The organism is Dermacoccus sp. PAMC28757, from assembly GCF_014302635.1.
In the GTDB taxonomy this organism is placed as follows: Bacteria; Actinomycetota; Actinomycetes; order Actinomycetales; family Dermatophilaceae; genus Dermacoccus; species Dermacoccus abyssi.
In genome coordinates, this window is sequence record NZ_CP060292.1 from 114,028 (window position 1) to 171,192 (window position 57,165).

50 protein-coding genes and 1 riboswitch (2 of these 51 cut by a window edge) are annotated in these 57,165 nt (G+C 69.2%); of the genes, 29 read left to right on the forward strand and 21 right to left on the reverse strand.

Going from position 1 to position 57,165, the window contains the following annotated elements; genetic code table 11:
• A protein-coding gene (gene ppc, locus H7F30_RS00520; protein WP_187036055.1) for a phosphoenolpyruvate carboxylase crosses the window boundary here: on the reverse strand, positions 1 to 421 show its 5' portion. The gene continues 2,366 nt to the left of window position 1, outside the view; 421 of the gene's 2,787 nt are visible here — the first part of the coding sequence; its start codon is at positions 419 to 421; its stop codon lies off the left edge, out of view.
• Positions 422 to 496: 75 nt separating this feature from the next.
• On the opposite strand from ppc, the gene H7F30_RS00525 reads away from it, so the two are divergent.
• A complete protein-coding gene (locus H7F30_RS00525; protein ID WP_187036057.1) occupies positions 497 to 1,120 on the forward strand; it encodes a LysE family translocator in 624 nt (207 codons plus the stop codon).
• 80 nt (positions 1,121 to 1,200) lie between these two features.
• On the opposite strand, the gene H7F30_RS00530 is transcribed toward H7F30_RS00525, so the two are convergent.
• Together H7F30_RS00530 and H7F30_RS00535 are read right to left on the reverse strand one after the other, a co-directional pair.
• Positions 1,201 to 2,112, reverse strand: a complete 912-nt coding sequence (locus H7F30_RS00530) for a DUF559 domain-containing protein (RefSeq protein WP_187036060.1) — start codon at positions 2,110 to 2,112, stop codon at positions 1,201 to 1,203.
• Positions 2,113 to 2,275: 163 nt separating this feature from the next.
• Entirely contained in the window at positions 2,276 to 3,466 is a 1,191-nt protein-coding gene (locus H7F30_RS00535) for an MFS transporter (RefSeq protein WP_187036062.1), read from the reverse strand.
• A 133-nt stretch (positions 3,467 to 3,599) separates the two neighbouring features.
• Between H7F30_RS00535 and hrpB the strand changes: the two genes are divergently transcribed.
• Entirely contained in the window at positions 3,600 to 6,155 is a 2,556-nt protein-coding gene (gene hrpB, locus H7F30_RS00540) for an ATP-dependent helicase HrpB (protein WP_187036064.1), read from the forward strand.
• Here the strand turns inward: hrpB and H7F30_RS00545 are convergent.
• The 4 genes from H7F30_RS00545 to H7F30_RS00560 form a co-directional block, all read right to left on the reverse strand.
• Entirely contained in the window at positions 6,146 to 7,447 is a 1,302-nt protein-coding gene (locus tag H7F30_RS00545; RefSeq protein WP_187036065.1) for an MFS transporter, read from the reverse strand. The genes hrpB and H7F30_RS00545 overlap by 10 nt on opposite strands.
• A 159-nt stretch (positions 7,448 to 7,606) precedes the next feature.
• Entirely contained in the window at positions 7,607 to 9,625 is a 2,019-nt protein-coding gene (locus H7F30_RS00550) for a thioredoxin domain-containing protein (protein WP_187036067.1), read from the reverse strand.
• Between the two features lie 150 nt (positions 9,626 to 9,775).
• The gene (locus tag H7F30_RS00555) at positions 9,776 to 10,009 is read right to left on the reverse strand and encodes a hypothetical protein (RefSeq protein WP_047310521.1); all 234 of its coding nucleotides are present in this window, start codon (positions 10,007 to 10,009) and stop codon (positions 9,776 to 9,778) included.
• A 74-nt stretch (positions 10,010 to 10,083) separates the two neighbouring features.
• Positions 10,084 to 11,253 carry a phosphatase domain-containing protein gene (locus H7F30_RS00560; RefSeq protein WP_187036069.1) on the reverse strand — a complete coding sequence of 390 codons (1,170 nt, stop codon included), beginning with the start codon at positions 11,251 to 11,253 and terminating at the stop codon, positions 10,084 to 10,086.
• Between the two features lie 105 nt (positions 11,254 to 11,358).
• On the opposite strand from H7F30_RS00560, the gene H7F30_RS00565 reads away from it, so the two are divergent.
• Together H7F30_RS00565 and H7F30_RS00570 are read left to right on the forward strand one after the other, a co-directional pair.
• On the forward strand, positions 11,359 to 11,646 hold the full coding sequence (locus tag H7F30_RS00565) for a GNAT family N-acetyltransferase (RefSeq protein ID WP_047310523.1): 288 nt from the start codon (positions 11,359 to 11,361) through the stop codon (positions 11,644 to 11,646).
• A gap of 32 nt (positions 11,647 to 11,678) precedes the next feature.
• Entirely contained in the window at positions 11,679 to 12,800 is a 1,122-nt protein-coding gene (locus tag H7F30_RS00570) for a glycosyltransferase (protein WP_187036070.1), read from the forward strand.
• Between the two features lie 108 nt (positions 12,801 to 12,908).
• On the opposite strand, the gene H7F30_RS00575 is transcribed toward H7F30_RS00570, so the two are convergent.
• From H7F30_RS00575 to H7F30_RS00585, 3 genes are read right to left on the reverse strand one after another with little or no spacing between them, the layout of a single operon-like run.
• Complete coding sequence (locus H7F30_RS00575) at positions 12,909 to 13,253, reverse strand: hypothetical protein (RefSeq protein ID WP_187036073.1); 345 nt, start codon at positions 13,251 to 13,253, stop codon at positions 12,909 to 12,911.
• On the reverse strand, positions 13,250 to 13,909 hold the full coding sequence (locus H7F30_RS00580) for a glycosyltransferase family 2 protein (protein WP_370563205.1): 660 nt from the start codon (positions 13,907 to 13,909) through the stop codon (positions 13,250 to 13,252). Before H7F30_RS00580 ends, H7F30_RS00575 begins: the two co-directional genes overlap by 4 nt.
• A 50-nt stretch (positions 13,910 to 13,959) precedes the next feature.
• A complete protein-coding gene (locus tag H7F30_RS00585; protein ID WP_255465023.1) occupies positions 13,960 to 15,435 on the reverse strand; it encodes an amino acid permease in 1,476 nt (491 codons plus the stop codon).
• Between the two features lie 431 nt (positions 15,436 to 15,866).
• Between H7F30_RS00585 and H7F30_RS00590 the strand changes: the two genes are divergently transcribed.
• The gene (locus tag H7F30_RS00590) at positions 15,867 to 17,420 is read left to right on the forward strand and encodes an MFS transporter (RefSeq protein ID WP_187036076.1); all 1,554 of its coding nucleotides are present in this window, start codon (positions 15,867 to 15,869) and stop codon (positions 17,418 to 17,420) included.
• Positions 17,421 to 17,588: 168 nt separating this feature from the next.
• Positions 17,589 to 18,242, forward strand: a complete 654-nt coding sequence (locus H7F30_RS00595; RefSeq protein ID WP_255464905.1) for a class I SAM-dependent methyltransferase — start codon at positions 17,589 to 17,591, stop codon at positions 18,240 to 18,242.
• Positions 18,243 to 18,250: 8 nt separating this feature from the next.
• Here H7F30_RS00595 and H7F30_RS00600 read toward each other — a convergent pair whose 3' ends face one another.
• Complete coding sequence (locus tag H7F30_RS00600) at positions 18,251 to 19,951, reverse strand: long-chain-fatty-acid--CoA ligase (RefSeq protein ID WP_047310528.1); 1,701 nt, start codon at positions 19,949 to 19,951, stop codon at positions 18,251 to 18,253.
• A 172-nt stretch (positions 19,952 to 20,123) separates the two neighbouring features.
• On the opposite strand from H7F30_RS00600, the gene H7F30_RS00605 reads away from it, so the two are divergent.
• The 6 genes from H7F30_RS00605 to H7F30_RS00630 all read left to right on the forward strand — a co-directional run bounded on the left by H7F30_RS00605 (position 20,124) and on the right by H7F30_RS00630 (position 23,436).
• Positions 20,124 to 20,642, forward strand: a complete 519-nt coding sequence (locus H7F30_RS00605) for an O-acetyl-ADP-ribose deacetylase (RefSeq protein WP_187036078.1) — start codon at positions 20,124 to 20,126, stop codon at positions 20,640 to 20,642.
• Between the two features lie 40 nt (positions 20,643 to 20,682).
• A complete protein-coding gene (locus H7F30_RS00610; protein WP_187036080.1) occupies positions 20,683 to 21,051 on the forward strand; it encodes a MazG nucleotide pyrophosphohydrolase domain-containing protein in 369 nt (122 codons plus the stop codon).
• Positions 21,048 to 21,581 carry a methylated-DNA--[protein]-cysteine S-methyltransferase gene (locus H7F30_RS00615; protein WP_187036081.1) on the forward strand — a complete coding sequence of 178 codons (534 nt, stop codon included), beginning with the start codon at positions 21,048 to 21,050 and terminating at the stop codon, positions 21,579 to 21,581. The genes H7F30_RS00610 and H7F30_RS00615 overlap by 4 nt, the downstream gene beginning before the upstream one ends.
• Before the next feature lie 76 nt (positions 21,582 to 21,657).
• Positions 21,658 to 22,173: an RNA polymerase sigma factor gene (locus tag H7F30_RS00620; RefSeq protein ID WP_187036084.1), complete on the forward strand. Its 516-nt coding sequence runs from the start codon at positions 21,658 to 21,660 to the stop codon at positions 22,171 to 22,173.
• Positions 22,170 to 22,805, forward strand: a complete 636-nt coding sequence (locus H7F30_RS00625; protein WP_187036086.1) for a methylated-DNA--[protein]-cysteine S-methyltransferase — start codon at positions 22,170 to 22,172, stop codon at positions 22,803 to 22,805. Before H7F30_RS00620 ends, H7F30_RS00625 begins: the two co-directional genes overlap by 4 nt.
• A gap of 109 nt (positions 22,806 to 22,914) precedes the next feature.
• On the forward strand, positions 22,915 to 23,436 hold the full coding sequence (locus H7F30_RS00630; protein WP_129664043.1) for a DUF4240 domain-containing protein: 522 nt from the start codon (positions 22,915 to 22,917) through the stop codon (positions 23,434 to 23,436).
• 133 nt (positions 23,437 to 23,569) lie between these two features.
• On the opposite strand, the gene H7F30_RS00635 is transcribed toward H7F30_RS00630, so the two are convergent.
• Positions 23,570 to 24,157 carry a DinB family protein gene (locus tag H7F30_RS00635; RefSeq protein WP_129664041.1) on the reverse strand — a complete coding sequence of 196 codons (588 nt, stop codon included), beginning with the start codon at positions 24,155 to 24,157 and terminating at the stop codon, positions 23,570 to 23,572.
• Positions 24,158 to 24,354: 197 nt separating this feature from the next.
• Between H7F30_RS00635 and H7F30_RS00640 the strand changes: the two genes are divergently transcribed.
• The 3 genes from H7F30_RS00640 (at position 24,355) to crcB (ending at position 27,271) form a co-directional block, all read left to right on the forward strand.
• The gene (locus H7F30_RS00640; RefSeq protein WP_187036088.1) at positions 24,355 to 26,382 is read left to right on the forward strand and encodes a PhoX family phosphatase; all 2,028 of its coding nucleotides are present in this window, start codon (positions 24,355 to 24,357) and stop codon (positions 26,380 to 26,382) included.
• A gap of 107 nt (positions 26,383 to 26,489) precedes the next feature.
• Positions 26,490 to 26,915 carry a CrcB family protein gene (locus tag H7F30_RS00645; protein ID WP_187036090.1) on the forward strand — a complete coding sequence of 142 codons (426 nt, stop codon included), beginning with the start codon at positions 26,490 to 26,492 and terminating at the stop codon, positions 26,913 to 26,915.
• Complete coding sequence (crcB, locus tag H7F30_RS00650; RefSeq protein WP_187036093.1) at positions 26,912 to 27,271, forward strand: fluoride efflux transporter CrcB; 360 nt, start codon at positions 26,912 to 26,914, stop codon at positions 27,269 to 27,271. The genes H7F30_RS00645 and crcB overlap by 4 nt, the downstream gene beginning before the upstream one ends.
• Here crcB and H7F30_RS00655 read toward each other — a convergent pair.
• The 3 genes from H7F30_RS00655 to H7F30_RS00665 all read right to left on the reverse strand — a co-directional run bounded on the left by H7F30_RS00655 (position 27,209) and on the right by H7F30_RS00665 (position 32,903).
• Positions 27,209 to 28,771, reverse strand: a complete 1,563-nt coding sequence (locus tag H7F30_RS00655; protein ID WP_187036094.1) for a cell wall metabolism sensor histidine kinase WalK — start codon at positions 28,769 to 28,771, stop codon at positions 27,209 to 27,211. The genes crcB and H7F30_RS00655 overlap by 63 nt on opposite strands.
• Positions 28,768 to 29,490, reverse strand: coding sequence for a response regulator transcription factor (locus tag H7F30_RS00660; protein ID WP_047311104.1), 723 nt, complete (start codon positions 29,488 to 29,490; stop codon positions 28,768 to 28,770). Before H7F30_RS00660 ends, H7F30_RS00655 begins: the two co-directional genes overlap by 4 nt.
• A 1,124-nt stretch (positions 29,491 to 30,614) precedes the next feature.
• Positions 30,615 to 32,903 carry a bifunctional UDP-sugar hydrolase/5'-nucleotidase gene (locus H7F30_RS00665; protein WP_187036096.1) on the reverse strand — a complete coding sequence of 763 codons (2,289 nt, stop codon included), beginning with the start codon at positions 32,901 to 32,903 and terminating at the stop codon, positions 30,615 to 30,617.
• Positions 32,904 to 33,111: 208 nt separating this feature from the next.
• On the opposite strand from H7F30_RS00665, the gene H7F30_RS00670 reads away from it, so the two are divergent.
• From H7F30_RS00670 to H7F30_RS00680, 3 genes are all read left to right on the forward strand, one after another.
• Positions 33,112 to 34,167, forward strand: coding sequence for a pirin family protein (locus tag H7F30_RS00670; protein ID WP_187036098.1), 1,056 nt, complete (start codon positions 33,112 to 33,114; stop codon positions 34,165 to 34,167).
• Positions 34,168 to 34,355: 188 nt separating this feature from the next.
• A complete protein-coding gene (locus H7F30_RS00675; protein ID WP_187036100.1) occupies positions 34,356 to 35,087 on the forward strand; it encodes a lysoplasmalogenase family protein in 732 nt (243 codons plus the stop codon).
• 4 nt (positions 35,088 to 35,091) lie between these two features.
• Positions 35,092 to 35,577 carry a hypothetical protein gene (locus H7F30_RS00680; RefSeq protein ID WP_187036102.1) on the forward strand — a complete coding sequence of 162 codons (486 nt, stop codon included), beginning with the start codon at positions 35,092 to 35,094 and terminating at the stop codon, positions 35,575 to 35,577.
• Positions 35,578 to 35,602: 25 nt separating this feature from the next.
• On the opposite strand, the gene H7F30_RS00685 is transcribed toward H7F30_RS00680, so the two are convergent.
• Entirely contained in the window at positions 35,603 to 36,562 is a 960-nt protein-coding gene (locus H7F30_RS00685; RefSeq protein ID WP_187036104.1) for an FAD:protein FMN transferase, read from the reverse strand.
• 39 nt (positions 36,563 to 36,601) lie between these two features.
• Between H7F30_RS00685 and H7F30_RS00690 the strand changes: the two genes are divergently transcribed.
• Positions 36,602 to 36,871 (forward strand): hypothetical protein, encoded by a 270-nt coding sequence (locus H7F30_RS00690; protein ID WP_187036106.1) that lies wholly within the window; start codon positions 36,602 to 36,604, stop codon positions 36,869 to 36,871.
• Positions 36,872 to 36,979: 108 nt separating this feature from the next.
• On the opposite strand, the gene H7F30_RS00695 is transcribed toward H7F30_RS00690, so the two are convergent.
• Positions 36,980 to 37,441, reverse strand: coding sequence for a hypothetical protein (locus tag H7F30_RS00695; RefSeq protein ID WP_255464906.1), 462 nt, complete (start codon positions 37,439 to 37,441; stop codon positions 36,980 to 36,982).
• Complete coding sequence (locus tag H7F30_RS00700) at positions 37,441 to 38,487, reverse strand: 6-phosphofructokinase (RefSeq protein ID WP_047310543.1); 1,047 nt, start codon at positions 38,485 to 38,487, stop codon at positions 37,441 to 37,443. The genes H7F30_RS00695 and H7F30_RS00700 overlap by 1 nt, the downstream gene beginning before the upstream one ends.
• A 157-nt stretch (positions 38,488 to 38,644) precedes the next feature.
• Between H7F30_RS00700 and H7F30_RS00705 the strand changes: the two genes are divergently transcribed.
• The 10 genes from H7F30_RS00705 (at position 38,645) to H7F30_RS00750 (ending at position 53,290) form a co-directional block, all read left to right on the forward strand.
• The gene (locus tag H7F30_RS00705; protein ID WP_187036108.1) at positions 38,645 to 42,556 is read left to right on the forward strand and encodes a Pls/PosA family non-ribosomal peptide synthetase; all 3,912 of its coding nucleotides are present in this window, start codon (positions 38,645 to 38,647) and stop codon (positions 42,554 to 42,556) included.
• Complete coding sequence (locus tag H7F30_RS00710) at positions 42,553 to 43,911, forward strand: M1 family metallopeptidase (protein ID WP_187036110.1); 1,359 nt, start codon at positions 42,553 to 42,555, stop codon at positions 43,909 to 43,911. The genes H7F30_RS00705 and H7F30_RS00710 overlap by 4 nt, the downstream gene beginning before the upstream one ends.
• A gap of 270 nt (positions 43,912 to 44,181) precedes the next feature.
• Positions 44,182 to 45,408, forward strand: coding sequence for a branched-chain amino acid ABC transporter substrate-binding protein (locus H7F30_RS00715; protein ID WP_047310546.1), 1,227 nt, complete (start codon positions 44,182 to 44,184; stop codon positions 45,406 to 45,408).
• 111 nt (positions 45,409 to 45,519) lie between these two features.
• On the forward strand, positions 45,520 to 46,509 hold the full coding sequence (locus tag H7F30_RS00720) for a branched-chain amino acid ABC transporter permease (RefSeq protein WP_227484350.1): 990 nt from the start codon (positions 45,520 to 45,522) through the stop codon (positions 46,507 to 46,509).
• Positions 46,506 to 47,684, forward strand: coding sequence for a branched-chain amino acid ABC transporter permease (locus tag H7F30_RS00725; protein WP_187036112.1), 1,179 nt, complete (start codon positions 46,506 to 46,508; stop codon positions 47,682 to 47,684). The genes H7F30_RS00720 and H7F30_RS00725 overlap by 4 nt, the downstream gene beginning before the upstream one ends.
• Positions 47,681 to 48,640: an ABC transporter ATP-binding protein gene (locus tag H7F30_RS00730; RefSeq protein WP_187036114.1), complete on the forward strand. Its 960-nt coding sequence runs from the start codon at positions 47,681 to 47,683 to the stop codon at positions 48,638 to 48,640. The genes H7F30_RS00725 and H7F30_RS00730 overlap by 4 nt, the downstream gene beginning before the upstream one ends.
• A complete protein-coding gene (locus H7F30_RS00735) occupies positions 48,627 to 49,340 on the forward strand; it encodes an ABC transporter ATP-binding protein (RefSeq protein ID WP_187036116.1) in 714 nt (237 codons plus the stop codon). The genes H7F30_RS00730 and H7F30_RS00735 overlap by 14 nt, the downstream gene beginning before the upstream one ends.
• Before the next feature lie 119 nt (positions 49,341 to 49,459).
• Complete coding sequence (locus H7F30_RS00740; RefSeq protein ID WP_187036118.1) at positions 49,460 to 50,305, forward strand: thioesterase family protein; 846 nt, start codon at positions 49,460 to 49,462, stop codon at positions 50,303 to 50,305.
• A gap of 375 nt (positions 50,306 to 50,680) precedes the next feature.
• The gene (locus H7F30_RS00745; RefSeq protein WP_187036120.1) at positions 50,681 to 52,276 is read left to right on the forward strand and encodes an aldehyde dehydrogenase family protein; all 1,596 of its coding nucleotides are present in this window, start codon (positions 50,681 to 50,683) and stop codon (positions 52,274 to 52,276) included.
• Between the two features lie 138 nt (positions 52,277 to 52,414).
• Complete coding sequence (locus H7F30_RS00750; protein ID WP_187036122.1) at positions 52,415 to 53,290, forward strand: glycerophosphodiester phosphodiesterase family protein; 876 nt, start codon at positions 52,415 to 52,417, stop codon at positions 53,288 to 53,290.
• Here H7F30_RS00750 and H7F30_RS00755 read toward each other — a convergent pair.
• Genes H7F30_RS00755 through H7F30_RS00765 form a run of 3 tightly spaced genes read right to left on the reverse strand, consistent with a single transcriptional unit; the run spans position 53,194 to position 57,046 of the window.
• Entirely contained in the window at positions 53,194 to 54,237 is a 1,044-nt protein-coding gene (locus H7F30_RS00755) for an ABC transporter ATP-binding protein (protein WP_187036124.1), read from the reverse strand. The genes H7F30_RS00750 and H7F30_RS00755 overlap by 97 nt on opposite strands.
• Entirely contained in the window at positions 54,234 to 55,964 is a 1,731-nt protein-coding gene (locus H7F30_RS00760) for an ABC transporter permease (protein ID WP_370562750.1), read from the reverse strand. Before H7F30_RS00760 ends, H7F30_RS00755 begins: the two co-directional genes overlap by 4 nt.
• Positions 55,928 to 57,046 carry a thiamine ABC transporter substrate binding subunit gene (locus H7F30_RS00765; RefSeq protein WP_187036126.1) on the reverse strand — a complete coding sequence of 373 codons (1,119 nt, stop codon included), beginning with the start codon at positions 57,044 to 57,046 and terminating at the stop codon, positions 55,928 to 55,930. The genes H7F30_RS00760 and H7F30_RS00765 overlap by 37 nt, the downstream gene beginning before the upstream one ends.
• 61 nt (positions 57,047 to 57,107) lie before the next feature.
• Positions 57,108 to 57,165: riboswitch (TPP riboswitch) on the reverse strand; it runs 52 nt beyond the window's last position.

Here is a 57,165-nt window from a genome sequence, read left to right on the forward strand (position 1 = left end):
GGCGCTCGGCCGCGAGGTCACCGTCGATGCTCGCGCCCGCGAGCTTGCGGTAGGTGGCGGCGAGGGAGCCGTCCGGGGCCTCCTCACCCGCCGCGATGTGGGTGGAGCGGCGGCGCTCGCGGTGCAGATCTTCGGCGATGTTCGCGAGCAGCGCGAAGTGGCTGAAGGCGCGGATGACGTGGAGGGCGTCGCGGGTGCCGAGGCCGGTGAGCGTGTCGCCGAACGACCCGCGGTCCACCTCCTGACGACGCACGCCGAACGCGCGCACACGGGCGTCCTCGACGAGGCCGAAGACGCGCTCGCCCTCGTGCTCACGCACGACGTCGCCGAGCAGGCCGCCGAGGAGGCGAATGTCGTCACGCAGCGGCTCGGTCTGGGAGCGGTCCGCGTCGGTCGTGATGAAGTGCAGTGGTTCGGACATGCTCGCCAGTATGCCGAGAGCGGAGGGCGCCACGACGGAGCGTCCAGTCGGCGAAGCGTTCCCTACGATGGCGCGGTGATCTCAACCGTGGTGACGGCGCTCGGCCTCGGGCTGGCCGCCGGCATCAGCCCCGGCCCCCTGCTCGTCCTCGTCGTCACCGCGACGTTGCGCGGCGGGCTGCGCCGGGGCCTCGCCGTGGCCTGTGTGCCGTTGCTCAGCGACGCCGTCGTCGTGGGCGTGACGCTCCTTGCGCTGGGCCGGATGCAGACGTCGTGGCTGGCCTGGCTCGGTGTTGTCGGTGGCATCGCGGTGGCTGCGGTCGGCGTGCAGACGATGCGCGAGGCCCGTTCGGAAAGCCTGGCGCTCGGCGCCGACGCCCCACGCCGCACGGGTCGTGACGAGGTGCGCCGCGCCATCGCGCTGAACCTCGTCAGCCCGCACCCCTGGATCAGTTGGCTCACGTTCCTCGGGCCGCTGACGGTGACCGCGTGGCGCTCGAGTCCGGCGGCCGCGATCGCGTTCGTCGCGGTGTTCTACCTCATGCTCGTCGGCGCGAAGGCCGTCCTCGCCGTTCTCGTCTCCCGCGGGCGCGACCGACTCACGGACACCGGTTACCGCCGCGCCGTCGTCCTCGCCGGGTGGGCGCTCGTGGCGCTCGGCGTCGTCATGGCCGTCGAGTTCGCGACGAAGCTCGTGTGAAGTGAGCAGCCGCCCCACCTGTGAGTGTTGGCCCAGTGTGTGAGCGGCGCCGGTCACAGACCGGGCCAACACTCACATCGTTATGCGGCCGTCGCCGCAGCTCGCGCCAGCATCGAGCCCACATATCCGGGGCGACGCATGTCATCGAACGTGAAACGCAGCACTCGATATCCGAGGCGAGTCAGCGCCATCTCCCGACGTTTCTCGCGGCGGAGGTCGTCGGGTGAGGCGTACTTTCCCATTCCGTCGAACTCGACGACGACGTTCGTGCCCTCGATGACGAAGTCGACCCGGGCCACGAACCGTCCGACGTCGTCGTGGACGACGACCTGCGGCACGAGTCGCACCCCGGCCACGTGTGCCTCCCACCGCACCAGTGACTCGCCGACCGATTCCACCCGACCATCGGCCAACGAGACGGCCAGGCGCGCCTCGCGAGCGCCGGGGCGCTTCCCGAAGACCTGCGACGCTTGGAGCAGGCTGGACCTAGTCACGCCCGCGTGCGCGGCGGCGTCCGCCGTCACCAGTCCCGCTCGCGGACCGTGGGCAGCGGCAATCTGAACGCAGGCCTCCTCGAGCCGCTGACATCGCAGGCCTTCGATCACCACGGTCTCGCTGCCCCACGGCATGAAGGAATGCAGCACTCCGCGTGAAGCCTGCACGCGAGGTCGGCGGGAGACCTCGACCCGTTCGGGTTCGGACAGGACGGCCACGCCGTGAGCCACCGCGCTGGAACGTCCGACGAGGTACAGGTCTGGCCGTCCGGCCAACAGACTGCCGCAACGTCGAAGGTGAAGGCATCGGGCACGCTCGAACGCGGTGACGCCAACGAGTGGTGCCACGATGAGGTAGTCCCCACCGCCCAACGACTCCAGTAGTCCGGCGGAGACCCAGGAGGCGAGGGTGCGTTTCAACAGGCCCTGCCGATCGGCGTCGGAACGGTGGAAGTCATGGCGGCCTTCGGCGAGACGGCGCTTCAGCGGTTCGGTCATGCCGTCAGCGTGCGTCGCGTCGCCTGCCTCGTGCCGACGTCGGGCCCGCCGCCTGTGGAAAGGGGTGTCAGAGCGTCATACCTGGGGAAAACAACCTGTGAGTGTTGGCCCAGTGTGTGAGCGGCGCCGGTCACAGACCGGGCCAACACTCACATCGTGCGCATCAGCGCGCGGCTGCGCGGGTGATGCGCCGTCGGTAGGCGACGACCATGAGCGTCGCCGTCAGCATGCCGATGGCGGCGACGACGTAGACCGCGTGGATGCTGCTCGTGTCGAGCACGAGGGCTCCGAGCGCGGCGCCACCGGCGATGGCGAAGTTGAAGATGCCCGAGTCGAGAGCTGCCGCGGGTTCGGCATACTCGCCCGCTGAGGTGAGCACCCAGTGCTGAAGCACGACGGCCATTGCGCCGCCGAACAGGCCCCAGATCGTCATGGCGATCGCCGCGACGATGGGTGCGCCCGAAATCATGAGGACGAACACGCCGACGGTCATGCCGGTGGTCACGAGCAGCAGCGCGAGCATCGGGCGCGTGCGCATGATCGGCGCCGATCCCACGTTGCCCACGAGGCCGGCGACGCCCATGAGCAGCAGCATTCCGCCGACGCCGGCCTCGCTCACGCCCGCGAACTCCTGCAGCGCCGGGCTCGCGTACGTGTACGCGCAGAACTGCGCGACGACGAGCACCGCAGTGACGAACAGGGCCAACCGCACCGGGCCGATCGACCACGCGTGGCGGTAGCCGTCAAACGTAAAGCGCTCCGTGACGAGAACGCGCGGCACGAGCACCCACAGCGCGCCGGCCGTCACGAGGCACAGGGCGGCGAGGACGAAAAAGGCCGTGTGCCACGTCCACGTCGTGCCCAGCCAGGTGCCGAGCGGAACGCCGAGAATCGTGGCCGCCGCGGCGCCGGTGAACGCGACCGTCGTCGCGAGCGCCGCGCGCTCCGGGCGCACGATGCGTGACGCCACGATGGCGATGAGCGCCCAGAACACGCCGATGCCGAGGCCCGCGATGAGGCGCGCCACGAGGTAGACGGCCACGTTCTGCGCAGCCGCCGTCGCTGCCGTCGCGGCACTGACGAGGAGCAGAGCAACCACGAGCACGAGGCGCCGGTCGAGCGTGCCGATGACGACGCTCGTCGACAGACCCATGACACCCGCGACGGCGCCGGCGAGCGTCACACCGAGACCCACGGCGCCCTTCGACGCATCCAGGTCGTCGGAGATGAGGGTGAGAACGCCGATCGGCAGTTCCTCCACCGTCACCATCGCGAAGATGCCGACGGCGAGCGCCACCACTCCGGGCCAACCCGAGTCGCGCAGTTCTCGAAGCGACGACACTGACCTGGGCATGACGCGGTGACTCCTTCTCGCAAAATGACGGTGTTGAGGTCCACTCTCGCAGGCCGGGCGGCCACCCACGTCATCGCCCTGACGCTGCGTCGCTCGGGTTGCCGCTGGCGTGCGTCGCGCCCGGCACGAAAGGATGGCGAACGTGCCTGAATTCGACCTCGCCCGCATCGGCGGGGGGCTGCCCTTCGCGGCGTCACTCGACGCGTTGCGCGATGCCCTGACGCGGGGTGTCGCCGTCGTTCAGGCACCGCCGGGCACCGGTAAGACGACGCTGGCGCCGCCGCTCGTGGCGAACCACGTCGCAGGCGCGGGGCGTGTGATCGTGACGCAACCGCGAAGGGTCGCGGTGCGCGCAGCAGCCCGACGGCTGTCGCAGCTTTCCGGCACGACGCTGGGCGAGCGCGTCGGATATGCAGTGCGCGGTGATGCGCGCACGAGCGCGTCAACGCTCGTCGAGTTCGTCACGCCGGGACTGCTCGTGCGCCGCCTGTTGGCGGACCCGGAACTGACGGGTGTGGCCGCCGTCGTGCTCGACGAGGTCCACGAGCGCTCACTCGACTCCGACCTGCTCGTCGGCATGCTCGCCGACGTGCGCGAACTGCGCCACGATCTCGCCCTCGTCGCGATGTCGGCCACACTCGACGCCCCGACGTTCGCCGACGTCCTCGCCGGGGACGACGGCGTCGCCCCGCTCGTCGACTGCCCCTCGGCCCTGCACCCGCTGACGCTCGACTGGGCGCCGTTCGACGCACCACGCACCGACGCGCGCGGCGTGACGCGTGACTTCCTCGACCACGTTGCCCGCGTGACGGTTGACGCAGCTCGCACCAGCGACGACGACGCTCTGGTGTTCCTGCCCGGCGTGCGCGAGGTGTCGCACGTGGCCGACGCCGTCCGCCGTGCCCTACCGGATCGTGACGTGCTCGAATTGCACGGGCGCGTCGACGCGCGCGAGCAGGACCGCATCACGGCCGGGCGCGGGCCAGACGAGCCGCGGCGCGTCATCGTCTCGACGGCGATCGCGGAGTCGTCACTCACCGTGCCGGGCGTGCGGCTCGTCATCGACGCCGGCCTGGCGCGCGAACCGCGTCGGGATGCGGCACGCGGCATGGCGGGCCTCGTGACGGTGGCGTGCTCGCGAGCATCCGCCGATCAGCGCGCCGGACGCGCGGCCCGTCTGGGGCCGGGACGCGTCGTGCGCTGCTACGACGAGCGGACGTTCGCGCGGATGCCCGAGCACGTCACGCCGGAGATCTCGACGGCCGATCTCACCTCCGCAGCGCTGACGCTCGCCGCGTGGGGCACGCCCGGCGGCGTCGGGCTGCGGTTGCCGACGGCGCCGCCCGCTGCGGCGCTGCACGCGGCGGACGAGTCACTCACCGCCCTCGGGGCGTTCGACGGTTCGGATGACGGTCGCCTCACCCCGCTGGGTCGAACCCTCGCGGATCTGCCGACCGACCCACGCCTGGGACGCGCGCTGCTCGTCGCGGGCGAGAGCGTCGATGTCCGTCGGGCCGCCGGGGTCGTGGCGGCCCTCTCCGACGATCTCCGCGCGAACGACGCCGACCTCGCCCGCGCTTTGCGAGAGCTGAGCGGCCCCACCCGAGCTCGGTGGTCGAAGGAACGCGCCCGCCTCACCCGCCTCGCTGAACACCGCCCGAGCGAAGTGGGACGCGACACGCCGCCCGTGCCCGGGGAGTGCGCCGACGGGTTCGTCGTGGCCCTCGCCTACCCCGAGCGGGTGGCTCGGCGAGTGACTGACGGCGTCTACCTTCTCGCTTCGGGCACCCGCGCGGCGCTTCCGCCGAATTCGCCCCTGCGCCACCACGAATGGCTCGCCGTCGCCGACGCCACGCGGGCCGACGGACGCGTCGCACAGGGCACGGGCGCCGTCGTCAGGCTCGCCGCGCCGCTGACGCGCGAACTGGCCGAGCGCGCCGCGAGCCACCTCCTCGTCGACGAAGTCCGCGCCACCTGGGACGACGGCCGTGTCACCGCGCGTCGCGTGCAGGCCCTCGGCGCGATCGAGTTCTCGGCTACCCCGACGAAGCCGACACCCGAGGCCGCGCGGGCGGCCGTCCATGACGCTCTGCACAGGCACGGCCTTGACCTGCTCACCTGGAGCGACGAAGCCACTGCTCTGCGTCGCCGCCTCGCCTTCCTCCATCACCACCTCGGCGGGCTCTGGCCGGCGATGGACGATACGAGCCTCCTCGACCGCGCCGACGAGTGGCTCGGCCCGGAGCTCGACGCACTCGCTCGCGGGGCGAAGGCGTCGTCGGTGCGGTTGCTCGACCCGCTACGTCGTCTGCTTCCCTGGCCCGAAGCGACCCGCCTCGACGACCTCGCACCCGAACGCTTCGAGGTACCGAGCGGCTCGCGCATCCGGGTGAGTTACCCCGAGGACCCGGCCGATCCACCGGTCGTCGCGGTGAAGCTTCAGGAGTGCTTCGGGCTCGATGAGACCCCGCGCCTGGCCGACGGCCGCGCCCCGGTGCTGTTCCACCTGCTCTCACCGGCGGGGCGTCCGCTCGCGATCACCGACGACCTCGCGTCGTTCTGGGCCGGGCCGTACGCGGGCGTGCGCGCCGACATGCGCGGGCGCTACCCCAAGCACCCGTGGCCCGAGGATCCGACGACGCACGTCGCCACCGCGAAGACGAAGAACCGTCTCGGTTCTCAGCGGTAGCGGCGCAGGAACAGCAGCGACACGACGACGAGCACGGCCGGCATCACCGTGAAACCGAGCGCCGCGGCGGTGATCGCCTGGCCGGTTTGGGTCGCGCCGCCTCCGCTCGACGGTGCGTACCCACCGAGTGCCAGCACGGCGGCGTAGAGGAACGGGCCGAGGGCGAGGCCGAGTGTCTCCCCCGCGGCCCAGACCCCGGTGAACGTGCCGATGCGGTTCTCGCCCGACGCCGTCGCGTCGTCGGCCGCCACGTCCGGCAGCATCGCCATGGGGAAGAGCTGAATGCCCGCGTAGCCGACGCCGACGACGGCGAGCGTCAGGCCCGTGGCTGCCATGCCGACGTTCGAGGCCCACCACGTCGTGAGCGCGCCCACCGCGAAGACGAGGGACGCCACGACGTAGCCCTGTCGCTTGTCGCGACGCTGGGCGAAGCGCTGCCACAGCGGAGTGACCAGGAGCGCGGGCCCGACGAAGCAGACGAACAGGATGGTCGCCGCACCGTCGTCCTCCAGAACCCAGCGTGCCACGTAGTCGACGCCGGCGAGCATCGCTCCGGTGGCGAGGGCCTGGATGATCCACGTGCACACCAGGTTTCGGAAGGCACGATTCGCGCTGACAACGCGCAGTTGCTCCCGCAGCGACCCCACGGAACTCGTCGTCACGCGTGGAGTGACGCCGGCTGTCCCGCGCCACGACGCGAGCGTGCCCACCGCGATCAGGGCGCCGACGAACAGTCCGACAGCCCAGTAGCCCACCGCGTCACGCACGACGGGTGCGAGGCCGCCGCTCACGAGAATGGCGAGCGCGAGCACAGCGACGCGCCACGTCATGAGGCGGGTGCGTTCGTCGTAGCTGGAGGTGAGTTCGGCGGGCAGTGCCATGTACGGCACCTGGAAGAACGCGTACGCGCTGGCGCACGCGAAGTAGAGAACGACGACCCAGATCGCCCCCGCCGTCGTCGAGCTCGGCCCGAAGAAGAGCAGAGCGAACAGGACGGCGAGCGTCAGGCCACCGCGCAGGAGGAACGGGCGTCGGGATGATGCGCCGCGCCGATCACTAATGCCGCCGACGATGGGGTTGAAGATGACGTCCCACGCCTTCGGCAGGAAGACGAGAAGGCCGGCGAGCCACGCCGCGACACCGAGGTTGTCCGTGAGCAGGGGCAGAAGGAGCAGCCCCGGAACGGCGCCGAACGAACCCGTCGCGACCGATCCCAGGCCGTACCCCGCGCGCACGCGAGTGGGCAGAACGTCGTCCGCGCGAACCCCGTTCGCCGCGCCCCCACTCGTCATGCGCGTGACGGTAACAGCGCCGAAGCACGAGCCAGGCAGGATTCGGACATTGGCCCGGGCCGCCGCAGGTGACGCAGTTCGGTGCGCGTGACGCAGTCTGAGCCAGTTCGAACTGCGTCAGCTGCACCGAAGTGCGTCAGCTGATGTCGGGCGGCCGGGTCAGACCTCCCGCAGGCTCCGCTCAAGTTCGCCGACGTCCGTCGTCGGCGCGTCGCAGACGAATCCCCGGCAGACGTAGGCAGTGGCACGGCCGCCTGTCGCCGGGCGGTCGGCGAGCAGCGGAACGCCCTCGGCATCCGTACGGCCCACCACTCGCACGAGGCCAGGGCTCGTCGCCTGCCAGGCGCCGGTGGCCATGGCGTCAGTGTCGGGCGAATTGCCGTCGCTGACGATCGCCACCTGAACCGGCCCCGCCGCGAGCGCCTCGGCTGCAGCGAGCGCCCACCCGGCGAACCGGGGCGCCTGACGCGCGACGGCACCCGACTGCCCGAGACACACCTCCGCGAACTCGCGGTAGGCCGCCTCTCCCGTGAGCGCGAACGCCATGACCGCCGCGTTCGCCAGGGCCGACGCGCCGCACGGCTCGGCGTTGTCGCCTGTCGAACGGGGCCGGGTGAAGAGCTGTTCGGCGTCCGAGCCCGTGTCGTAGACGACGCCGTCCGTGACGAAGAGGTCGCGCGAGGCACCGAGCAGCTCGGTGGCGTGCCTGAGGTAGCGCGCTTCCCCGGTGGCCTGGTGGAGCACGAGTAGGCCCTCGGCGAGGTTGCCGTAGTCGTCGGCACAGCCGAGCGCCTCGCTCACCCCACCGCCGAGCGAGGTGCGGCGCAGCCGACCGTCCACGACGTGTGCTTCGAGCACGACGTCGGCCGCGGTGCGCGCCGCGTCGAGCCAGCGCGACTCGTCGAGAATCATGGCCGCCTCCGCGAGAGCTGCAAGCGCGAGTCCGTTCCAGGAGGTGACGACCTTGTCGTCGCGGGCCGGCTGAGGCCGCCGGTCGCGCGCGGCGAGCAACCGCGAACGAACGTCGTGCCACCACGCGTCGGGGTCGCCCACCTCGTCCGGGGCGAACACGTCTCCGGGGTCTTGGCGCAGCTGCAGCGTCGAACTGCCGTGCTCGAACGTGCCGTGCGGCGTCACCTCGAGCAGACGCGCAGCGCGGGCACCGTCCTCGTCGCCGAGTACCTCGACGAGCTGCGCCGGCGTCCACGCGTAGGTGAGTCCTTCGACGCCGTCGGTGTCCGCGTCGAGTGCCGAAGCGAACGCGCCCTCGTCGGTGAGCAACCGACGCAACATGAACTCGGCGGTCTCGACCGTGACGCGACGAGCCGGCGCCGAACCTGTGGCACGCCACAGGTGGGCGTAGACGCGCAACAACTGGGCGTTGTCGTACAGCATTTTCTCGAAGTGCGGCACGACCCACGCGGCGTCGACGCTGTAGCGCGCGAAGCCGCCGTCGAGCTGGTCGTACATTCCGCCGCGAGCCATCGCCTCGCAGGTGCGCTCGGCCATGGCGAGCCCGTCGGCGTCACCCGTCCGGGCGTGGTGCCGCAGGAGGTGTTCGAGCGTCATCGACGGCGGGAATTTGGGGGCTCCCCCGAAGCCGCCGCGAGCGTCGTCGAACTCGCGCCGCAACGCCGTGATCGACGCGGCGAGCGCTTCGTCGTCGAACTCGATAGCGCTGGTGGAGGTCTTCACCGTCATTCCGCTCACGGCGTCGACGATGGCGCGGCCACTCGATTCGGCGCGCTCGCGGTCAGTGCGCCAGACGTCGTCGATGGCGGAGAGCACCTGGAGGAAGTGGTCGCGCGGGAAGTACGTGCCCGCGTACAGCGGTGCAGCGTCGGGCGTGAGGAACACCGTCATGGGCCAGCCGCCGTGGCCGGTGAGCGCCTGCGTGACGTTCATGTACACGGCGTCAATGTCGGGGCGTTCCTCGCGGTCGACCTTGATGGCGACGAAGTTCGCGTTGACGACGGCCGCGACCTCAGGGTCTTCGAACGACTCGTGTGCCATGACGTGGCACCAATGGCAGGCCGCGTACCCGACGGAGAGCAGGATCGGAACGTCGCGCTCACGCGCCTCGGCGAACGCCGCGTCGTCCCACTCGCGCCAGTCGACCGGGTTGTCGGCGTGCTGACGAAGGTACGGGCTCAGGGATACGGCAAGACGATTGGCCATGCCTCGACGCTAGTGGCCGGCACCGACAGGGACAACGGACATCGGATGCTCGTGCAGCATCGACCGATCGCCGACGCGGGTGCGCACAGCGATCGATCGGTTCACGCGCCTGGGCCGAGAACGGGCCGGGCGCGCTGGACAGCGGCGGTGTTACGCCGCGCGACTGAGTTCTGTCACGGTGTCGGCTGTGGCATCCACGGCCTCGTCCTCGTCGGGTGAGACGAGCACCGCGTCGAACATCCGCTCCTCCACAGTCGCCAGCACGAAGATCAGGACGAACATCACGATCACCGAGCTCACGACGAGGAGAAGCGACTCTTCCAGGCTCATGCCCTCTACCGTGCCACCTTCGGGCAACGCTTTAAAGGTCAACACCCCGAACACAGGTGAACGTTCTGTAACGCTCCGGCACATACCGATTCGATGCATTTTGCCAACGGATCGGTATGTTCCAGGTGTCAGAGACCTGCTGCGGCAGCGTCGCGCTGGACGAGCGACCGAATCGTCTGCTCCTGCTCCGGTGTCTCCCAAGCCATCTCGTCGAGCAGTCGATTCGTCTCCGCGATCACCCGCTTCACACCCGCCGGCGAGACAAGCCCGAGCTCGTGCGCCTTCGCCGCGGCGCCCACGTACGTGTCGACCACCCAGATGTTCTTCGCGGCCAATTTCTCTCGTTCAGCCGGAGCCATCGCGACGACGTCGTGGATGAACACGGCCCGCACGACGTCGCCGTGCGCCTCGACGATGGCCTCACCCACGGCGATGTCACCCTGGCCCGAGTCGCCGATGAAGACGAGGTCGTACTCGGGGTAGAGCTTGGCGTAGTGGTCGATGTTCTCGACCTTCTTGGCCGCCATCGAGTCGTGCGTCGCGAGGTTGAAGATGCTGCCGGTCATGATCGACATGTCGGCCAGCCCGGCCTTCGTCAGCGTCTCGCGGCTGTGGCCCTTCATGAGCCCGAGCGCATCCGAGGGTCGCGCCGTGACGAAGGTGAGGTCGCCCCGCGAGATCGGCTCGTCGCGCGGGCCCAGGTCGAGTGCCTCGTAGAACTCGAGCACGCCGGGGATGACGCTGCCCTTCGGGTAGCGGTCCTCGTGGATCTTCGCCAGCGCCGTGTCGTCGATGTCCGACAACGCCTTCGCCTGACGCTCCCCGTCGAGCGACGAGCTCGCCGCGAAGTGGGCGAGGATCTCCTCGCGGATGCCCTCGTCGTCGACGTCGGAGAACACGAGGCCCTCGAGGTCGTGGCGGCCCTTCGCGAGGTTGATCGCGTTCTTCAGGTGCGACAGGTCGTTGCCCGCGTGCGAGAGCAGGATGTCGCGGATCGCCGCTTCCATGACCTCGTCCGTGTGGCCCTCCTGCATACCGCGGATGATCGACGCCTGCGCGTGCAGGCCGAGGTCGTCACGACGCTCGTAGGCCAGAAGCTGCACGAGGTCGTCCCGGTGATCGCGGCCGATGAGCCGGTTGTCGACGCTGTCGAACAACTCGACGGTGTCGAGCTTCTCCATGGCCTCGTCGAGCTCGGCGGCGGGCGCGGAGCGCAGGATGTCGAGCACTTCGCGCTCCTCGGAACGGCTCGTCGAACCGTCGATGAGGGCGGTGAGCAGATCGAGGGTGCTGGGCACGGGGTGTCCTCCTGTGGGGCAGGGCTCGTCGGCGAGCGGCGGGTCGCTGCGTTCACCCTAGCGAGAGCCACCATCAACGCAGCCTGCGCGTGGCAGGGTGGGGGCATGAGTGATGTCATCTCCGTCCAGAAGAACGCCGAGACCGGCCGCTTTGAGGGCTTCCTCGACGGCGAGCTCGTCGGCATCGCCGACTACCGCGAGTCCGGCGACGTCGTCGACATGCCGCACACCGTCGTCCCCGAGCAGTTCGCAGGCCGCGGTTTCGCGGGCCAGATCGTCAAGTTCGCGCTCGACGACATCCGCGCCGGCGGCAAGAAGGTGCAGCCCACCTGCCCGTACGTCGACTCGTGGATCAGCAAGCACCCCGAGTACGAGGATCTGCGCGCCTCGTGATCTGCGGAGAACGGCCACCTGCAGCCCTGCGGGTGGCCTCCGTTCCGGCCGACCACCCCTACGTCCGTCACCTCGCGCCACCGCCCGGTGACGAGGCCGATGCCGGTCGCCGTGTCCTGCGCCTCGCCGACCCACCCGTGGTCGGTGAGGACGGCAGTGTGCGCTGGTGGCCGCCGCGGATGCTCCAACCGGGCTGGGTCGCACGAAACGCTACGGACTTCGACGTCCTGCACATCCACTTCGGGTTCGAGTCGTTCACTCCACACGCACTGGCCCGGGTGGTGCGCGAGTTGCGCGAACACGGGAAGGCACTGGTCGTCACCGTGCACGATCTGGTCAATCCGCACATCCCCGACGAGCGCGTTCAACTCGAGCGGCTGGACGTGCTCGTGCCGTCAGCGGACGCCGTGGTGACTCTGACCGAGGGTGCTCGAGACGTCATCGAGAAACGTTGGGGGAGAAAAGCGCACGTCGTCGCGCACCCTCACATCGTCGAGCTGGATGACCTGTCACGAACAGAGGGCGCCCCGTTCGTACCCGCGACGCCCCGTCCGCGCGTGGGTGTGCACCTCAAAAGTTTGCGAGCCAATGTCGATGCTCTCGGAGCGTTGCACGCCCTCGCTCTCGTGAGTGAGTTCGCCGACCCCGTCGTCACCATGCACGCCGTCACGGACGACCTGCGGGATCCCAGTCACGACCCCGAGGTCTCCCGGTTGGCGCACGAGCTGGCCGCCGCAGGGCGCATCGATCTCGTTCTTCACGAGCCGTACGACGACGCTGCCCTCCACGCCCACCTGCGCTCGCTCGACGTCAGCCTCATGCCCTACCGGTGGGGCACCCACTCGGGATGGATCGAGATGTGTCACGACCTCGGCGTACGCGTCGTCGCCCCCGACATCGGCTTCTACCGAGAGCAACACGAGCCCACGCTCTACCCTCTCGGTGCAGACGGCGGGCTCGACCCCCGCACGGTCGCAGACGCCGTCGCCCGCGCTTTGGCGCAGCCCCGACCGCCCGGCGCCGCCGCGCAGCAGCGAAGAGCCCAGCGGCTCGACATCGCTCGCGCTCACGCCGCGATCTACGAGCGCGCCTGCGCCGCAGCGGCACGGCCTGCGTCGGTGAGTTCCAGCGACGCATCGCTCCACACGACGTAGCCGCTCGCAGCGAACTGCGCCGGCCACCCCTCCATCGGCCAGGCCCCCACCGCTCGCGATACACGCCTGCGTTGCGCACGATGTCGACGAGGTGGTGGACGGGCGGCATCACGCTCGGATGCCATTGATGCACCACGTGGGCTCCCCCGACCCATGCCATTGACACCCCCGCAGTCCGGGCGCGCTGCCCGAAATCCGTGTGTGATCGGCGAGGAAGGGCGCCTCCGGCACCTGGGGGTCGAGCGCCGCCACCTCCGATAGGCGTGGCAGCTCGGGGTAGGTGATCACCTCGTCGGCCAGCGAAGCGGGAGTTCCCGGCGCAGCGTGCAGGACGACGTGATGACCGCGTCGACGAAAACCCCCGACGAGGGCGGCGGTGAGTGCCTCCCGGCCTCCGGCGAACGGGGCGACCAGCGGGTTGCGGTTCGTCGCGAGGACAGCGATGCGCATCATGAGACCCCCCGTGTGAGGTTCTTCAGGTAGGTCGCGAACCCACCGCTCGCGCGTGCCTCGAGCCGACTCGACGTCACCACCCGGTGCGCGTCGGTCGCACGAACACGCACCCCGGGTGCCGCGCGCAGGCGGCCGACGAGATCGGCGTCCTCGTGCAGGGTCAGAGCGCGGTACCCGCCGACGGCGAGGTAGGCCGAGGCCCGTACCCCCAGGTTCGCACCGTGGACATGGGGGTGGTCTTCGACGAGGTGGTGTCGCTCGAGCCACAGGGCACGATCGTGCAGCGGCAGCGTCGCGTCCGGTTCGACGGTGCCGACGAGCGCGTCCTCACCGGCTCGGGCAGCGCAAAGATGCGTTGAGATCCAGTGGCCGGGCACGAGGGTGTCGGCGTCGGTGGAGGCCAGCCAGAGTGTGTCGGGTTCGTGACCCGCCCCGGCATGAAGTGCGAGCGCTCGCGCGTTCCCAATGGCGCGCGCCAACCCGACACCACCGGCCATGACGGTGATCGATTCGAGTGCGGCACGCCCCGCCTGGTGCCACGCCTGGGTATCGGCGCGCACGACGGTGTCGCTGCCGTCCGTGCACGAGTCGAGCACGACGATCGCGCGCAGGATGACATCGCAGGGGTGTGCGTGGGCCGATCGCAACCGCCCCACATGCACGAGACCCCCGCCCGAAGGCGAGGGTCTCGTGGTCACCGGAGGCGTCAGTCGTGGTTGCGCGTACGCGTGAGATCGGCCTCCAGGGGCTCGACCTTCTTCGACTTCGTGACGAGCTTGTGGCCCGCCCACACGGCCAGGAAGATCGGCAGGAAGATGTAGCTCTCGAGCAGACCGCCCGGCTCCACGGTTCCCTCGAAGATCAGATCCGAGTTCTGCAGAACGATGACGACGGCGCACATGACGAGCGCCACGATGGGTCCGAGGGGGAACCACTTTGCGCGGAACGGAAGGTCGGCGATGTCGCCGCCCTGGGCCACGTACGCGCGGCGGAACTTCAGGTGACTCCATGCGATGCCGCACCACGTGATGAATCCGGCGAGACCGGAGGCATTGACCAGCCAGGTGTAGGCATCCTCCGACGCGAGGCTGAGGCCGTAGCAGGCCAGCGCCACACCGGCCGTTGCGAGGAGAGCCAGCATCGGCACGTGCCGCTTGTTCGTGCGCAGGAAGATCTTGGGCGCCTTGCCGGACTGCGCGAGCGAGTACAGCATGCGCGTCGACACATAGAGGCCGGACGAGCCGGCGGAAAGGATCGCCGTGAGAATGACGGCGTTCATGACGCTCGCTGCGCCCACGACGCCGGCCTTCTCGAAGATGAGGGTGAACGGGGACGCCGTGATGTCGCCGTCGGCAGACTTCGCGAGCTTCGGGTCGGTGTAGGGCAGGAGGAAGCCGATGACGATGAAGGCGCCGACGTAGAAGAGCAGGATGCGGAAGAAGACCGCTCGGATCGCCTTGGGGATCGTCTTCTCCGGTTCGTCGGCCTCGCCCGCGGCAACACCGATCATCTCGGTGCCCTGGAAGCTGAACCCCGCGATCATGAAAATGCTGATGAGGCCGGTGAAGCCCCCGACGAACGGCGCGTCACCCGTCGTCCAGTTCTTCGTGCCGGGGGCGTCGGTCATGATGCCGAAAATCATGAGCACCCCGACGACGAGGAAGACGAGCACGGTGAGGACCTTGATCGAGGAGAAGAGGAACTCGCTCTCCCCGAATGCCTTGACGCTCACGGCGTTGATCGTGAACAGCACCGCGAAGAAGACCATGGCGACCAACCTCTGGTCGACGTCCGGCCACCAATAACTGACGATGATGCCGGCCGCCGCGATCTCGGCGGCCACCGTCACGGCCCAGTTGATCCAGTAGTTCCATCCCTGCGCGAAGCCGAAGCTGGGGCTGGCGAAGCGCGTGCCGTAGGCCTCGAAGGAGTTGGCCAGGGGCAGGTACGTCGACATCTCACCGAGGCTCTGCATGAGCAGCCACACCATGAAACCGATGACGGCGTAGGCGACGAGCGCGCCGCCGGGTCCGGCGTCCTTGATCGAGCCGGCGGAGGCGAGGAACAGGCCCGTTCCGATGGCGCCACCGATGGCGATCATGTTGAGGTGGCGCGCCTTGAGGTCGCGGCGCAGGTCGTTGTCGCCGGCCCCGCCGGGCAGGCTCCCTTCGCCTCCTGGCATCGGGGGCGGCGAATCGACGCTCGTGGACATGGTGGCTCCTGTAGACAGTGGAAATCGGCGACCCCGAGGGCGCGCCCATGAGCCCGCGCTCTCGCGAAATCGGCCAAGGGTAACAACCGCGAGTGAAGCAGGTCACTCACCGCCACGGCCGGTGAACACCCGGAACGTCGTCGGCCGAGGAATCGGTCGCTCGATCGACCCGAAAAGATGCATCGTCGCTCTATGTGTGTGGCACTTCACACCACTCACGAATTGCGTTGGCATCCTTGGGTCGCTCGCGGGACTCGCTACGAATTTCGCGCCCTCGCAGGCCATTTCGAATGGACAAGATGCAACCCCGCCGGTTTGCTTGACGGTCGCTCAAACGAATAATGCTCGCTATCCCAGCGCCCCGGTTCGGGTTCGTCCGCCGCGTGTGCGCAGGAGGAACGATGTCTGACGTCCGCCAAGCAGCCGGGTCCGTGGGGGACGGACCACACGGCGCACACCCCGAACTCGAGGTCAACCACGTCACCGTCGTCGAGAAGGGCCCCCTCAAGAAGGCCATCTCCGGCGCCACCATGGGCAACCTCATGGAGTGGTACGACTTCGGCATCTACGGCTACCTCGCCGCCACGATGACGAAGGTGTTCCAGCCGCAGACCACCGACCAGACCACCGGCATGATCATCACGTACGCCGTCTTCGCGGTGAGCTTCCTCGCTCGCCCCTTCGGCGGCATCTTCTTCGGGCCGCTCGGCGACAAGATCGGCCGCCAGAAGACGCTCGCCATCACGATGATCGCGATGTCGCTCGGCACCGGCCTCATCGGGCTCCTGCCGTCCTTCGCCACAGCCGGCTGGTGGGCGTTCGCAGCGCTCATCGTCCTGAAGATGGTCCAGGGCTTCTCCACCGGTGGTGAGTACTCCGGCGCGACGACCTTCGTCGCCGAGTACTCCCCCGACAAGAAGCGCGGCTACCTCGCGAGCTTCCTCGACACCGGCTCCTACCTCGGTTTCGCCATCGGTGCCGCCGTCGTGGCCGCCCTGAGCTTCGGCGTCGGCGACGACGCAATGCTCGACTGGGGTTGGCGTGTGCCGTTCCTGCTCGCTATCCCGTTCGGCCTGCTGGCTCTGTGGTTCCGAATGAAGATCGAGGAGTCCCCGACCTTCGAATCGACGCAGGCGGCCAACGCGGCCGCGGAGAAGCACGACGAGGTCGACGAGTCGCAGACGCAGCTCGGCCTCATCGGCATCGTCAAGCACCACTGGCGCCCCCTGCTCATCGCGATGGCCCTGGTCGGCGCCACGAACACGGCGGGCTACTCGCTCACGTCGTACATGCCCGGGTATCTCGAGTCCAACCACGACTACACGACACTCGGCGCCGCGACCGCGACGATCCCGGCCCTCATCGCCTTGTCCCTGGCCGTCCCCTTCGTGGGGAAGCTGTCGGACAAGATCGGCCGCAAGCCGGTGTACTGGATCGCCATCATCTCCACCCTGGTGTTCACCTACCCCGCGTACCTCATGATGGAGAACAAGAGCCTCGTGTGGCTCTCGATGCTCATGCTGGCGTTCTCCGTGACGTTCTACGTCGCCATGTCGGCTTCGACGCTTCCGGCGCTGTTCCCGACGGCATCGCGTTTCGGCGGCATGGCCCTGTCGTACAACATCGCCGTCTCGCTCTTCGGCGGCACCGCCCCGACGATCAGTGAGTCCCTCGTCAAGCTGACGGGCAGCAAGGCGTCGCCGGCGCTCTACACGATGTTCTTCGCCGTCCTCGGCGGTATCGCCCTCATCGGCATGAAGGAGTCGGCGCGCAGGCCGCTGCCCGGTTCGATGCCGACGGTCGGTAGCGAGGAAGAGGCCAAGGAGCTCGTCGAGACCCAGCACGACAACCCGGATCTCGACCACGACGAGCTGCCGTTCCACGCGCACGACGTCGCGAACGCCGAAGCCGATGGCGAGGACCTCGGCGACGGCAAGAAGCTGGCCGGCGTCTGATCGCCCACGCTTCGCCTGACGCGGGCCCGCTCACCTGTTCGGTGGGCGGGCCCGCGGCGCGTGTTCAGAGGTTTCGCGTGGCGTTGGGCAGACTCACCTGCGGCTGGGCAGTGCCCGCCTCGGCCCAACCGCACCGAAGTCTGCCCAACGCTCGCTACCCTCGCTCGCGTGACCTCAAAAGAGCACGGCGTACGGGCCGCCTACGACGACGTGGCCGACCTCTACGCCGATCACTTCCGCGCCACTGAGGCCGAGCAGCCGGTCGACGTGGCCATGATCGAGCACTTCGTCAGTCTGCTCACCAGCGCTGACGGTGCGCGCCCGCGGGTGCTCGACGCAGGCTGCGGAGCTGGCCGGATGCTGCCGCTGCTCGCCCGGTTCGGAGCCGACGTCGAGGGCGTCGACCTGTCACCGGCCATGATTCGTCGAGCGCACCGTGATCACGCGCAGTTCACCACGCGCGTCGGGACGCTGACCGCGCTCCCCCACGACACTGCGTCGTTCGACGGAGCGTTCAGCTGGTACTCGACGATCCACAACCCCGACAGCGACCTGCCGACGATGCTCGCCGAGCTCGCGCGGGTGACGCGCGCCGGCGGGTGCGTCCTCGTCGCCTTCCAGGCGGGCGAGGGCGAACGCGACGCCTCGGGCGCCTACCGACAACGGGGCCACGACATCGTCCTCACTCGGTACCTGCGTACGCCGGACGACATGTCAGCTGCGCTCGAGGAGGTAGGGCTCGAGGTGATCGCACGGCTCGAGCGTCCGGCAGTCGGCGGCGAGCGCGAGCCTCAGGCTGTCGTCATCGCGCGCCGCACCTGATCACCGGCTCAACGAGCGTCGGCAGCCTTTTCCTTCTCCTCGACGAGCTTGGCCACGTCGCGGCGCTGGACCTTGCCCATCTGGTTCGTCGGCAGTTCGTCGACGACGACGAAGCGGCGGGGTGCCTTGTACGCGGTGAGGGTCTGCTTGACGTGACTGCGCAGCGCTTTCGTGTCGACATCGCTGTGCCCCTCCGCCAAGACGACGGCCGCGACGACGTCCTCGCCACCACCCGAAGCAGGCATGCCGACGACGGCAACGTCCTCGACCGAATCGTGCTGACGCAGGGCGCCCTCGACCTCGCTCGGGTACACGTTGAATCCGCCGGTGACGATCATTTCCTTGATGCGGTCGACAACGGTGAGGTAGCCGCCCGCGCCCATCTCGACGACGTCGCCGGTGCGGAAGAAGCCGTCGTGGAACGCCTGACGCGTCTCCTCGGCGCGGCCGAAGTAGCCGCCGAACACCTGGGGTCCGCGCACGAGCAGTTCGCCCGGGCCCTCGGCGGGGGCGTCCTTCGTCACGTCCTCGGGGTCGGCGAGGCGGATCTCGACGTCGGGGAACGGCACTCCGATCGAGCCGGCGCGGCGGTCGGCGGAGATCGGGTTGCCGACGACGACGGGGCTCGTCTCCGTCAGGCCGTAGCCCTCGATGAGGTGGCCGCCGGTGGCCTGCTCCCAACGCTCGACGAGGTCGACGGGAAGCGACATCGCACCCGACAGACCGATGCGGATGCCCTTGAGGCTCACCCCGCGCTTCTCGGCCTCCTCGATGATCTTCCCGTACAGCGGCGGAACTCCGGGAGCGAACGTCGGGGTGCGGCGCTTGATGGCTTCGACGATGAGCGGCACCTCCGGCGCCGGCAGCACGAGCAGGCACGCGCCCAGGTTGATGCCGGCGAGCACCGAGATCGTCAGGCCGTAGGCGTGGAACATCGGCAGCACGACGAGGAACGTCTCGCGCCCGTCCTCGAGCTGCGCCCACGCCTTGCCCTGCAGGCAGTTGGCCACGAGGTTCGCGTGCGTGAGCGGCACACCCTTCGGCGTTCCGCTCGTGCCCGAGGTGTAGAGCATGACGGCGGCGTCGTCCTTGCTCGGGCGCGGGTGCCAGATCGGCAGGTCGCCGTACGTGAGCAGGTTCTCCCAGGCCATGACGCCGTCGGGCGCGGGGCCGGTGAGCTTCTCGCGGGAGGCGCGCGCCTTCGCGACCGGCAGGCGCAGCGCAAGGCGCTTCGCGAGCGGCAGCGCCTTCGTCACGTCGACGGAGATGATGGTGTCGATGTCGGTGGTCTGCGCGAGGTCGGTGATCATCGGCGTGATCTTGTCCCACGCGATGACGATGCGCGCGCCGTGATCGGCGAACGGCGCCTTGAGCTCGTCCTGGGTGTAGAGCGGGTTGTGCTGCACGGCGACGGCGCCGATGCGCATGATCGCCTGCGTCGCCACGATGTTCTGGGGGCAGCCGGGAAGGAGCACGGCGACGCGGTCACCGGCTTCGACACCCATCTCGACGAGGGCCGCGGCGACGCGGTGGACGTCACGGGCGAGATCGCCGTACGAGGTCACCTGCCCCATGAAGTCGATGGCGGGGCGGTCGCTGAACTTGCGTGCGGCGCGCTCGAACTGCTCGACGAGCGTCTCGGTGCCGTAGTCGAGGTGCAGCGGCACACCCGGGGCGTAGGAACCCGCCCACACCGATTCGTTCGTCATCGTTCGCCCCTCGCTCTCACGGGGTTCTCACCCCATACGTCAACCCTGCCACGCTACCCGCGTGACGAGCCTCTCAGCGACCCTCTCCGGTGTCGCGCAGATCACCTTCGCGCACCCGCCTCGGGCAACGCACTGTTGACGACGACCACCCCGTCAGGCGCACGATGAACCCATGGCCACACCACGCATCGAGATCACCCTGGGCGACATCACGACGGAGGACGTCGACGCCGTCGTCAACGCCGCCAATTCGAGCCTGCTCGGGGGTGGCGGTGTCGACGGAGCGATCCATGCCGCAGCCGGTCCCGACCTCCTCGCGGAGTGCAGGCGGGTGCGTGCGAGCGACTACCCGGACGGCCTCCCGACGGGCCGAGCCGTCATCACGGGGGCCGGTCGGATGCCGGCGCGTCACGTCGTTCACACGGTCGGCCCGAACCGTCACGCCGGCCAGACCGACCCGGCGCTGCTCGAGTCGTGCTTCCGCGAATCGCTGCAGGTGGCCGACGAGGCAGGCTGCCGGTCCGTCGCCTTCCCCGCCATCAGCGCCGGCGTGTACGGCTGGGACGTCCACGAGGTCGCTCGCGTCGCCGTGCGTACCGTCCAGGCAGCGTCGTGCGAGAACGTCGACCTCGTCCGATTCGTCCTGTTCGACAAGCGGTCCGAGGACGCCTTCCAACTCGCCCTCGGCTGACGGGGCCGGCCTTGTCGGTTCCGCGTGATTGCATGACGGCATGGAACTCGGTGAGTGGAGTGAGCGCCTCGAACGCGTGTCGGCGGGCTACGGCGACTACTACGGCGTCGAGCGCTCGCCCGAGTGGACGCTACTCAAACTCACCGAGGAGGTCGGCGAACTCGCCCAGGCGCACCTCGCGCTGAGTGGTCAGGGGCGCAACCGCGGCAAGAGCCCGGACGAGTTGCGCACCGACCTCGAGGGCGAGGTCGCCGACGTGCTCGCCATGGTGCTCGTCTTCGCCGGGCGCGCCGGAATCGACGCGGAGGCGGCACTCGAGCGGAAGTGGCTTCCGTGGGAGCGCTTCCACGGCGAGCGGGCGGCAGGCGGCGATCCGACTCCGCCCGGCGCCATCGAGGAGCGCCAATGAGCCCCTCGCGCCGGCACACCCGCATCACGACGCCGCTCGGCGATCTGCTCCTCGGCGCGAGCGCCGACGCCGTTGTCGGCGCCTACTTCGACGGCCAGAAGTACCAGCCGGAGACCGCGTGGTTCGGCGACGACGTCACGGGCACCGGCGACGACGTCCTCACGGAGGGCTCGCGACAGCTGAGTGAGTACTTCTCCGGCGACCGCCTGACGTTCGACCTGCCGCTCGCGCCGGTGGGCACCACGTTCCAGCAGCGCGTGTGGCAGCAGTTGCTCCTCATCGAACCGGGAAGCACCTCGACGTACGGCGCCATCGCCGCAGCCCTGAGCGACGACGGTGAACTCACGCCGGGGCTCGCCCAGGGTGTGGGGCAGGCCGTGGGGCACAACCCGGTCTCCGTCGTCGTGCCGTGCCACCGCGTCGTAGGATCCGACGGTTCGCTCACCGGCTTCGCGGGTGGGCTGGAGCGCAAACGGTGGCTGCTCGCCCACGAGGAGAGCGACGAACAGCGCGCCACGCGCCTGTTCTGATCGCTCCGTCCGCCGTGTCGAACCTTTCTTTCCGCCGCGACCTCACACTTCGGCCCCGTCGCGCGACTACCCGGTGATGACGAACCAACCGCTCTTCCACGAGATCGTCGAGGCCCACTCCTCGACGGTGCTCGCCGTGTGCGCCTCGGTCCTGGGCCCCGGCCCCGACGCCGAAGACGCGTGGCAGGAGACCTTCGTCTCGGCGCTCAGGGCCTACCCCTTCGACGGGGTAGCGAACGTCGAGGCGTGGCTCGTGCGGGTCGCCGGTCGACGCTGCATCGACGTCCTGCGTGGCCGTCGACGAGAGCAGCCGATCGACGACGCCGACCTCCTCGGGGTGCTGGGTCGCGACCACGCTCCGGGCGCCGACGAGCTCGCGCTCCCGGACGAGGTGTGGGAGCACGTCGTGACGCTCACGCCGCGGCAACGGTTCGTCATCGTCCACCGGTACGTGGCGGGGTGGAGTTTCGGTGGGATTGCAGCCGAACTCGATTGCAGCCCGGCTGCTGCGCGACGCTGCGGCTCCGACGCCGTCGCCGCCCTGCGAGCTCGCCTCGTGCCGTCCGACACGCCCACCGAGGAGTCCCGATGACATCCACACCGGCAGAAACCGCTTTCGAGGAGCGCCTCGCGGCCTTCGCGCAAACCCATGACACCGAGAGGCTCGCCACCCGTCTCGCGGCGAGTGGCTCGGGCGACGTCGACATCGTCTGGTGCACTCACGACTCGCCCGTCGGCACCCTGCTGCTCGCCCTCGCCGACGATGCCCTGGTGCGCGTGGCGTTCGAGCGCGAAGGGTTCGACGTCGTGCTCGAGAGCCTCGGGGAGCGCGTCGGACGCCGCACCCTGCGGGCCGCAGCGCCGGCCGACGATCTGCGCCGTCAGCTCGATGAGTACTTCGCGGGCGTGCGCTCGAACTTCGAGACGCGCATCGACCTGCGCCTGTCGAGCGCACCGTTCCGGCGGGAGGTACAGAGCAAGCTCGCCGACATCCCGTACGGCACCACCGCGAGTTACGCGCAGGTGGCGACGAACGCGGGGCGCCCCAAGGCGGTGCGCGCCGTCGGTTCGGCGTGCGCCACCAACCCGCTGCCCATCGTGTTGCCGTGCCACCGCGTCGTGCGTAGCGACGGCGGTTACGGCAACTACCTCGGGGGCGAGGAAGCCAAGCGTTTTCTCCTCGACCACGAGCACGCCCACGCTCCGGCCGCAGCGTGCGGCTGAAGCCGTCAGACCCAGCGCCAAAGTCGAGACCGAGCTGTCACCTCACCCTCTTCCCACGGGCACGAGCGCGGTCGTAGCCTGTTGAAAAGCCTCGACTCGGGAGCACACGATGGACCGGACGCAGTACTGGGAACTCATCGAACAGGCACGTGACGCCGTGCCGGACGGCGACTGCGACGAGAAGGCCGACGCCTTCGTCACCGCGCTCGCCGAGCACGGCGCCGACGAGATCGCCGACGCGTGGTTGCGCCATCGCGAACTCATGCACGACGCCTATTCGTGGGACGTCTGGGGCGCCATCTCGCTCCTGCTCGGCGGATGCAGCGACGACAGCTTCGACTACTTCCGCAGTTGGCTCATCCTCCAAGGCAGGGAAGCGTTCGACGCCGTCATCGACGATCCTGATTCGCTCGTTGATCTCGTGCCCGACGGCGAGATCGACGAGAACGCCTACGAGTGCGAGGAACTCGAAGGCGCGCCCTTCGTCGCCTACGAGGAGGTCACGGGCGAACAGATGCCGCTGCATCGCGACATCCCCGACGAACCCGACCTCGGCGAGGAGTTCGACTTCGACGACGACGAGGAGATGAAGCGTCGCTACCCGCGGCTGTGGGCGCGCGTCAACGGCTGATCGCCGCGGATCAGCTCGTCGTCACGAGCCGAACCAACGTGAGGAGGCGACGGGAACCGCCCGGTTCCCGTCGCCTCCTCACGTTCTCGTTCGAGCGTCCGCCTGCCTGTAGGGCGAACGCAGCACGCCTCCGTCAGGCGCTCACGTCCTTGAGGTGATGCTCGAGGTCGTGGAGGAAGTAGACAGCCAACGTCGCCACGGTGAAGGTCGAACCGTTGTCCCGCAGGCCTCGCCGACCCCACTCATCGTCCCTGACGGCGTCCCACTGGTCGGCCGTCTGCGTCGCCTCACGGCGGTAGGCCTCGGCCACACCCTGCGGGTCGTCCTCGCCGTAGCGCGAATCGACGGCCACCGTATCCGGATCCCAGTTCGGGAACGTCGGGTCGTCCTGCGCGAGCATGAGGTCGAGGCGGCCGCGGTACAGCGCGTTGATGTCACGTACGTGGCAGGCGTACTCGAGCGGTGACCACACGTCCGGAGCCGGACGACGCGGCGCGTCGAGGCGGTCGAGCACGGCCTCCCACTTGGGGATGGTCGCGCGAACGCGCTTCCCGGTCGTCTGGACGTCGAAGTCCGGGGAGAAGCCGCATTCGTCGCACCCATCGGTGACGACAGCCATCCAGCCCTTGTCGGGCGATGCGCCGTCCTCACCGTTCTGACGTGCGGATTCGGTGTCTTCGACGGGCCGCTCGGCGAGCCCGCCCTGCTGGTTTTCGTCCATGCTCGCCACCCTGCCACGACAGGCGCTCAGGTTCACGTCTTAGGCGAACCTCAGTCACGGAATGCTTTGGCGCAGTTCACCTCACGTCTGCTCTCACGTCGCTTGCCGAGCGCTTGCACGCCACAGGATCGCTCCCCGTGGGCGTCTGCGGATGCCCCTGGCCCTCGCCCCATTTCCGAACGCACCAGGAGTCTCCCGTGAGCCCGAAGCTGCTTCCCCTCGTCAACACTCGTCACGGCTCGCGCAGCTACAAGACGTGTGAGTACCGCTGCGCGAACCAGTGCGACGCCCCGACGCCGAACACGTCGGAGAACGAGGAGTTCGCGACGCTCGCCCGTCGCGCCATCGCTCGCCGCTCGGTGCTCAAAGCCACGGCCGGAACGATGGTTCTCGGCGGCCTCGCGGCCTCGCCGGCCGCAGCAGGCGGCAAGGGGCACGGCCACGGCCATGGCCACCGTGGTCCGAAGAAGGTCGGAACGACGGAGTTCACCTCCGTCGCGCCCAACCGCAAGGACGACGTCGTCAACGCTCCCGAGTTCACGCACGACGTCGTCATCCGCTGGGGTGACCCGGTGACGGCACGCGCGCCCAGGTTCAACGCCTACAAGCAGACGCCGGAGGCTCAGGCCCAGCAGTTCGGCTACAACAATGACTACGTCGGTCTCATCCCGCTCGACGGCCGCCGCGCTCTGCTGTCGGTCAACCACGAGTACACCGACCCGGAGCTCATGTTCCCCGCAGGCATGGACGAGCTGACGAAGAAGAAGGTCGAGATGGCTGCCCACGGCCTCGCCGTCGTCGCCATCGAGAAGGGCCGCAAGAAGGGTTCGTGGCACACGGTCGACCCGCGCCGCTCGCGCTACAACCGTCGCGTCACGGCGTCCACGCCGCACCAGGTCGACGGCCCCGCCGCAGGCCACCCGATGCTGCGCACGAAGGCCGACCCGCGAGGCCGCACGATCCTCGGAACGTTCGCCAACTGCTCCGGTGGCACGACGCCGTGGGGTACGACCCTGCACGGTGAGGAGAACTTCCACGGCTACTTCGACGCCTCCGGTTCGCTCGACTCGACGCAGTCCGCTGCGTACGCGCGCTACGGCATCAACGGCAAGGGCAAGGGCTGGAAGGACGTCGACGAGCGCTTCGACCTGACGAAGGCCCCGAACGAGCCGAACCGCTTCGGCTGGGTCGTCGAACTCGACCCGCTCGACCCGAGCGCGCCGCCGGTCAAGCACACGATGCTGGGGCGCCTCAAGCACGAGGGCTGCAACGTCACGATCGCCGAGGACGGCCGCGTCGTCGCCTACACCGGTGACGACGAGAAGGGCGAGTACATCTACAAGTTCGTCTCGCGCGACCGCTACCGCCGCGACCGTTCGCCGCACTCGCGCCGCCACAACAAGGCGCTGCTGTCGGCCGGCACCCTCTACGTCGGTAAGTTCACCGGTGACGGCACCGCTGACGGCCTCCACGACGGCACCGGCACCTGGATCCCGCTCACGAGCGACCGAAAGTCCTACGTGCCGGGCATGAGCGTCGCCGAGGTGCTCATCCACACGCGCGTCGCCGCCGACAAGGTGGGCCCGACGAAGATGGACCGCCCCGAGGACATCGAGCCGAACCCGGTCAACGGCAAGGTCTACTGCGCGCTGACGAACAACTCCGACCGTGGCAAGAAGTTCACGACGGACGAGGCGAACCCGCTCGGCACGTCGATGGTGCGCGAGTCGCTCGGTGCGCCGCTGACGGCGAAGTCGGGCAACCGCAACGGCTACGTCCTCGAAATCACCGAGAAGGGCCGCAAGACGGCGACGTCGTTCACGTGGGATCTCATGCTCATCTGCGGCGACCCGGCCGCGCAGGAGACCTACTTCGCGGGCTTCCCGAAGGAGCAGGTCAGCCCGATCTCGTGCCCGGACAACGTCGCCTTCGACGCCGAGGGCAACCTGTGGATCTCCACGGACGGCAACGTCCTCGGCTCGAACGACGGCCTCTTCCGGGTGCCCACCGAGGGCCCTGAGCGCGGACGCGTGCAGCAGTTCCTCACCGTGCCCTTCGGCGCCGAGACCTGTGGCCCGCTCGTCTCCCCCGACCAGCTGTCGGTCTTCACCGCCGTTCAGCACCCGGGTGAGACGGACGACGCCACGTTCGAGAAGCCCACGAGCACGTGGCCGCACACGGACGCCTTCCCGCGCCCGTCGGTCATCGTCTCGTACGCCAAGTGACGGCACCGATCGTCTGAGGGAGCGGCCCGAGCGCGCACGGTGCGCGTCGGGCCGCTCGTTCGTGTCCACGCCCGCGCACCGTCATGGACGTTCTACGCTGACCCACGATGCCCGACGACGCCCGCCCCGCCCACCGCCATCCACGCGCGGTGGCTCTCGTGGCGCTCGGTGGGGCGCTCGGCGCGGCGGCCCGCTTCGGCGTCGCCGAGGCGCTGCCCCACGCCGACGGTGACGTTGCGTGGGCGACGTTCGTCGTCAACATCGCGGGTGCCTTCGTGCTCGGTTGTCTGCTCGAAGCGCTGACCCGCAGCGGACCCGACACCGGGACACGCCGCTCCGTACGCCTCGTCCTCGGCACCGGGTTCTGTGGTGCCTTCACGACGTACAGCACCTTCGCGCACGACACCGTGACGCTCGACAGGGGCTTCGGCGTCGGGGTGGGCTGGGCCGCGCTCCACGTGACGAGCGGTCTCCTCGCCGCCGCGTTCGGCGCCGTCGTCGGCGCTGCCGCCACCTCGAGGCGGCGGGCATGACGGCGCTTTTCGTTGCTCTGGGCGGCGCGCTCGGCGCGGTGCTGCGTTCGGTGACCGACGGCGAGATCAAGCTGCGCTCCCGCCGCACCTGGCCGATCGCCACGTTGTGCATCAACGTGGTCGGCTCGTTCGTGATCGGCCTCGTCGCGGCACTGAACACGAGCGCTACGGTGACCGCCTTCGTCGTCACAGGGGTGTGCGGCGGGTTCACGACGTTCTCGACGGCCAGCGTCGAAGCGATCGGCTTGGTGCGCGAGCGCCGCGGCGTGACGGCTCTGGCCTACGTCCTCGCGTCAGTGCTCGTCTGCGTTTCTGCGGTTCTCGTCGGCATGGCGCTCGGGCGCGCGCTGGTCTGAGCGCGGACGCTCGTTGGGGAACCAGGCCTCGACGGTGAGGCCGTCCGGGCTCGAATCGAAAGTGAGGCGCCCGCCGACGGATTCCATGAGGGCCGTCGTGATGGCCAGACCGAGCCCCGAACTCGTCGCGCTCGTGCGGTCGCGGTTACCGAATCTCTTTCCGGGAGAGGCGGCCACGGCTTCGGGCAGGCCCGGACCGTTGTCCTCCACCCGCACCACGACTCCACCGTCTCGCACGTCGACCGTGACACCGACGTCGGTGCCGGCCGGCGTGTGCCGCCGAGCATTGGCGACGAGGTTCGTCACGACACGACGCACGCTCGCCTCGTCACCGACGACGACGGCGGGCTCGTCACCGGCGTGGAACGCCCACCGGTGTTCCGGCGCGAGCAGCGTGGCGTCGGAGAGTGCTTCGAGGGCGATGAACGTGACGTCGACCTCCGCGTCGTCCAGTTGACGCTCGTCCTCGACGCGCGCCAGAACGAGCAGGTCGTCAACGAGCCGGCCCATGCGCCGCCCCTCGCGTTCGATGCGCTCGAGCGATGGACGCAGCTGGTTGCCCTCCGGGGCGAGCGCCGTGATGGCCGCGAAGAGTTCATCGGCCTCGGCCGGAGTGAGTTTCTCGCCGGGCTCCAGGCGTGCAGGCCACACGTGCGACATGTTCGCGTAGTAGTCGTCGACGATCGAACCCGACAGTTCCGCGTGCGAGCGGACGACGGCGATGGGCGTCCGGAGTTCGTGACTGACGTCAGCGAGGAAGGCGCGCCGGGTGGCCTCCCCCTCGTCGCGCCGTCGCAGAGCCTCCTCGACCTGCTCGAGGAGGTTGTTGACCGAGCGAGCAACCGCATCGACCTCCTCGACACTCGATTCCCCCTCGGGGACGCGTCGGCGCACGGCGTCCGTCACCGAGCCGACCGGTGTGGCCGCCATGTCCGACGTCGTGGCCGCGATCTCCCGCAGGGGCCGCGTGAGCCGACGCGTTCCGAGGGCTCCGACGCCGGCGGCCAGGACGCCCGCGAGAAGCCACACGACCCCTTCGAAGAGTCCCAGCTTGGCGAGGTCACGCTCGGTCGTCTCGTCGGAGGTCGCGACGAGAACCCGCCGTTCGGGTGTTACGGCGACCAGCACGCGCATCTCGTCCCGGTCGGGGAACGTGACCGAGTGAAGCCCCGGCGGCCCCTGCACGAGACGCCCGAGTTCGTCGCGATCGGCCGCAGTGACCGTGCGGTCCTCACCGACGGCCGCGATGTCGACGTCGTCGCCGGTCTGCCACAACGCGAGGCTTCCGCCCGGCAGTTCGGACGCGAGTTCTTGCACGCTCGCCTGGGGATGGGACACCGCCGTACGCAACTGCCTGTCCATGGAGTCGTGCAAGACCGTGCGGGTGACGAGTACGGACACGCTGGTGCCGACAGCCGTCACGCAGAGCGCCAGAAGGACGATGAGCGTGACGATGCGACGCTCGAGGGTGCGCGGCAAGAAGCTGCGCAGTGCTCTCATGCGCCCGGACGCATCGTGTACCCGATGCCCCGCACGGTGCGGATGAGCGGGAGCCCGTCGGCATCGATCTTCTTGCGCAGATACGAGATGTAGAGCTCGACGACGTGCTCGCCGCCGGCGAAGTCCTCACCCCAGACGGCCGAGAGCAGCTCTTGCTTGGAGCACACCCGACGGGCGTTCTCAGCGAGGTGGCGGGCGAGCGCGAATTCCGTGGCGGTGAGCTTGATGGGCACGCCCGCACGCTCCACCTCGAAGGTGGAGGTGTTGATGACGAGGTCGTCGACGGCGAGGTGATCGCCCTGCGCCGCTGCGGTGAGGCCGCGACGGCGCACGAGAGCCTCGGCTCGCACGATGACCTCTTCGAGGCTGAAGGGCTTCGTCAGGTAGTCGTCACCACCCTGGCGGATGCCGGCAACGCGATCGTCGACGCCGTCCCGCGCCGTGAGGAAGATGACGCCGACCTCGGGGTTGAGCGCACGCAGCCGAGCGAGCACCTCGAAGCCGTCGATGTCGGGAAGACCGATGTCGAGGACGACGACATCGGGTTCGCTGATGCGGCACTTGGCGACGGCCACTTCCCCGGTGGGCGCCGACTCGGCGTCCCACCCCTGGAAGCGAAAACCTGCAGTGAGGGAGTCGACGAGCCCGGGCTCGTCGTCGACGACGAGGACACGCAGTGCTCGGCCACCCGTGTGGGGAGGCGTTTTCGGTGCGCTCATGCGTCCACAGTAGGGCGTCGCCCACCGCGCGAGGCCACCCTTGGCCGCGGCAGGTCGCATGAGAAGAAATTCTGAAAAAGTAGTTGTACGTTCAATGACGTGCCCGGGGTCGTGCTCCCGTTCCCCCCTTTGTGTGATGCGCCCCGGGCACACTCACTCTTCGCAGCGCGGCTGCGCACTGCGGGCTCGGTGTCCACAAGCAGCGCGGGAATCGCGCTCTTCGATCGGCTCGAGCGGGCCCTTCCACAGGCCGCACCACGCGACCCTTTCGTGGTTGGTCAGTTCGGGCCACGCTCCTTTTCATGGACCCGAGAACCGAGACTTCCCGCCTCGTCCTGGTGAGCAGCGAGCCGGATGAACTCCGCACCAGCCCAGCGCTCCCGGACGCACGCCACGCCACCTCAGCTTGTCTGGACGACGACCTCGACTGGCACGCCCTGCTGCTCGCGGCGGGCATCCGCCAGGAGCGAGGCGACCCCCGCGAATGGCGCGCGGCACCTCGACGGGCCGGGCTCGCCTCCTCAGTCATCGACGCGATCATGACGCCCCGCGTCACCTCCGTCACGGTCGAGAACGCCGTCACGAGGTTCGTCGACCGCTTCGGTGACGGCGACCTCGACGTCCTCCGGGGCGCGATGGACGAGCTCGGGGCCGAGCGGTGGCGCACTGAGGTTCTGACGAGCCATCGGGTCGTGCCGCGGAAGGACGCCCCGTACAAGGCCGACGTCATCGCCGAGGCTGCCGAGGTGCTGCGCCACTACGACGTGTGGGCCGCCGACCACCTCGTCGAACGCGCTCGGGACGAGCTGCTGCGCGGAGCGTGGTGTGCCGTCACCGGCCAGTCGAGCGGCTTCACCTGGCGGCATCTGCTGCTGGCCGCGGGCTTGGACGATCCCCTCGTCTGCCCGCTCACGCGGCGGTTCGTCCGGCGTCACCTCGGACGGCGTGCGGCCGCCGCACCGGAGACGGAGCTCCTTGCGGTCATGACGCGGGCCGCCTGCCTGCTCGGCGTCGACACGCTGAAACTCGACCACCAACTCTGGCGCGCTGCGCTCACGCCTCCGCCCCACCGTGGCGTGAGCCAGGGCGGGGCGGGGAGCGACGGCGTCAGCCGCGAGGAGACATCAGACGGTGCGACGCAGGCGAGCGACGACGGCGCCGATGCCGGCGACGAGCAGGAGGCCGAGGCCCGCGAGGCCAGTGACGGCCTGCTCGTTCCTCATCCCGTCGGTCTCGACCTTGGGGCCGGTGGTCGAGGTGCTGGAGGATGACGGGTTACCGCCACCGCTCGTGCTCGTACCGTCCGTCGGGGACGCCGTCGGCTCGTCCGTGGTGGACGGGTCGCTCGGCTCGCTCGTGCTCGAGGGGTCGCTCGGCTCGCTCGTCGGGTCCGTGGGTCCCGTGGTCGGGTCCGTCGGCTCGGTGGTCGGGCCGGTCGGGGTCGTCGTCGGCGCACCACCCTCGATCGTGACGGGGAAGCCGCCGCTCGTGCCGGTCGGCGCAGCCTTGAAGGTGACGAGGGCATCACCCGAGGCGTCGGCCGGCACCGTGAACTTCACCGAAGCCGTGCCGTGGTTGGCCGGGTAGGGCGGTGTCGTGGACGAGCTCGTCGTGATGGGGAACGTGCCCACGGACGTGCCGTCGACGAAGACCTCGACGCTCTTGTTGGCGGGCGCGCCCTTGCTGGTCATGTCGAAGCCGGAGACGGTGAACGACGCCTCCTTGCCCGCGGTGAGCTTCGTCGGCTGGTCCACCACGGAGAGCGACTGCTTGGCGTAGCTCGGCGAGAGCGGGCTCGCGGCCTTGAGCCACTCGACGAACAGACCCTGGTCGATGAGGCCGGAATCGCTCACGGCTCCGCCCTCCTTGAGGGCGGTGAAGTTGTCGCCACCGGTGATGAGGAAGGAGTTGGACGCCACCGTGTAGCTCTTGGACTCCTCCAGCGGCTTGCCGTCGACGAGCACGGACGTGATGCGCTCACCGGCGGGCTTGTTCTCGTCGAACGTGTACGTCACGTTCTTCGACAGGCCGAGCTTGAGGAACGGGCGCGAGCTGCCCTCCGGCTGCCACTGCTGCTCGAGAATCTTGACGAGCGTTGCGCCCGTGACCTCACGGGTTGCGACGGTGTTGTTGAACGGCATGACGGCGGCGGCCTGCGCGAAGGTGAGGTTGCCGGACGCGTCGGGCACGAGGTCGGCGCGCACGCCGCCGGGGTTCATGAGGCCAATCTCGACGCTGCCGGTGCGGCCCGGCTTGTTGAGCGAGTCGACGTAACTCTGCGCGATGAGGTTCGACAGGTTCGACTCGGCCAGACGGTCGTCGCGGCTGCCGTCCGCCTTGAGCGCCGAGGTGATCGGACCGCTGCTCTGGGCGACGACCTGCTTGCCGATCTCTTCGGCGCGGGCGTTGGCGGAGTCCACGACGGCGGCAGCAGCCGTGTACGCGGGCAGCGAGGCGCACGCGTCGCTCGGTGCACTCACCGGCCGGTTCGTCACCTTGTACTGCGTCACCTTGCCGCTCGCCTTGTCGTAGCCGAGCTGCAGAACGCCGAGGTACTTCGCGTAGAAGTCGGTCTGAATGATCGGGCGCGTGCCTTCACCGCCGGGAACAGGCGCGTCCCAGCTGTAGAGCTGGTGGGTGTGACCGGTGAAGATGGCCGAGACGTCGCCGCTCGTCTTCGTCACGATGTTGTTGAACACGGGGCTCGCGGCCTGCATCGACGACAAGGTGGCCTCGCCGCCCTCCGGCGCACCCTCGTGGTACTCGGCGACGACGACGTCGGCCTCACCGTTCGCGGCGTTCCCGTCCTTGAGCTTGGCAGCCACGCGGTTGACGGCAGCCACCGGATCGCCGAAGGTCAGGCCGGCCACGCCGTCACCGGCCACCATGTTCGGCGTGTCCGTCGTGACAGCACCGACAACGGCCACCTTGACGCCGTTGACATCGAGCACCTTGTACTCGGGCAGAGCGGGTGTCGTGGTGCCGCCCTTGTAGACGTTGGCGCCGAGGTAGGTCCAGCTCGCGCGCGAACTGACCCGGCCCGTGAGGTCGTCGAAGCCCTTGTCGAACTCGTGGTTGCCCACCGAGCTGGCCTCGAGACCGAGAGCGTTGAGGAAGTCGATCGAGGGGTTGTCCTGCTGCGAGGCCGACTCGAACGGCGTGCCACCGACGTTGTCGCCCGCGGAGATGAACGACGCGTCCGGGTACTCGGCCTTCGCCGACGCCACGGTGCAAGCGAAGTCCTTGGTGAAGTGGCCGTGGAAGTCGTTGGTACCCAGGAGCGTCAGAGGCGTGAGGTCGCCGTCGAGGGAGTCGACAGGCGCAGCGGCGAGCGCGGAGGGGGCGAACGTGCCGGCGCACGCGAGGGCGAGGACGCCGGTGAATGCGGATCGGCGCACGAGGGAGCTCGACATGGTTGGGGGTGTCCTTCGGATTCGGCTGCGCCGCAGGCGCGGGGAGGGTGCCCGACCATCTTGCGGGAAGTTTCGGCCCTCGAATCCGTTTGCGAGGCGATCGGCATCGAATCGTCATCTGACGTTCATTCAGGACTGGCGGAATAGTTGAACCTTCAACTACATTGAAGGAAGCGCCAACACTTCACGGCCACCGAGGAGGCCCCCAATGCCCGCAGTCACCGCAGACACGCTCGCGCTGCCGCACCTGCCCGAGGCGAGCCCGCAGGCCGTCGAGCGCTCCGTGCGCCGCCAGATCACCGGGCCGAAGGGCTTCGAGGGTGAGGGTTTTCCCGTCACCCGTGCCTTCGCCGGCCTGACCCACGCCGAGCTCGACCCCTTCGTCCACATGGACGAGATGGGCGCCGTCAACTACGCGCCCGGCGAGCCCCGCGGCACCGACTGGCACCCGCACCGCGGCTTCGAGACCGTCACGTACATCATGGACGGGCGCTTCCAGCACCAGGACAGCCATGGCGGCGGCGGCATGATCGAGAACGGCGCCACGCAGTGGATGACGGCCGGTTCCGGCGTGCTCCACATCGAGACGCCCCCGGCGGAACTCGTCGTGTCCGGCGGCTTCTTCCACGGTGTTCAGCTCTGGGTCAACCTGCCCAAGGCCGAGAAGTGGGCCGACCCGCGCTACCAGAACCTCGAGGGGACCGATTCCGAGCTCATCACGACGCACGACGGTGGGGCGCTCATCCGCATCATCGCCGGATCGATCGGCGGCCACCGCGGGCCGGGCTCGACGCGCACGCCGATCACGATGGCGCACGCCAGCATCGCTGCGGGGGCGCGCGCCGACATCCCGTGGGATCCGTCCTACAACGGAATCGTCTTCGTCTTCTCCGGTTCGGGCACGATCGGCCGCGACCGTCGTCCGATCACGGCCGGCCAGACGATCGTCACCGGCCCTGGCGACCTCATGACGCTCACCGCCGACGAGCGTCAGGACGTCGAGACCCCGGCGCTCGAGGTGCTGCTGCTCGGAGGCCGCCCGCTGCGCGAGCCCGTCGTGCAGTACGGCCCGTTCGTCATGAACACCAAGGCCGAGGTCATCGAGGCGTTCGAGGACTTCCAGCGTGGCCGCCTCGGTCGCGTGCCCGCCGGCGGCATCCGCCCCTACCGCGCGAGCGCGAGCGAGATCGCCGAGGCGAAGGAGAAGCAGCTTCGCGAGGCGATCGCCTCGATGCCCCACGGCGGCGGCGTCAGCCAGGGCTGACGCGGCACACGAGAGGTGAGCTTCGGCCCGGTGTGTGAGCTGCGCTTCTCACACACCGGGCCGAACCTCGCACACCGGGCCACAACTCACACGCAGCGACCCCTCGTGGATGGCGGGTTCGGGTGGAGATGTGACGAACGTTCGTCACATCTCCACCCGAACCCGCCACCTTCGTTAGCCTCGCCGCCATGACGAGGAATCTCCCGAGCTGGCGCAGCCTCTACGTCGGCGCATCCGTGCTGACGAGCGGGGGCGCGGCGCTCGGTGCCGGGAAGCTGCACGCCGCGACGAAGTACGCCATCGCTCCCCTGCTCATGGCCGATGTGGCCACCAGGCCGGGCGCGTTCGACGCCGAGCGCCGCCCGACGACCGTCACGCTGCTCACAGCGCTGGCCGGATCGGCGCTCGGCGACCACTTCATGCTGGCCGAATCACGAACGAGCGGCCTCGCCGCCCGCGCCCATCTGCGGCGCGGCGCGTCGTGCTTCGCCGTCCAGCAGCTCGGCCTCATGAGCGTGCTCGCTCGCGCCGGTTACCGCTGGCGCCCGAGGCCGACGAGGGCTGCGGGTGTCGCGTTGGCCGCCCTCGCCGTCGTCGACGGTGTGGCCGCGCGACGTGACGCTGGGCCGAGCACGCCCGACCCGATCGTGGCCGCGTACGGCGTCAGCCTCGCCGCGATGGCGGCACTGACGCAGGGCGCACCCACCGGTCGGCGCGCGTCACGACGCATCGCCGTCGGAGGACCGCTCTTCCTCGCCTCCGACGCAGTCATCGTGGCGCGACAGCTCCTGCCCACGGGCGCCCGCCGCAACCTCTCCGACGGCGTCGTCATGGCCACCTACACCGCGGCGCTCGCCCTGCTCGTGGAGGCCGCCGCGGACCTCGAACGGGACCAACAGGACGAGCGCGCCGTACGCTGAGCGCATGGCCCTTCAGATCGACTACTTCGCCGCCGCGTCCGACGAGGAGGCCGCCGCCACGGTCAATCTCGAATCCGGCCTGCGATCCCTTCCTTTCGATGACGAGTCCGCCTCGCCGACAACCGAATACGACGTCGTCGCGAGCCAGGACGTCGACCCCGGGATCGCACTCGGCTACCTCAACGAACTCCTCACCGGCGTCACGGTCGAGGAGTTCGTCACCTCCGGCTGGCCGGCGCCCGTCGCCGTCAGTGACGACGAGCAGAAGTTCGTCCTCCAGGTCGACCCCGGATTCGTCGCACTCATGTCGACCCGCGAGGCGCCCTTCGACGAACTGGCCGCCCAGTGGGCCGCCGCCGAAGCCCCCGAGGACGCCGACGAATGGAACCCTCGCCCACGCGACCTCGCCGACTTCCTCGAAGGATTCGTCGCCCTGGCCCTCAAGTCCGGCCACGAGGGCAAGCACGTCTACTGCTGGCTCTGGCCCTGAGCGGCCCGAAGAGTCGAAGCCACCCTCAGGCCGGCGCCTGCCAGCCGGACGTCGTCACGATCTGACCGTCCGCGCCCTGCAAGAGCGCCGGGACTCCGTGGCCCTCGAGCCAGGCGGGCGCGTCCTTCCCCAGAATGACGGCGGCCGTCGTCGCAGCATTCGCCTGAACTGTGTCCGGAGCCGCAGCGCTCACCTGCGCCCAGATCGGCGTCGCACTGCGACCCGTCCGCGGATCGATGATGTGATGGCGCTCCTCGCCGGCGCTCACCCAGCGGCGCAGCCGGGTCGAGCTCGTCGCCACGGCCTCACGAACGCGAATGCGCTGAAGGATCCGAGCTGAGGCGTCCCGCACGTCGATCTCCCATCCCCGCCCGGGGATGGGACCGCTCGTCGCGATGTCGCCACCGAGGGACACGAGCACACCGACACCGAACTCGAGCGCGATCTCCTCGGCCAGGATCTGGGCACACCACGCCTTGGCGCTGCCTCCGAGGTCGAGGTGGGAACCGGCCGCGAGCGTCACGCTGCGCTCCGCCGAACAGATCGTCGGCAGCGGCAGGAGGTGCGGTGTCACACGCTCACGCCGTGCCAGGTCACCGCGCCGACGCACCAGGTCGAGATCGACGTCGTAGCCCGCGACTTCGATCTGGCGGCCCAGGTGCGGCACGACGAGGCCATCGGTCAAGGAAGCGGTCCGCAGCGCCGCCCTCATCGCTGCGAGGAACGTGAGACTGATCGGCGCTGTGACGACGTCCTCACCGCGACGCGCGGCTTTGTCACTGCGCGCGTTGAGTCGGCTCAGTTCACTGTCTGCGCGGAAGCGAGAGACAGCCAGGTCGAGTTGCTCGATGCGGGCCTGCGTGAGGCGTTCGACCCGAGCCAGGTCGCACTCACCGAGAACGACGACACGATGGTGGCAGCCGATCGCGTCGAACTCGAAGAACTCCGTCCTCGCCGCGGCCGGCGCACTCAATGTCGTTGTCATGACCCGGCAGTCGTAGCAGCACCCGAATCGGAGCTCCCGTTGCTCACCGACGTCGCGTTGTTCCAGGTGCTCGAGGTGTCATCGGAGCTCTGGCTGCTCGAACTCGTCGTGGACGTCGAGGAGCCCGAGGTGGCGGCATCCGAGGTCTGCGAACTGGCGCTCGAGGACGTCACCCCCGTCTGCTCGGACGACGAATGCATCAGGTCGGCGCCGACGATGCCGATGCCCAACGCCCCGGCTGCCATCACCCCCGTTCCGAGAAAGCGAGCGGTGCGCGAGGAAGCGGTGCGTGCCATGGAAAGCTCCTGAGGAGTCGAGACGTGGTGACAACCTCACGTTCCCTCCCCTGCCTGTCGAAGCCACCAGCCCACCCTGTGCGAGCCCTATGCCCCCGTCATGTCGAACTGTGGCTCACCTTCACCACGAATCCGTGAGGAGTTCCTCACGGGTCAGCGTCTCGTAGGCGTGCCAGGCCGGCTCCTCGTACGGGTGCGCCGCCAGGACGGCGTCGACGACGCGGCGAGCGTCAGGCCGAGGCACGACCATCTCGACGCGCATCTCGTCGACGACCTCGGGCTCACCGACCCGACCGACCGTCGGGCGGGCCCCGACCTGGGGCTCGAATCGCCCTTCACCTGCCGCGCTGAACGAGCAGGCCCGGTAGTTACCGATCGCCCCGGCGCCGGCACGGGCCGCCGCCCGTCGAACACGGTCGGCAGCCTCCCGCGGCACGAACACCACGACGACGACCAACCCGCCCGAACGCGAACGATCCTGACGGGCCGGAGCGGCAACGGTGCCCACCTGGCGCGACTCAGCGGACTCGTCGCCCACCATTCCGAGGTAGGCGAGCGCCGTCCGCACGAACCTCGACGCCATCAGCCGAAGAGGACGGCGACGTCGTCCCACTGCTCACGCGGGACCTTCTTGAGTTCCTTGGTGGCCTCGTCCATCGGCACCGTCTCGATGTCGATTCCCTTGAGCGCCACCATCTGCCCCCACTTGCGCTGCATCACCGCGTCGATGGCGGCGTGCCCGAACCGGGTGGCGAGCACACGGTCGTACGCCGTCGGTACACCGCCGCGCTGCAGATGGCCGAGCGTCGCAGCGCGCGTCTCGATGCCGGTCTTCGCCTCGATGAGCGGCGCGAGCGCCTCGCCGATACCACCCAGACGCGGACGCCCGGCGGCATCGAGGCCGCGCTCGGCGACGATGTTCTCCGACTCGCCGCGGTCGTTCTTGAGCTGGAAGCCCTCGGAGACGACGACGACAGGCGCGCGACCGCGGGCCTGAGTCAGGCGCACCCACTCGGCGATCTGCTCGAGCGTCACCGACACCTCGGGGATGAGGATGGCGTGCGCGCCACTCGCGATACCGGCGTGCAGCGCGATCCAGCCGACGTGGCGGCCCATGACCTCCACGACCATGCACCGGTGGTGCGCCTCGGTGGTCGTGCGCAGACGGTCGATCGACTCCGTGGCGATCGAGACCGCCGTGTCGAAACCGAAGGTGTAGTCCGTGCCGGACAGGTCGTTGTCGATGGTCTTCGGGACGCCGACGATGGGGAGCCCGTCGATCGCGAGCCGCGCGGCGCCCGAGAGCGTGCCCTCGCCGCCGATGGCGATGACGGCCTCGATGCCGTGGCGATCCATGACCTCACGGATCGCCTTCGGCCCGCCCACGCCGTCGATACCGTTGTAGGGGTGCGTGCGGGACGTGCCGAGAATCGTGCCGCCCTCCTTGGAGAGCCCTCGCACGCGCCGACGCGGCAGCGGCGAGATGTCGTCGACGATGAGCCCGCGCCATCCGTCCCGGATACCGACGAACTCCTGCTCGTAGATCTTGTCGCCCTTCATCACGGCGCCGCGGATGACGGCGTTGAGTCCGGGGCAGTCGCCTCCGCTGGTGAGAATGCCGATGCTCATGGTTCCAGTCTCACGCATTCGCCCCGGCGGGACGAATGGAGGCGGCGGCGTCTCTCCCACCGGACGCCCCGCCCAGCCACCGGCTAGCGCAGTGATTCGGCTCACCGGTGCGGCTCATGTCACCTCCAGGTCATCTGGAGGTAGGACAATGCGCCTCATGACGAGCGATTCACCCGAAAGTACGCTGCTGCGGGCCGACCGGGCACCCGCGCCACGAACGCTCGTCGACATCCTGCGCGAGACGGTGGCCGCCAACCCGGATGCGCCGGCGGTGGACAACGGCGTCGACGTCATGACGTACGCCGAGTTCGCCGACGCCGCAGAGCAGTTCGCCGACGCCCTACACGAGATGGGTATCGGCTCCGGCGAACGCATCGGCATCCGCATCCCGTCCGGAACGCTCGACCTCTACGTCGCGATCGCCGGCACCCTCGTCGCTGGATGCGCCTACGTCCCGGTCGATTTCGACGATCCTGACGAGCGCGCCGACACCGTCTTCGGTGAGGCCGACGTCGCCGCCATCGCGGGCAAGGACCTCGTCATCAGCCCCCGCGAACACGAGCACGCGGACGACGGCAACACCCACACCGGCGACCCGGGCCTCACCGACGACGCATGGATCATCTTCACGTCGGGTTCCACGGGCAAGCCCAAGGGCGTCGCCGTGACGCACCGCAACGCCGCGGCCTTCGTCGACGCCGAAGCGAACCTCTTCCTCCAGGACGCTCCTATCGGCCCGGGCGACCGCGTCATGGCGGGCTTGTCCGTCGCGTTCGACGCGAGCTGCGAGGAGATCTGGCTCGCGTGGCGTTACGGGGCCTGCCTCGTGCCCGCGCCGCGCAGCCTCGTGAAGTCCGGCATGGATCTCGGCCCGTGGCTGAGCGCCAACGACATCACCGTCATCTCCACCGTGCCGACGCTCGTCGCGCTCTGGCCGCACGAGGCGCTGGCCGAGGTACGCCTGCTCATCCTCGGCGGAGAGGCCTGCCCGCCCGAGATCGGCGCGCGCCTGGCGAACGAGCGACGCGAGGTGTGGAACACCTACGGCCCCACCGAGGCCACCGTCGTCGCGTGTGCCGCGCAGCTGACGGGCGAGCCGCCCGTGCGCATCGGCCTGCCGCTGGACGGCTGGGATCTCGCCGTCGTCGACGGCGAGGGCAACCCCGTGCCCGAGGGCGAGCCCGGCGAGCTCATCATCGGCGGCGTCGGGCTCGCCCGCTACCTCGACCCGGCCAAGGACGCAGAGAAGTACGCCCCCATGCCGACGCTCGGCTGGGAGCGCGCCTACCGCAGCGGCGACATCGTCGTGAACGACCCGCAGGGCCTCGTCTTCAACGGCCGAGCCGACGACCAGATCAAGCTCGGCGGCCGGCGCATCGAGCTCGGCGAGATCGACTCGAACCTGCTCCAGCTTCCCGGCGTGAGCGGCGCAGCCGCTGCCGTGCGTACCTCCCAGACCGGCAACAAGCTTCTCGTCGGCTACCTCACCGTCGAGGACGGTTTCGACCGCAAGGCCGCCACCGCTCATCTGCGCGAGACCATGCCCGCGGCGCTCGTGCCTCAACTCGCGGTCGTCGACACGCTGCCGACGCGCACCTCCGGCAAGATCGACCGCGACGCCCTGCCGTGGCCGCTCGAGATCACCTCCGACGACGAGGACGGCGCCTTCACCGGCACCGCAGCCCGCCTTCGCGAGCTCTACACCGCCATCCTCGGCGCACCGCCGGCCTCCCCCGAGGACAACTTCTTCGACCTCGGCGGCGGTTCGCTGAGCGCCGCCCAACTCGTCGCCCGCGTCCGCGAGACGCACCCCGAGTTCACGGTCGCCGACGTCTACGAGAACGAGTCGATCGCCGAGCTCGCCGCCGCGATCGACGCGATGGATTCGCCGACCACGCGCCTCAACGACGACGTGGTCCGGGTGCGACGCAGTACCCAGACGATGCAGGTGGTCGCCTCCCTCGCCGTCCGGCAGTTCTCCGCGCTGCGGTGGCTGACGTGGCTCGGAGCGGGCGCGAACCTCGCCCACGCCGTCGGACTCGAGTGGATTCCGACGCTCGACTGGTTCTGGATCGCCCTCGGCTGGGTGCTCTTCGTCGCGCCGCCGGGACGCATGATCCTCGCCGCGCTCGCCGCCCGCGTCATCCTGCGGGGCGTGCAGCCCGGCGCCTACACCCGTGGTGGACGCACCCACCTGCGCGTCTGGCTCGCCGAGCGTCTGGCCGACGAGCTCGGGGCGACGACGCTCGCGGGTGCTCCCCTCGTGAAGTTCTACGCACGGCTGCTCGGCTGCGACATCCGCAAACACGTCGACCTGCACAGCCTGCCTCCGGTCACCGGCCTGCTCACGCTCGGCAAGGGCTGCTCCGTCGAGCCCGAGGTGGAACTGCGCGGGCACTGGATCGACGGCGACGTCTTCCACCTCGGGCGCATCGAGGTGGGCGCGAACGCCCGGGTCGGCACCCGCTCGACGCTCCTGCCGGGCGCACGCATCGGCAAGCGTGCCGAGGTGGCCCCCGGTTCCGGCGTCTTCGGCGACGTCCACGCCGGTGAACTGAGGTCGGGCGCGCCGGCCGTCCACATCGGCGAGGCACGCGGCCCGTGGGAGGACGAGGCGCCGCCGAACAAGCCGATCTGGCTCGGCGCCTACGCCGCCTCCGGTATCGCAGCCTCCCTCGTGCCCGCCGTCGGGGCCGCAGCCGGCATCGCCGTCTGCTGGCCCTGGCTGAAGGAGGCCGACTCGGTCGCCGACCTCGCTCGCATCACCGCGATCGGCGTCGTGCCCGCCACCCTCGTCGGATTCGCCACGACGGCCCTCGTCATCCTGGGCGCCGTGCGCCTGCTCGGCCACGGTCTGCGCGAGGGCTACCACCCGATCCACGGCGGCCAGGGCTGGCGCGCGTGGACGACGATCCGCCTCCTCGACGAGGCGCGCACCTGGCTCTTCCCGCTCTACTCGAGCACCCTCACGCCCGTCTGGCTGCGTGCGCTCGGCGCCCGCATCGGCAAGGACGTCGAGGCCTCGACCGTGCTCATGCTCCCGAAGATGGCCGACATCGGCGCCGGGTCGTTCCTCGCCGACGACACCCTCGTCGCGAACTACGAGCTCGGTGGCGGCTGGATCCGTATAGCGCCGGTCAAGGTCGGCAAGGGCGCCTTCCTCGGAAACTCCGGTATGGCCGCGCCGGGCCGCAAGGTGCCCAAGCGCGGACTCGTCGCGGTCCTCTCGGCGGCACCCGCTCGCGGCAGCGCGAAAAAGGGCACGAGCTGGCTCGGCTCTCCCCCGCAGCGCCTACGACGCGAGGCCGGCGAGTCCGACACGAGCCGCACCACCGCGCCGCCGCAGCGCCTGCGCGTGGCCCGCGCCGTCGTCGAGGCACTGCGCATCGTGCCGCAGAGCCTCCACTCGGCGCTCATCGCGGGATCGGCCCTCACGATGCTCGCCGTCGCCGACCGCTTCAGCTGGCTCGTCGCCGCCCTCACCGGAGGCTGCGTCCTCGTCGTGGCTGGGGCCCTCGGCGGCCTCTCGGCCGTCGTCGCGAAGTGGCTTCTCGTGGGCCGGCTGCGCGTCACGGAGTACCCGCTGTGGAGTTCGTTCGTGTGGCGCAACGAGCTCGCCGACACCTTCACCGAGGTCATCGCGGCACCGTGGCTCATCCGCGCGAACGCGGGCACGCCGGTGCTCAACCTCTGGCTGCGCCTCATGGGCGCGAAGATCGGCCACGGCGTGTGGTGCGAGACGTACTGGCTGCCCGAGGCCGACCTCATCCGCCTCGGCGACGGAGCCTGCGTCAACGCGGGCTGTGTCGTGCAGACCCACCTCTTCCACGACCGCATCCTCGCCATGGACACCGTCACCCTCGGCGACGGCGCCACCCTGGGGCCCAACAGTGTCGTGCTCCCCGCAGCCGCGCTGGGCCGTCACGCTACGGTGGGGCCGACGTCGCTCGTCATGCGTGGCGAGAGCGTCCCCGACAAGACCCGCTGGCTCGGTAACCCCATCGGCCCGTGGCTCGAGGACGACGACGACACCCCGGAAACCACCCGTGAACGGAGCGCACGAGCATGAGACGCCACCACACCCCCACCGGCGGCGCCGACCCGTACGTGCCCGGACACGGCGACACGACGTTCGGGGTCGACGCCTACGACCTCACGCTCGACTACTCCCCAGCCGGCAACCACCTCGACGCCAAGGCCGTGCTGACGTGCCGCATCGCCGATGACGTCACCGAGCCCGTGGCACGCATCGAGCTCGACCTGCACAGCCGACTCAAGGTGACGAAGCTCGCCGTCGCCGGCGCCCGCGTCGGACGGTACGGCCACGACCACTCGCGCCTGTTCGTCCGTTTCGCGCAGCCCCTCGCGGCCGGCACGCCGTTCACGGTGACGGTGGCCTACAAGGGCTCGCCCGGCCCGATGCGCGGCCTCGACGGCGACGCAGGCTGGGAGGAGCTGACGGACGGCGTCATCGTCGCGTCGCAGCCCCACGGCTCGCCGACGTGGTTCCCGTGCAACGACCGCGCCGCGGACAAGGCCACGTACCGCTTCGTCGTGACGACCGATTCCGACTACGCCGTCGTCGCCAACGGCTCGCTCGTACGCCGCCGTCAGGCCGGACGCCGCACGACGTGGACCTACGAGTGCCCCAGCCCGATGTCGCCCTATCTCGCGACGCTGCAGATGGGCCAGTACGAAACGAAGCAGCTGCGCACCTCGCCCTCCGACGTGCGCCTCGTCTACCCGCCGCGCCTGCGCGAGGCCGTGCGCACCGCGTACGCCGACCAGGTGCACATGATCGACTTCTTCTCCTCACGCTTCGGCGACTACCCCTTCGACAGCTACACCGTCGTCATCACCGACGACGACCTCGAGATCCCGCTCGAGTCGCAGACCCTCTCGACGTTCGGCGCGAACTTCACGAACCGCTCGTGGGATGCCCAGCGCCTCATCGCGCACGAGCTCGCCCATCAGTGGTTCGGCAACGCCGTCACCTCATCGGCGTGGGAGGACATCTGGTTGCACGAGGGCTTCGCCTGCTACAGCGAGTGGCTGTGGAGCGAGGAGGCGGGGCTCGCGACGGCCATCCAGCGCGCCCACGAGCACCACGGGCGCCTGTCGCGGCTACCGCAGGATCTGCGCCTGCAGGATCCGGGCCCGGACGACATGTTCGACGACCGTGTCTACAAGCGGGGCGCCCTGACGCTGCACGCGCTGCGCACCCTCCTCGGCGACGAGGCCTTCTTCGGCCTCCTTCGCCGCTGGGTGACCGAGCACCGGTATGCCACGGTGACGACGGCCGACTTCATCGCTCTCGCCGAGCAGGTCGCCGGTCAGGATCTCGGCGAGTTCTTCGACGCGTGGCTCCGAGCGCTACCCCTTCCCGCGTTGCCGTCACTCCCGCTCTCCGACCCCCGCGTCTGAGGCTTCGCGCGACGTTTCTCGAGCGAGGGAATTCTCCATCTTCATCGTTGGAATTTCTCGCTCAGATTCACCCAATTTCACTGCGGCGCAGCCAAATAAAGCACAATGAAAACAAACATAGTTCGGCAATTAATTCGTTTTCCTCGGGCTTGGCCGTAACAAGAAGGTCACAACAGCATTCATCAGAAGTTGCACGGCCATAAACCGTTCTAGTCTCCTCTCACTATCAGCGGGTCGCCTTTCGGCCCCTTCTGCGTGGGAGAAACCACCGTGAACGCAAAGCTCACCTACCGTGTCGCCGGCCTCGGCGCGGCTGCCGCACTCGCCCTCACCGGGTGCGCCAACGACAGCTCGAAGACCTCGAACTCCTCCGAGAGCGGTGGCGCCTCGGGCGTCAACCTCCCGGCCGTCCAGACGGTCGACACCCCCAAGTCGCCCGTCATGCCCAAGGGTGACGGCAAGGCCAAGTGCTCCAACGTCACGATCGGTTACGTCGGCGCTGTGACGGGCGACAACGCCCAGCTCGGCGTCAACATCTACAACGGCATCCAGACCGCCATCAACGAGCACAACCAGGCGAACAAGGACTGCCAGGTCAAGTTCGAGAAGCTCGACACCGAAGGCAGCCCCGACAAGGCGCCGGGCCCGGTCACGACCATGGCCAACAAGTCGCAGGTCGTCGGTGTCGTCGGTCTGCCGTTCTCGGGTGAGTCCAACGCCACGGGCAACATCTTCGAGAGCAAGGGCCTCGTGCACATCACGCCGGCCGCCACGCTCCCGGAGCTGACGACGAAGGGCTGGAAGACCTTCTTCCGCGGCCTCGGCAACGACTCGGTCCAGGGCCCGGCTGCCGCCAAGCTCATGACCGAGAAGCTCAAGGCCGAGAAGGTCTTCGTCGTGCAGGACGACTCGCCCTACGGTGTCGGCCTCGGCGGCGAGACCACGAAGGCCCTCGGCGACAAGCAGGTCGGCTCCGACAAGGTGACGACCAAGCAGAAGGACTTCTCGGCCACCGTCACGAAGATCATGAACGCCAAGCCGGACGCGGTGTTCTACGCCGGCTACTACGCGGAGGCCTCGCCGTTCGCGCAGCAGCTTCGCGCCAAGGGCTTCAAGGGCAGCTTCGTCGGCCCGGACGGCGTGAAGGACAACGAGTTCATCAAGCAGGCCGGTTCGGCCTCGGACGGCGCGTACTTCACCTGCCCGTGCATCCCGGGTGAGCTCATCAAGGACTTCAACGACGCCTACAAGAAGACCGCGAACAACGCCGCTCCCGGCACGTACTCCATCGAGGGCTACGACGCCGCCACCGTGCTCCTCGCGGGCATCGACGCCGGCAAGACGGACCGCAAGTCGCTCCTCGAGTGGGTCAAGACCTACGACAAGGACGGCCTGAGCAAGCACTACAAGTGGGACGACAAGGGCGAGCTCGCCAAGCCCGACGTCTACGGCTACAAGGTCGAGGGCGGCAAGATCGTCCCCATCGGCAAGATCTGATCCGCTCCACCCACCACGGTCGACGCCGCCCGCCAGCCCTGATCGGGCCCAGTGCGGGCGGCGTCTGCCGGTGAGTACGAAAGCATCACCATGCTCAGTGCACTGCTTCCCATGGCAGAGTCGGGTTCGACGCAGTGGCTCAGTTTCGACTGGAACGCCCTCATCTCCAACCTCGGCCCGGCCACGATCGACGGTCTGACGTTCGGCGCCATCTACGCGCTCGTCGCCCTCGGTTACACGCTCGTCTACGGCGTGCTCAACCTCATCAACTTCGCCCACTCCGAGGTGTTCATCGTCGGCGCGTACGGCGTGATCTTCACGCTCTCGGCGCTCGGCTTCAACGGTTCACCGCCGAACCTCGGCATCGGGCCGATCATCCTCAACCTGTTGCTCGCCATGATCGTGGGCATGATCGCGTCGTGTACGACGGCCGTCGCCGTCGAGCGCCTCGCGTACAAGCCGCTGCGCAAGCGCAACGCGCCCCGCCTCGTCTTCCTCATCACCGCGATCGGCGTCAGCTTCGTCATCCAGTACGCGATCTTCGCCTTCCACAGCAAGAACGCGGAGCCGGCCGTCACGATGTTCACGCCGAAGCCGATCTTCGACCTGGGCGGCACCATCATCGACAGCCAGCAGCTGACGATCATCATCGCGGCCGTCGTCATGATGATCGCGGTCGATCGCTTCATCGCGAAGTCGAAGACGGGCCGCGGCATCCGCGCCGTCGCGCAGGACCCGGCAACCTCGACGCTCATGGGCGTCAACTCCGAGCGCATCATCCTCGCGACGTTCGCCATCGGTGGTCTCCTCGCCGGTGCAGCCGCACTGTTCTACGTCATGAAGGTGCCCTCGGGCGTCATCTACAACGGTGGCTTCCTCCTCGGCCTGCAGGCGTTCGCCGCAGCCGTGCTCGGTGGTATCGGCAACATCCGCGGCGCCCTCGTCGGCGGTCTCGTCATCGGTGTGATCAGCAACTACGCGCCGTTCCTGCTCGGTGACTCCAACTGGTCGCAGGTCGTCGTCTTCGCCGTCCTCGTCCTCGTCCTCGTCGTGCGCCCGCAGGGTCTGCTCGGCCAGACCCTCGGAAGGAGCAAGGCATGAGCACCGTCGCCGAGTCGTCCGAGACGACGAAGACCGACAAGGTCACGTTCATGCAGCGCTGGCACATGCTGGAGCGTTGGCAGCAATGGGCAGCGCTCATCGTCGTCGCATTGGCGCTCTACCTCCTGCCGGTGCTCAACCCGCCGGTCATCTCCACCGACGGCGGCGGCTCCGACTTCTCCATCGCGTGCTTCGACATGGCGCGCATGGCTCTCATCGCGGTCGGCCTCAACATCGTCATCGGTTACGCGGGTCTGCTCGACCTCGGGTACGTGGCGTTCTTCGCGGTCGGCAACTACGTCGCGGCCATGCTGACGAGCCCCGACAGCCCCTACCTCAAGATCCCCTACCTGTGGACACTGCCGGTCGCGGTCATCGTCACGATGATCTTCGGTGTGCTGCTCGGTGTTCCGACGCTGCGTCTGCGCGGCGACTACCTCGCCATCGTCACGCTCGGCTTCGGTGAGATCGTCCGCCTGCTCGCCACGATCATCCCGGCCATGCGTGGCCAGGAGGGCTTCAGCAAGGTCGGCGCTCCCCCCGGTACCGCGTCCGACGGCACGCCGCTGTTCACGAACAGCAACGGTCTGCCCTGGTACTGGCTGACGCTCACCGTGCTCCTGCTCGTCATGATCCTCGTCGGCAACCTCGAGCGTTCGCGCGTCGGCCGCTCCTGGATCGCCATCCGCGAGGACGAGGACGCAGCCGAGACGATGGGTGTGCCCACGTTCAAGTACAAGGTCTGGGCGTTCGCGCTCGGCGCCGGTCTCGGTGGCCTCTCCGGCGCGCTGTTCGCCGGTCAGATCGGCTTCGTCAACAACGCGAAGTTCGACGTCGTCACCTCGATGCTGTTCGTCGCCGCCGTCATCCTCGGTGGTAGCGGCAACAAGGTGGGTGCGGCCATCGGTGGCGCCATCGTCGCGTACCTTCCGGTGCGCTTCACCGGCATCGCCGAGTACAAGTACCTCATCTTCGGTATCGCACTCATCCTGCTCATGCTGTTCCGCAGCGAGGGCCTCATGCCGGCTCGTATGCACCTGCTGACGTACGCCAAGCGCGCGTACCAGAAGGCCACCGGCAAGGAAATCGTTGCCCCCGAGTCCGAGGACAACCCGTTCGCAGGGGATTCCAAGACCTTGAACCTCGCAACCGAGAAGGAGGCTGACGAGAAATGACGAACGAGCAGAACACGCCCGCCGTCGAGGAAGAGCTCGCAGCCATCGGCAGCAGCATGGAGAAGGTGAGGGAGAAGGGCGTCAAGCTCGACGACCTCGCCGAGGCCGGTGTTCCTCTCGAGGTCGCCAAGGTCATCTCCACCGACCGTGACATCGCCGTCGGTGTCGGCGAGAAGCTCGTCGAGGTGAAGAACCTGACGATGAAGTTCGGCGGCCTCACCGCCCTGGACGACGTCTCGTTCGACATCCACCGCGGTGAGATCCTCGGCCTCATCGGGCCCAACGGTGCCGGCAAGACAACCTGCTTCAACGCGATGACGGGTGTCTACAAGCCGACGAGCGGCGACGTCATCCTCGAGGACACGCGCCTCAACGGGTTGGCCAAGCACAAGATCACCCGCGCCGGTATCGCCCGAACCTTCCAGAACATCCGTCTGTTCGGTGAGATGACGGCGCTCGAGAACGTGGTCGTCGGGCTCGACGCGCGTCACCGCACCTCGGTGCCCGGTGCGCTCATCCGCTCGCCGCGTCACTTCCGCGAGGAGAAGGACGCGGTCGACCACGCCGCAGCGCTCCTCGAGTTCGTCGGCATCTCCGACTCGGCCGAGCGTCTCGCGAAGCACCTGCCCTACGGCTACCAGCGTCGTCTCGAGATCGCTCGAGCCCTCGCCACTGAGCCGAAGCTGCTGTGCCTCGACGAGCCGGCGGCCGGCTTCAACCCGGCGGAGAAGGAACAGCTCATGGAGTTGATCCGTACCATCCGCGCCGACGGGTACACCGTCCTGCTCATCGAGCACGACATGAAGCTCGTCACCGGCGTCACCGACCGCATCGTCGTGCTCGAGTTCGGGCGCAAGATCGCGGACGGCACACCGGCCGAGGTCACGAGTGACCCGAAGGTCATCACCGCCTACCTGGGCGAGGACGAGGAGGACGACGACGATGAGCTTGCTTGAGCTGAACGATGTCTCGGTGCACTACGGACGCATCCAGGCACTGCACGGCCTGACGTTCACCGTCGAGGAGGGCGAGGTCGTCTCCCTCATCGGCGCGAACGGTGCGGGCAAGACGACGACGATGAAGACCATCTCCGGTCTGCTGTCGCCGTCGTCGGGCAACATCACGTTCCAGGGTGAGGACATCACGAAGGTGAAGCCGCACCTGCGTCCGGGCCTCGGCATCTGCCAGGCACCGGAAGGTCGCGGTGTCTTCCCCGGCATGACGGTGCGCGAGAACCTCGGCATGGGCGCCTTCGGCCGTAAGGACAAGGCCGGCATCGACGAGGACTACGACCGCGTCTTCGAGCTCTTCCCGCGCCTCAAGGAGCGCGAGAACCAGCTCGGCGGCACGATGTCCGGTGGCGAGCAGCAGATGGTGGCCATCGCGCGTGCGCTCATGGCACGCCCGAAGCTGCTCCTGCTCGACGAGCCCTCGATGGGTCTCGCGCCGCAGTACATCCGTCAGATCTTCAAGATCATCAGGGAGATCAACGCGCAGGGCACGACGATTCTGCTCGTGGAGCAGAACGCCAACCAGGCGCTGAGCCGTTCGCACCGCGCGTTCGTGCTCGAGACGGGTTCGATCACGCGCGCCGGCACGGGCCGCGAACTCAAGGCCGACCCGGCCATCAAGGAGGCCTACCTCGGCGTCGCCTGAGGTGAGCACCGCGTGAAGCGCGGGTGAGAGGATGCGTCCTCCCACCCGCGCTTCGCGCGTGTTCGAGGCCGAACCGGGGGTGTGGTCTGCGCCACGTCGGGGGCCGTTAGGGTGTGAGCATGGCTGCGAGCACCTCCCCCGAAACCGCCGAGTTCACGCCCCGCGAGGACGTCGACGCATACTTCGTCCCGCTGGGCGAGCACGACGGTGGGCGGCTGTTCGAGCCGACGATCCACGTCCAGGGTGCGTGGAACGAGGCCGAGCAGCACCTCGCGGCGTCGGCCGGGCTCATCGTGCACGAGATCGAGCGTCACGAGCCGCGTGAGGGGATGCAGCTCGCGAAGGTGACGTTCGACGTCTACGGCTTCATCCCGTTGCGTCCCACCCACGTGCGCGTGCGCACGATCCGCGCCGGCCGCACGATCGAACTCGTCGAGGCCGAGTTCAGTGTCGACGGGCGCCTCATCATCGTGGCGCGCGCGTGGCGCCTGTCGGTTCAAGATTCCTCGCCGGTCGCCGGCGCCGACCTCGAACCGCTGCCTCCCATGAATGAGTGCGAGCGAGTCGACATGGGGCAGATGTGGCCCGGCGGCTTCATCCGTTCCGTCGAGCGCTTCGACGCACCTCCCGGCTACGTGCCGGGCCGCAACCGCACGTGGCTGCGCACCGACCTGCCGAGCGTCCTCGGCGAGGAGATCAGCCCGACGACGCATTTCCTGTGCGTCATCGACGGCGCGAACGGCATTGCCGTCCGAGTCGACCCGCGCGAGTGGATGTTCCCAAACGTCGACCTCACCGTCCACCTCTTCCGCCGGCCCGACCCGACGGCCACCGGCTTCGACACGACGGTTGCCATGGGCGAGAGCGGCCTCGGCGTGACGATGACGACGCTGCACGACATCCACGGCCCCGTCGGGCGCATCGCGCAGAGCCTCACCGTGCGCGAGATGCCGAGCAAGGGCTGATTCAAGGGCTGATCTGCTGCGGCGACCCGCCCCAGCATCGTCGGCGCGACAGCGCCGATTGTCGCGATTCGGCACACAGAATCGAATCGGCTCGCTACAGTCGTGGCACTGCAAAGCACAGGCCGTGCACGACGCCTCCCACGTTTCGAGGCGCCCGGCACGACTTCGTCGACATTGCTCCGGAACGTCATGCACCCACTTGGCCAGGAGATCGACGAGCATCCCGCCTTCGTCGGGATGTCCGCCCTTATCGCCCACCGCGATCCCGGCGTTCGATTAACCCCAATTGATGGCCGCTCACGCGTACCCGGATCACGTGTTTCGTGACTCGCTCGAGTGGCCGTCCTGCGCACCCTTCACGCGTGAGGAGTCCCCATGACTGCCCTGCCCGCCGAGCACGACACAGCGCTCGCCGCCCTGCCCAACGCCCTGCACGTCAAGCCGGGCACCGAGTGGAGTTCGGTCCTCGACCGCGCCGCCACCGCCGCCCCGGAGGCCTTCGGCGAAGGCCGCCTCAAGAACCTCGTCGGTGGTGAGTGGCTCTCCAACGGCACCGACGAGATGCTGACGAGCCCCGTCGACGGCAGCTCGCTCATCAACCTGCCGAAGCTCTCCGTCGAGGAGGCTCAGGCCGCAGTCCACGCCGCGACGCAACAGCACCGCGAGTGGCAGGACGTTCCGCTGGCCGAGCGCAAGAAGCGCGTCCTCGCCGCCGTCGAGGCGATGACCCAGGTGCGCGACGACCTCGCGCTGCTGCTCGCCTGGGAGATCGGCAAGCCGTGGCGCCTGGCCTGCGCCGATGTCGACCGCGCCCTCGACGGCGTGCGCTGGTACGTCGAGGAGATCGACTCGATGATGGGCGGCCGCCGCCCGCTCGAGGGGCCGGTGAGCAACATCGCGAGCTGGAACTACCCGATGTCGGTGCTCGTGCACTCCGAGCTCGTGCAGATGCTCGCGGGCAACGCCGTCATCGCGAAGACGCCCTCGCAGGGCGGCGCGACCTGCCTGACGCTCGCGCACGCGATGATGGCGCGCGAGGGACTGCCCGCGACGCTCATCTCCGGCAGCGGCGCCGACCTCTCCGAGGTGCTCGTGCGCTCACCCGAGATCGGTGCCATGGCCTTCGTCGGTGGACGCTCGAACGGCGGCAAGATCGCCGCGCAGCTCGTCGACACCGGCAAGCGCCACATGCTCGAGCAGGAGGGTCTCAACGCCTGGGGCATCTGGAACTTCTCCGACTGGGAGGGCCTGGCCGCCCACCTCAAGAAGGGCTTCGAGTACGGCAAGCAGCGGTGCACCGCGTACCCGCGCTACGTCGTGCAACGCGAGCTGGTCGACACGTTCCTCGAGATCTACCTGCCCATCGTGTCGGAGCTGAAGTTCGGCCACCCGCTGGCCGTCGAGAACGACGACGACGATCTGCCGGAACTCGACTTCGGCCCGATGATCAGCGCCTCCAAGGCCCGCGAGCTGAGCGAGCAGGTCGACGACGCGATGCACCGCGGCGCCGTGCCGATCTACCGTGCCGACGTCGAAGCGCGCGGGCGCTTCCTCGAGGGCCAGGACACCTCGGCCTACGTCGCCCCGACGACGCTGCTGTCGCCCGCAACGGCCAGCTCGCTCATGCACGCCGAGCCGTTCGGCCCGATCGACACGATCGTCGTCGTCGACACCGAGGCCGAGCTGCTCGCCCAGATGAACGCGTCGAACGGTGCGCTCGTGGCGAGCCTGGCCTGTGACGACGAGGTGCTCGCACGACGCCTCGCGCGCGAACTGCAGGCGTTCAAGGTCGGCATCAACAAGCCCCGCTCGCGCGGCGACAAGGCCGAGCCGTTCGGTGGGTACGGCGCCTCGTGGCTCGGCTGCTTCGTCGGCGGCGAACTGCTCGTGCAGGCCGTGACCGAGGGGCCCGAGGGCGAGATGCTCTACGGCAACTTCCCGGAGCACTCGCGCTACCCCGAGCGCAGCTGATCCGTCGCTCTCCCCACGTGCCCTCCGGCCCCTGCGGTCGGAGGGCACGTTGCACCGCGCGGAAGGGTCGCGCAACGTCCGGGAAACTCTCGGTGAAGCCCCTGGCGTGTCGCTGACGGCGTCGGCGACGGTGAGCACGTGAGCCTCACCGACATCGCGGTCGCCCACCGGGGCGGCGCCGGCCTCGCGCCCGAGAACACCCTCGCCGCGTTCGAGATGTCGCACGCCCTCGGCCTGCGCCTGCTCGAGACCGATGTCCAGGTGACGAAGGACGGTGTTGCGCTCGCCTTTCACGACGCGACGCTCGCGCGAACGGCCGGGATCGACGCGCGTGTGCGAGATCTCACGTGGGAGGAACTGCGCGCCGTCCGGGTTGGCGGTGAGCCGATCCTGCGCCTCGACACCCTGCTCGACGCCTCTCCCGATGCGAGTTTCCTCATCGATCTCAAGACGGTGCGCGCGGCGGCCCCACTCGTCGACGCCGTGCGCCGCACGCGCAGTGCCGAGCGCGTCTGCGTCGCCGACGGCCGAGACACCTGGCTGCGCGATGTCGCCGAGACGACCGGCTGCGCGCGTTCGCTCGGCTGGCGCGGCCTGTTGACGCTCATGGGTGCAGCGAAGACGGGCACCCGAGCCCCGCGGCGCGTGCTTCACGGCGCGTTCGCCGCCCACATCGCCACCCGGCTGGGCGGCATCCCGTGGATGGCGGATGCGCGAGCCGCCGCACGCCTGGTCGACATGACGCACGACGCCGGGCTTCGCCTCGTGACGTGGACCGTCAACGACAGCGCCCAGATGACCCGCTACCTCGACGCGGGCGTCGACTCCGTCATCACCGACCGACCGGACCTGCTGCGTGAGGTGCTCGTCGCCCGCGGCGCGTGGACGGCGCCCGAAGGTTCGCCGCTCGTGCGCGCTCAGCCGAAGCGCACCGCCCCCGAGGAACTGACGCGGACTCCGACACGCGCGCCCTCGTCGAGCGTCGCGGCAGTCGGCGCGTCATCGCTCGGATAGGCGATCGCCTCCAGTTCGCGTCCCGGCAGCGCGTCGAGGGTGACGCTGACGTGCGTCGCCTCGCCCGACGCCGACACGCGCACGACCCTTCCGGCCAGAGCACCGGGAACATCGACCCCGACGACCCGCAGGCCACCGCGCCGCAGCGCCCAGGCAGCGCGTTCGAGGCCGAGTCGCTGTGCTTCGTCCGGGGTGAGGTGCGTGGTGAACCCGAGGAAGTCAGCGGTCTCCTCGTCCACCGGGTGAGCCCAGACCTTGCGCGTCGAGCCGTGCTGAACGATGCGACCGTCGCGCATGATCGCCATGTCGTCCGCGACCGTGAGCGCTTCGTCGTGATCGTGTGTGACGAAGAGGGCCGTCGCACCCTCGGCGAGCAGAACGGAGCGCAGATCGCCCGCCAGGCGTTCGCGCAGCGAGCGGTCGAGAGCCGACAGCGGCTCGTCGAGCAGGAGCAGCCGGGGGCGCGCGGCGAGCGCCCGCGCGAGCGCAACCCGCTGCTGCTGGCCGCCCGAAAGCGTTGCCGGACGGCGTGATTCGAGCCCCGAGAGCCCCACGAGGTCGAGCAGTTCGGCCACGCGGGCGTCACGGTCGGCAGCGGGTGTGCCCCGTCGCGCCAACGCGTAGGCGACGTTGCCTGCCACGTCGAGGTGGCCGAAGAGTTGCCCGTCCTGGAACATGAGCGCGAAGTCGCGTTTGTGGGTGGGCACGCGCGTCACGTCGGTGCCGTCGAAGGCGATGCGTCCGGCCTCCAGCGCCTGCAGACCGGCGACGGCGCGCAGGAGCGTCGACTTGCCGCACCCGCTCGGGCCGAGCACGGCGAGCACGCGCCCGCGCGGCAGCGTGAGGGAGACGTCGTCGAGTGCCGGTGTGGCGTTGCCGGCGAAGGTGACGCGGGCGTCCGTCACCTCGAGGCCTCCGGCGTCCTCCCGATCCTGGGGCTGCGTCATCCGTCCATCCTTCCCGCGGCGCTGCCGCCGATGCGTTCCACGGCAGCCATGACGAGGGCCGTCACCGTCGCGAGCAACACGGAAGCTGCCATCGCGGCGCCGAAGTTGCCCGCGCCGGGGCGGCCGAGGAGTTGATAGATGAGCACCGGTAGCGTCGGCGACTCGGGCTGGGCGAGAAACGCCGTCGCCCCGAACTCGCCGAGCGAGACGGCGAGGGCGAACCCCGCCGCGGCGACGAAGGGACGCCACAGGTGTGGCAGGTCGGCCGTCATCCAGGCGCGCAACGGGCTCGCGCCGAGGGCGGCCGCGGCTTCACGCGACCTCGGGTCGAGCGAGCGCAGCACGGGTACGAGCGTGCGCACGACGAGCGGCAGCGCGACGGTGGCCTGCGCGATCGGGATGAGGATCGGCGAGCTGCGCAGATCGAGCGGCGGACGGTCGAGGGTGAGAAGGAAACCGAAGCCGACCGTCACGGCCGAGACGCCGAGCGGCAGCATGAACGCAGCGTCGAGGCCCGCAATGACGCGGCGGCCGCGCGGCGTGCGAGCCCGCCACGAGACGACGACCGACACCATGACGCCGAGCGCGAGCGCGAGCAGAGCCGCGTCGAGGGCGATGCGCCACGAAACCGAGAGGGCGGCCAGGGCGGCCAGTTCTCCGCCGAGCGCGCGGTAGTGCACGAGGGACCAGCCGTCGCCGTCACGCAGCGAGCGCAGGACGAGGGTGAAGAGAGGTGTGACGACGAGAGCCAACGCGAAGAGGGTGGCAGCGAGCGCCGGGGCGTCGGATCGGGTGACTCGGCGCGGCTCGTCGGCCACCGCGACGCCGCGGCGCACAACGGAATCACTGCGCCGCAGACCCGAGCGGGCCCGCTCAGCGCCGAGCAGCAACAGCGCGACGAGGACGAACTGCACGGTCGAGAGCACCGCGGCGGCGCGCAGGTCGAGGAACTCGACCGTGAGCGAGTAGATCTCGGTCTCGAGCGTCGCGTAACGCAGCCCGCCGAGCATGAGCACGATGCCGAACGCCGTCGAACAGAAGAGGAACACGACCGTCGCGGCACTGACGACGGCGGGACGCAACGCCGGCCACGTCACCGTCCGGAAGACCTGGGCGGGCGATGCTCCGAGGCCGGCTGCCGCCTGCGCGGTGCGCGGGTCGAGGGAGGCCCACATCGGCCCGACCGTGCGCACGACGACGGAGATGTTGAAGAACACCATCGCGAGCAGCACCGGCTGCCACGTTCCGTCCCACCCCAGCGCCGCGAGCGGCCCGCCGGGGGCGAACAGCGAGCGGAATGCCACGCCGACGACGACCGTCGGCAACACGAACGGCAGGACGACGAGGGCGCGCCACAGCCCCGCCAACGGCACCCGCAGGCGGTAGAGCACGTGCGCGACGGGCAGCCCGAGCGCCACCGAGCAGCAGGTCGCGAGCGCCGCCATCCACAGCGTGAACCACAGCACGCGCAGGGTGCGCGGGCGGGTGACGACGTCCCAGGCACCCGCGAGGTCAACGCCCCCACCGTCGCCCGTGACGCCGCGCACCGCCATCGCGAGAACCGGCCACGCGAAGAAGATGCCGAGGAAGACGAGCGGCACCGCGGCGAGCAACGCGAGCACGAGCACGCGAGGGAACGAGGAGGCTCCCGCGCGTGCTCGTGCTGCCGGCGCAGCCACGCCGTCACGGCTCACTTCGACGTGACGTCCTTCCACTGCGTCAGCCACGTCTGACGCTTCTCGTCGATCTGCGCCGGCGAGACGTCGATCGTCTTCTCGGCGGGTTTCACCGTCTTCGCCCACTCGGGCGGCAGTTCGACCGAGGAGTCGACCGGGAAGACGTACATCGAGTTCGGCAGCGACTTCTGGAAGCTCTTGCCGTTCATGAAGTCGATGAACGCCTTGGCGCCCTCGGGGTTCTTCGCGCCCTTGATGACGCCCGCGTACTCGTTCGAGCGGAAGCACGTGTTGCCGAGCGCCGACGTCGTCGACTTGCCCGCGCCGTCCACCGTGAACGCCGGGGAACTGTCGTAGCTGACGACGATCGGGCGGCTGCCCTTGCCCTCACCGGCCGTGTAGTCGACGTTCCAGGCGTCGCTCCAGCCCGACGTCAGCTTGAGGCCGTTGCTCATGAGCTTCGTCCAGTACGGCTTCCAGCCGTTCTCGCCGTACTTGCCGACCGTCGCGAGGAAGAACGCCATGCCGGGCGAACTCGACGAGGCACCCGGCGCCACCATGAGGTTCTTGTACTCCGGCTTCGTCAGGTCGTCGAGGCCCGCCGGCTTCTTCTTGTTGTTCTTCGTGAACCACGCGTCGTCGACGTTGACGCACACCGACGCCGTGTCGATGGGCGACAGCACGCCCTTGCCCTGGCCGTCCGGCAGGTCGTACGTCGACGTCGACCCGGCAGCAGCCTTCGACGTGTACGGCTCGAGCACGCCCTCCTTCGTCACCCTCGAAGCAAACGTGTTGTCGATGCCGAAGACGACGTCGCCCGTCGGGTTGTTCTTCGCGAGCACCAACTTGTTGGCCAGGGTGCCCGCATCGCCCGACTTCGACACCTTCACGGTGTAGCCGGTCTGCTTCGTGAACTCGTCCATGACGGCTTTGTCGGGTGCCCAGGACTCGTGGGTCACGAGCGTCACCGTCTTGCTCTTCGCATCCGACGCTGACGCCGACGACGTCGTCTTCGTGTCACTGACGCTGCACGCCGACGTCGCCAACACCGCAACACCGGCCACCAGCGCAACGACCGTCGTCGGCACGGGGTGGGAACCACCCGTCCGCTCGGTCACGTGGAACTTGCTCATCACGACGTCCTCCTCACCTCGAGTGAGGGACCACGTCCGCAAGCGGCACGAGCCGCGCACGAACGGGTGAGTCTCGACTTCCTCCGCCGGTGCTAACCGGTTCAGGTTCGAGGGTTTAG

Coding starts and splice junctions, on each gene's coding strand:
- H7F30_RS00530 (WP_187036060.1), bottom strand. CDS start 2,112: ATGACCGAACCGCTGAAGCGCCGTCTCGCCGAAGGCCGCCATGACTTC.
- H7F30_RS00535 (WP_187036062.1), bottom strand. CDS start 3,466: ATGCCCAGGTCAGTGTCGTCGCTTCGAGAACTGCGCGACTCGGGTTGG.
- hrpB (WP_187036064.1), top strand. CDS start 3,600: ATGGCGAACGTGCCTGAATTCGACCTCGCCCGCATCGGCGGGGGGCTG.
- H7F30_RS00545 (WP_187036065.1), bottom strand. CDS start 7,447: ATGACGAGTGGGGGCGCGGCGAACGGGGTTCGCGCGGACGACGTTCTG.
- H7F30_RS00550 (WP_187036067.1), bottom strand. CDS start 9,625: ATGGCCAATCGTCTTGCCGTATCCCTGAGCCCGTACCTTCGTCAGCAC.
- H7F30_RS00565 (WP_047310523.1), top strand. CDS start 11,359: ATGAGTGATGTCATCTCCGTCCAGAAGAACGCCGAGACCGGCCGCTTT.
- H7F30_RS00575 (WP_187036073.1), bottom strand. CDS start 13,253: ATGATGCGCATCGCTGTCCTCGCGACGAACCGCAACCCGCTGGTCGCC.
- H7F30_RS00585 (WP_255465023.1), bottom strand. CDS start 15,435: ATGCCAGGAGGCGAAGGGAGCCTGCCCGGCGGGGCCGGCGACAACGAC.
- H7F30_RS00590 (WP_187036076.1), top strand. CDS start 15,867: ATGTCTGACGTCCGCCAAGCAGCCGGGTCCGTGGGGGACGGACCACAC.
- H7F30_RS00600 (WP_047310528.1), bottom strand. CDS start 19,951: ATGACGAACGAATCGGTGTGGGCGGGTTCCTACGCCCCGGGTGTGCCG.
- H7F30_RS00605 (WP_187036078.1), top strand. CDS start 20,124: ATGGCCACACCACGCATCGAGATCACCCTGGGCGACATCACGACGGAG.
- H7F30_RS00610 (WP_187036080.1), top strand. CDS start 20,683: ATGGAACTCGGTGAGTGGAGTGAGCGCCTCGAACGCGTGTCGGCGGGC.
- H7F30_RS00615 (WP_187036081.1), top strand. CDS start 21,048: ATGAGCCCCTCGCGCCGGCACACCCGCATCACGACGCCGCTCGGCGAT.
- H7F30_RS00620 (WP_187036084.1), top strand. CDS start 21,658: ATGACGAACCAACCGCTCTTCCACGAGATCGTCGAGGCCCACTCCTCG.
- H7F30_RS00625 (WP_187036086.1), top strand. CDS start 22,170: ATGACATCCACACCGGCAGAAACCGCTTTCGAGGAGCGCCTCGCGGCC.
- H7F30_RS00630 (WP_129664043.1), top strand. CDS start 22,915: ATGGACCGGACGCAGTACTGGGAACTCATCGAACAGGCACGTGACGCC.
- H7F30_RS00635 (WP_129664041.1), bottom strand. CDS start 24,157: ATGGACGAAAACCAGCAGGGCGGGCTCGCCGAGCGGCCCGTCGAAGAC.
- H7F30_RS00645 (WP_187036090.1), top strand. CDS start 26,490: ATGCCCGACGACGCCCGCCCCGCCCACCGCCATCCACGCGCGGTGGCT.
- crcB (WP_187036093.1), top strand. CDS start 26,912: ATGACGGCGCTTTTCGTTGCTCTGGGCGGCGCGCTCGGCGCGGTGCTG.
- H7F30_RS00655 (WP_187036094.1), bottom strand. CDS start 28,771: ATGAGAGCACTGCGCAGCTTCTTGCCGCGCACCCTCGAGCGTCGCATC.
- H7F30_RS00660 (WP_047311104.1), bottom strand. CDS start 29,490: ATGAGCGCACCGAAAACGCCTCCCCACACGGGTGGCCGAGCACTGCGT.
- H7F30_RS00665 (WP_187036096.1), bottom strand. CDS start 32,903: ATGTCGAGCTCCCTCGTGCGCCGATCCGCATTCACCGGCGTCCTCGCC.
- H7F30_RS00670 (WP_187036098.1), top strand. CDS start 33,112: ATGCCCGCAGTCACCGCAGACACGCTCGCGCTGCCGCACCTGCCCGAG.
- H7F30_RS00675 (WP_187036100.1), top strand. CDS start 34,356: ATGACGAGGAATCTCCCGAGCTGGCGCAGCCTCTACGTCGGCGCATCC.
- H7F30_RS00680 (WP_187036102.1), top strand. CDS start 35,092: ATGGCCCTTCAGATCGACTACTTCGCCGCCGCGTCCGACGAGGAGGCC.
- H7F30_RS00685 (WP_187036104.1), bottom strand. CDS start 36,562: ATGACAACGACATTGAGTGCGCCGGCCGCGGCGAGGACGGAGTTCTTC.
- H7F30_RS00695 (WP_255464906.1), bottom strand. CDS start 37,441: ATGGCGTCGAGGTTCGTGCGGACGGCGCTCGCCTACCTCGGAATGGTG.
- H7F30_RS00700 (WP_047310543.1), bottom strand. CDS start 38,487: ATGAGCATCGGCATTCTCACCAGCGGAGGCGACTGCCCCGGACTCAAC.
- H7F30_RS00705 (WP_187036108.1), top strand. CDS start 38,645: ATGACGAGCGATTCACCCGAAAGTACGCTGCTGCGGGCCGACCGGGCA.
- H7F30_RS00710 (WP_187036110.1), top strand. CDS start 42,553: ATGAGACGCCACCACACCCCCACCGGCGGCGCCGACCCGTACGTGCCC.
- H7F30_RS00720 (WP_227484350.1), top strand. CDS start 45,520: ATGGCAGAGTCGGGTTCGACGCAGTGGCTCAGTTTCGACTGGAACGCC.
- H7F30_RS00725 (WP_187036112.1), top strand. CDS start 46,506: ATGAGCACCGTCGCCGAGTCGTCCGAGACGACGAAGACCGACAAGGTC.
- H7F30_RS00730 (WP_187036114.1), top strand. CDS start 47,681: ATGACGAACGAGCAGAACACGCCCGCCGTCGAGGAAGAGCTCGCAGCC.
- H7F30_RS00735 (WP_187036116.1), top strand. CDS start 48,627: ATGAGCTTGCTTGAGCTGAACGATGTCTCGGTGCACTACGGACGCATC.
- H7F30_RS00740 (WP_187036118.1), top strand. CDS start 49,460: ATGGCTGCGAGCACCTCCCCCGAAACCGCCGAGTTCACGCCCCGCGAG.
- H7F30_RS00745 (WP_187036120.1), top strand. CDS start 50,681: ATGACTGCCCTGCCCGCCGAGCACGACACAGCGCTCGCCGCCCTGCCC.
- H7F30_RS00755 (WP_187036124.1), bottom strand. CDS start 54,237: ATGACGCAGCCCCAGGATCGGGAGGACGCCGGAGGCCTCGAGGTGACG.
- H7F30_RS00765 (WP_187036126.1), bottom strand. CDS start 57,046: ATGAGCAAGTTCCACGTGACCGAGCGGACGGGTGGTTCCCACCCCGTG.